This is a genomic window from Mycolicibacterium brisbanense, assembly GCF_001570425.1.
GTDB classification, from domain to species: domain Bacteria; phylum Actinomycetota; class Actinomycetes; order Mycobacteriales; family Mycobacteriaceae; genus Mycobacterium; species Mycobacterium brisbanense.
Genome location: NZ_BCSX01000054.1, coordinates 1 through 55,489, shown reverse-complemented (window position 1 = coordinate 55,489; position 55,489 = coordinate 1). Strand labels below are relative to the sequence as shown.

Annotated in this window: 59 protein-coding genes and 1 tRNA gene (1 of these 60 cut by a window edge); 34 read left to right on the top strand and 26 right to left on the bottom strand. The window is 65.9% G+C overall.

The genetic code is table 11. The features are described from left to right. The 8 genes from RMCB_RS31910 to RMCB_RS31875 all read left to right on the top strand — a co-directional run. Positions 1 to 722 carry the 3' portion of an SDR family oxidoreductase gene (locus RMCB_RS31910; RefSeq protein WP_062831949.1) on the top strand. It extends 106 nt beyond the left edge of the window, so 722 of the gene's 828 nt are visible here — the last part of the coding sequence; the start codon falls outside the window, past its left edge; the stop codon is at positions 720 to 722. Beyond that, positions 719 to 2,080 (top strand): lanosterol 14-alpha demethylase, encoded by a 1,362-nt coding sequence (locus RMCB_RS31905; RefSeq protein ID WP_062831948.1) that lies wholly within the window; start codon positions 719 to 721, stop codon positions 2,078 to 2,080. The genes RMCB_RS31910 and RMCB_RS31905 overlap by 4 nt, the downstream gene beginning before the upstream one ends. 6 nt (positions 2,081 to 2,086) lie before the next feature. Further along, positions 2,087 to 2,293: a ferredoxin gene (locus RMCB_RS31900; RefSeq protein WP_062831947.1), complete on the top strand. Its 207-nt coding sequence runs from the start codon at positions 2,087 to 2,089 to the stop codon at positions 2,291 to 2,293. Between the two features lie 2 nt (positions 2,294 to 2,295). Continuing rightward, on the top strand, positions 2,296 to 2,844 hold the full coding sequence (locus RMCB_RS31895; protein WP_062831946.1) for a nuclear transport factor 2-like protein: 549 nt from the start codon (positions 2,296 to 2,298) through the stop codon (positions 2,842 to 2,844). An 83-nt stretch (positions 2,845 to 2,927) separates the two neighbouring features. After that, entirely contained in the window at positions 2,928 to 4,055 is a 1,128-nt protein-coding gene (locus RMCB_RS31890; RefSeq protein WP_062831945.1) for an NDMA-dependent alcohol dehydrogenase, read from the top strand. 60 nt (positions 4,056 to 4,115) lie between these two features. Continuing rightward, a complete protein-coding gene (locus RMCB_RS31885; protein ID WP_062831944.1) occupies positions 4,116 to 4,544 on the top strand; it encodes a nuclear transport factor 2 family protein in 429 nt (142 codons plus the stop codon). A 32-nt stretch (positions 4,545 to 4,576) separates the two neighbouring features. Further along, positions 4,577 to 5,395 (top strand): SDR family NAD(P)-dependent oxidoreductase, encoded by an 819-nt coding sequence (locus RMCB_RS31880; RefSeq protein WP_201028378.1) that lies wholly within the window; start codon positions 4,577 to 4,579, stop codon positions 5,393 to 5,395. A 33-nt stretch (positions 5,396 to 5,428) separates the two neighbouring features. Continuing rightward, entirely contained in the window at positions 5,429 to 5,845 is a 417-nt protein-coding gene (locus RMCB_RS31875) for an HIT family protein (RefSeq protein WP_029374158.1), read from the top strand. Here RMCB_RS31875 and RMCB_RS31870 read toward each other — a convergent pair. Both RMCB_RS31870 and RMCB_RS31865 read right to left on the bottom strand, forming a co-directional pair. Beyond that, positions 5,805 to 7,247 carry a sensor histidine kinase gene (locus RMCB_RS31870; RefSeq protein WP_062832012.1) on the bottom strand — a complete coding sequence of 481 codons (1,443 nt, stop codon included), beginning with the start codon at positions 7,245 to 7,247 and terminating at the stop codon, positions 5,805 to 5,807. The genes RMCB_RS31875 and RMCB_RS31870 overlap by 41 nt on opposite strands. A 58-nt stretch (positions 7,248 to 7,305) precedes the next feature. Further along, complete coding sequence (locus RMCB_RS31865; protein ID WP_029374156.1) at positions 7,306 to 8,025, bottom strand: response regulator transcription factor; 720 nt, start codon at positions 8,023 to 8,025, stop codon at positions 7,306 to 7,308. Between the two features lie 127 nt (positions 8,026 to 8,152). Between RMCB_RS31865 and RMCB_RS31860 the strand changes: the two genes are divergently transcribed. The 4 genes from RMCB_RS31860 (at position 8,153) to RMCB_RS31845 (ending at position 10,374) form a co-directional block, all read left to right on the top strand. Next, complete coding sequence (locus RMCB_RS31860; RefSeq protein ID WP_029374155.1) at positions 8,153 to 9,175, top strand: hypothetical protein; 1,023 nt, start codon at positions 8,153 to 8,155, stop codon at positions 9,173 to 9,175. A 22-nt stretch (positions 9,176 to 9,197) separates the two neighbouring features. Then, positions 9,198 to 9,269: transfer RNA gene (locus RMCB_RS31855), tRNA-Thr, on the top strand. Positions 9,270 to 9,320: 51 nt separating this feature from the next. Continuing rightward, entirely contained in the window at positions 9,321 to 9,725 is a 405-nt protein-coding gene (locus RMCB_RS31850; RefSeq protein ID WP_062831943.1) for an HNH endonuclease family protein, read from the top strand. 40 nt (positions 9,726 to 9,765) lie between these two features. Beyond that, positions 9,766 to 10,374 (top strand): dihydrofolate reductase family protein, encoded by a 609-nt coding sequence (locus tag RMCB_RS31845; protein ID WP_062831942.1) that lies wholly within the window; start codon positions 9,766 to 9,768, stop codon positions 10,372 to 10,374. On the opposite strand, the gene RMCB_RS31840 is transcribed toward RMCB_RS31845, so the two are convergent. Beyond that, the gene (locus tag RMCB_RS31840) at positions 10,371 to 10,733 is read right to left on the bottom strand and encodes a DoxX family protein (RefSeq protein WP_062831941.1); all 363 of its coding nucleotides are present in this window, start codon (positions 10,731 to 10,733) and stop codon (positions 10,371 to 10,373) included. The two genes, RMCB_RS31845 and RMCB_RS31840, sit on opposite strands and share 4 nt — an antisense overlap. Before the next feature lie 114 nt (positions 10,734 to 10,847). On the opposite strand from RMCB_RS31840, the gene RMCB_RS31835 reads away from it, so the two are divergent. From RMCB_RS31835 to RMCB_RS31825, 3 genes are read left to right on the top strand one after another with little or no spacing between them, the layout of a single operon-like run. Continuing rightward, entirely contained in the window at positions 10,848 to 11,756 is a 909-nt protein-coding gene (locus tag RMCB_RS31835; RefSeq protein ID WP_062831940.1) for an RNA polymerase sigma-70 factor, read from the top strand. Beyond that, positions 11,753 to 12,538: an enoyl-CoA hydratase/isomerase family protein gene (locus RMCB_RS31830; RefSeq protein WP_062831939.1), complete on the top strand. Its 786-nt coding sequence runs from the start codon at positions 11,753 to 11,755 to the stop codon at positions 12,536 to 12,538. The genes RMCB_RS31835 and RMCB_RS31830 overlap by 4 nt, the downstream gene beginning before the upstream one ends. A 14-nt stretch (positions 12,539 to 12,552) precedes the next feature. Then, positions 12,553 to 14,292 carry a DUF885 domain-containing protein gene (locus tag RMCB_RS31825; protein ID WP_062831938.1) on the top strand — a complete coding sequence of 580 codons (1,740 nt, stop codon included), beginning with the start codon at positions 12,553 to 12,555 and terminating at the stop codon, positions 14,290 to 14,292. Here the strand turns inward: RMCB_RS31825 and RMCB_RS31820 are convergent. Together RMCB_RS31820 and RMCB_RS31815 are read right to left on the bottom strand one after the other, a co-directional pair. After that, complete coding sequence (locus RMCB_RS31820; RefSeq protein WP_062831937.1) at positions 14,289 to 15,428, bottom strand: glycoside hydrolase 5 family protein; 1,140 nt, start codon at positions 15,426 to 15,428, stop codon at positions 14,289 to 14,291. The two genes, RMCB_RS31825 and RMCB_RS31820, sit on opposite strands and share 4 nt — an antisense overlap. Before the next feature lie 228 nt (positions 15,429 to 15,656). Beyond that, on the bottom strand, positions 15,657 to 16,271 hold the full coding sequence (locus RMCB_RS31815) for a M15 family metallopeptidase (protein WP_062831936.1): 615 nt from the start codon (positions 16,269 to 16,271) through the stop codon (positions 15,657 to 15,659). Between the two features lie 132 nt (positions 16,272 to 16,403). Between RMCB_RS31815 and RMCB_RS31810 the strand changes: the two genes are divergently transcribed. From RMCB_RS31810 to RMCB_RS31795, 4 genes are read left to right on the top strand one after another with little or no spacing between them, the layout of a single operon-like run. Then, positions 16,404 to 18,776 (top strand): xanthine dehydrogenase family protein molybdopterin-binding subunit, encoded by a 2,373-nt coding sequence (locus tag RMCB_RS31810; protein WP_062831935.1) that lies wholly within the window; start codon positions 16,404 to 16,406, stop codon positions 18,774 to 18,776. Between the two features lie 2 nt (positions 18,777 to 18,778). Beyond that, complete coding sequence (locus tag RMCB_RS31805; RefSeq protein WP_062831934.1) at positions 18,779 to 19,417, top strand: SRPBCC family protein; 639 nt, start codon at positions 18,779 to 18,781, stop codon at positions 19,415 to 19,417. Continuing rightward, entirely contained in the window at positions 19,414 to 20,289 is an 876-nt protein-coding gene (locus RMCB_RS31800; protein WP_062831933.1) for an FAD binding domain-containing protein, read from the top strand. Before RMCB_RS31805 ends, RMCB_RS31800 begins: the two co-directional genes overlap by 4 nt. After that, positions 20,282 to 20,776 carry a (2Fe-2S)-binding protein gene (locus RMCB_RS31795; protein WP_062831932.1) on the top strand — a complete coding sequence of 165 codons (495 nt, stop codon included), beginning with the start codon at positions 20,282 to 20,284 and terminating at the stop codon, positions 20,774 to 20,776. Before RMCB_RS31800 ends, RMCB_RS31795 begins: the two co-directional genes overlap by 8 nt. On the opposite strand, the gene RMCB_RS31790 is transcribed toward RMCB_RS31795, so the two are convergent. Beyond that, positions 20,754 to 21,188: a YdeI/OmpD-associated family protein gene (locus tag RMCB_RS31790; protein WP_062831931.1), complete on the bottom strand. Its 435-nt coding sequence runs from the start codon at positions 21,186 to 21,188 to the stop codon at positions 20,754 to 20,756. The two genes, RMCB_RS31795 and RMCB_RS31790, sit on opposite strands and share 23 nt — an antisense overlap. A 41-nt stretch (positions 21,189 to 21,229) precedes the next feature. Between RMCB_RS31790 and RMCB_RS31785 the strand changes: the two genes are divergently transcribed. Then, positions 21,230 to 22,120, top strand: coding sequence for an NAD(P)-dependent oxidoreductase (locus tag RMCB_RS31785; RefSeq protein ID WP_062831930.1), 891 nt, complete (start codon positions 21,230 to 21,232; stop codon positions 22,118 to 22,120). 118 nt (positions 22,121 to 22,238) lie between these two features. Further along, positions 22,239 to 23,171, top strand: a complete 933-nt coding sequence (locus tag RMCB_RS31780; protein ID WP_062832011.1) for a type IV toxin-antitoxin system AbiEi family antitoxin domain-containing protein — start codon at positions 22,239 to 22,241, stop codon at positions 23,169 to 23,171. A gap of 69 nt (positions 23,172 to 23,240) precedes the next feature. Here RMCB_RS31780 and RMCB_RS31775 read toward each other — a convergent pair whose 3' ends face one another. Both RMCB_RS31775 and RMCB_RS31770 read right to left on the bottom strand, forming a co-directional pair. Continuing rightward, complete coding sequence (locus RMCB_RS31775; protein WP_062831929.1) at positions 23,241 to 24,077, bottom strand: SDR family oxidoreductase; 837 nt, start codon at positions 24,075 to 24,077, stop codon at positions 23,241 to 23,243. 40 nt (positions 24,078 to 24,117) lie between these two features. Next, complete coding sequence (locus tag RMCB_RS31770; protein WP_062831928.1) at positions 24,118 to 25,029, bottom strand: enoyl-CoA hydratase; 912 nt, start codon at positions 25,027 to 25,029, stop codon at positions 24,118 to 24,120. Between the two features lie 266 nt (positions 25,030 to 25,295). Here RMCB_RS31770 and RMCB_RS31765 point away from each other — a divergent pair, with 266 nt between their 5' ends. The 5 genes from RMCB_RS31765 (at position 25,296) to RMCB_RS31745 (ending at position 28,193) form a co-directional block, all read left to right on the top strand. Continuing rightward, positions 25,296 to 25,652 (top strand): hypothetical protein, encoded by a 357-nt coding sequence (locus RMCB_RS31765; protein WP_029374141.1) that lies wholly within the window; start codon positions 25,296 to 25,298, stop codon positions 25,650 to 25,652. Between the two features lie 57 nt (positions 25,653 to 25,709). Then, positions 25,710 to 26,021, top strand: a complete 312-nt coding sequence (locus RMCB_RS31760; RefSeq protein WP_062831927.1) for a hypothetical protein — start codon at positions 25,710 to 25,712, stop codon at positions 26,019 to 26,021. A 100-nt stretch (positions 26,022 to 26,121) separates the two neighbouring features. Next, entirely contained in the window at positions 26,122 to 26,511 is a 390-nt protein-coding gene (locus RMCB_RS31755) for a hypothetical protein (RefSeq protein ID WP_062831926.1), read from the top strand. 47 nt (positions 26,512 to 26,558) lie between these two features. Further along, positions 26,559 to 26,723, top strand: coding sequence for a hypothetical protein (locus RMCB_RS31750; RefSeq protein ID WP_087079698.1), 165 nt, complete (start codon positions 26,559 to 26,561; stop codon positions 26,721 to 26,723). Then, positions 26,724 to 28,193: an alpha,alpha-trehalose-phosphate synthase (UDP-forming) gene (locus tag RMCB_RS31745; protein ID WP_029374138.1), complete on the top strand. Its 1,470-nt coding sequence runs from the start codon at positions 26,724 to 26,726 to the stop codon at positions 28,191 to 28,193. Positions 28,194 to 28,197: 4 nt separating this feature from the next. Here RMCB_RS31745 and RMCB_RS31740 read toward each other — a convergent pair whose 3' ends face one another. The 12 genes from RMCB_RS31740 to RMCB_RS31685 form a co-directional block, all read right to left on the bottom strand. Continuing rightward, on the bottom strand, positions 28,198 to 28,680 hold the full coding sequence (locus RMCB_RS31740; protein WP_036426323.1) for a hypothetical protein: 483 nt from the start codon (positions 28,678 to 28,680) through the stop codon (positions 28,198 to 28,200). Continuing rightward, positions 28,680 to 29,381 carry an Rv1363c family protein gene (locus tag RMCB_RS31735; protein ID WP_062831925.1) on the bottom strand — a complete coding sequence of 234 codons (702 nt, stop codon included), beginning with the start codon at positions 29,379 to 29,381 and terminating at the stop codon, positions 28,680 to 28,682. Before RMCB_RS31735 ends, RMCB_RS31740 begins: the two co-directional genes overlap by 1 nt. Next, a complete protein-coding gene (locus tag RMCB_RS31730; protein WP_029374135.1) occupies positions 29,381 to 31,090 on the bottom strand; it encodes an MCE family protein in 1,710 nt (569 codons plus the stop codon). Before RMCB_RS31730 ends, RMCB_RS31735 begins: the two co-directional genes overlap by 1 nt. Beyond that, complete coding sequence (locus tag RMCB_RS31725) at positions 31,091 to 32,284, bottom strand: MCE family protein (protein ID WP_081661772.1); 1,194 nt, start codon at positions 32,282 to 32,284, stop codon at positions 31,091 to 31,093. After that, positions 32,284 to 33,708, bottom strand: a complete 1,425-nt coding sequence (locus RMCB_RS31720) for an MCE family protein (protein ID WP_062831924.1) — start codon at positions 33,706 to 33,708, stop codon at positions 32,284 to 32,286. The genes RMCB_RS31725 and RMCB_RS31720 overlap by 1 nt, the downstream gene beginning before the upstream one ends. Then, positions 33,705 to 34,763, bottom strand: a complete 1,059-nt coding sequence (locus RMCB_RS31715) for a virulence factor Mce family protein (protein WP_029374132.1) — start codon at positions 34,761 to 34,763, stop codon at positions 33,705 to 33,707. The genes RMCB_RS31720 and RMCB_RS31715 overlap by 4 nt, the downstream gene beginning before the upstream one ends. Then, positions 34,756 to 35,796, bottom strand: coding sequence for an MCE family protein (locus RMCB_RS31710; protein ID WP_062831923.1), 1,041 nt, complete (start codon positions 35,794 to 35,796; stop codon positions 34,756 to 34,758). Before RMCB_RS31710 ends, RMCB_RS31715 begins: the two co-directional genes overlap by 8 nt. Then, positions 35,796 to 36,998, bottom strand: a complete 1,203-nt coding sequence (locus RMCB_RS31705; protein WP_062831922.1) for an MCE family protein — start codon at positions 36,996 to 36,998, stop codon at positions 35,796 to 35,798. Before RMCB_RS31705 ends, RMCB_RS31710 begins: the two co-directional genes overlap by 1 nt. 5 nt (positions 36,999 to 37,003) lie before the next feature. Beyond that, the gene (locus RMCB_RS31700; RefSeq protein WP_029374129.1) at positions 37,004 to 37,846 is read right to left on the bottom strand and encodes an MlaE family ABC transporter permease; all 843 of its coding nucleotides are present in this window, start codon (positions 37,844 to 37,846) and stop codon (positions 37,004 to 37,006) included. Positions 37,847 to 37,898: 52 nt separating this feature from the next. Next, positions 37,899 to 38,663 carry an MlaE family ABC transporter permease gene (locus RMCB_RS31695; RefSeq protein WP_029374128.1) on the bottom strand — a complete coding sequence of 255 codons (765 nt, stop codon included), beginning with the start codon at positions 38,661 to 38,663 and terminating at the stop codon, positions 37,899 to 37,901. A 261-nt stretch (positions 38,664 to 38,924) separates the two neighbouring features. After that, positions 38,925 to 39,839, bottom strand: coding sequence for a 3-oxoacyl-ACP reductase (locus tag RMCB_RS31690; RefSeq protein ID WP_062831921.1), 915 nt, complete (start codon positions 39,837 to 39,839; stop codon positions 38,925 to 38,927). 69 nt (positions 39,840 to 39,908) lie between these two features. Beyond that, complete coding sequence (locus RMCB_RS31685; protein ID WP_062832010.1) at positions 39,909 to 40,100, bottom strand: ferredoxin; 192 nt, start codon at positions 40,098 to 40,100, stop codon at positions 39,909 to 39,911. A 165-nt stretch (positions 40,101 to 40,265) separates the two neighbouring features. Here RMCB_RS31685 and RMCB_RS31680 point away from each other — a divergent pair, with 165 nt between their 5' ends. The 5 genes from RMCB_RS31680 to RMCB_RS31660 are packed head-to-tail and all read left to right on the top strand — an operon-like array spanning position 40,266 to position 45,807. Further along, positions 40,266 to 41,447 (top strand): acyl-CoA dehydrogenase family protein, encoded by a 1,182-nt coding sequence (locus RMCB_RS31680; RefSeq protein WP_062831920.1) that lies wholly within the window; start codon positions 40,266 to 40,268, stop codon positions 41,445 to 41,447. 13 nt (positions 41,448 to 41,460) lie between these two features. Next, on the top strand, positions 41,461 to 42,558 hold the full coding sequence (locus RMCB_RS31675) for an acyl-CoA dehydrogenase family protein (RefSeq protein ID WP_062831919.1): 1,098 nt from the start codon (positions 41,461 to 41,463) through the stop codon (positions 42,556 to 42,558). Positions 42,559 to 42,581: 23 nt separating this feature from the next. Next, positions 42,582 to 44,081, top strand: coding sequence for a long-chain-fatty-acid--CoA ligase FadD17 (gene fadD17 / locus RMCB_RS31670; protein ID WP_062832009.1), 1,500 nt, complete (start codon positions 42,582 to 42,584; stop codon positions 44,079 to 44,081). A gap of 3 nt (positions 44,082 to 44,084) precedes the next feature. Beyond that, positions 44,085 to 45,080 carry an NAD-dependent epimerase/dehydratase family protein gene (locus RMCB_RS31665; RefSeq protein ID WP_062831918.1) on the top strand — a complete coding sequence of 332 codons (996 nt, stop codon included), beginning with the start codon at positions 44,085 to 44,087 and terminating at the stop codon, positions 45,078 to 45,080. Between the two features lie 10 nt (positions 45,081 to 45,090). Beyond that, a complete protein-coding gene (locus RMCB_RS31660) occupies positions 45,091 to 45,807 on the top strand; it encodes a helix-turn-helix domain-containing protein (RefSeq protein ID WP_062831917.1) in 717 nt (238 codons plus the stop codon). Here the strand turns inward: RMCB_RS31660 and RMCB_RS31655 are convergent. Continuing rightward, positions 45,744 to 46,139, bottom strand: coding sequence for a VOC family protein (locus tag RMCB_RS31655; RefSeq protein WP_029374121.1), 396 nt, complete (start codon positions 46,137 to 46,139; stop codon positions 45,744 to 45,746). The two genes, RMCB_RS31660 and RMCB_RS31655, sit on opposite strands and share 64 nt — an antisense overlap. Before the next feature lie 196 nt (positions 46,140 to 46,335). Here RMCB_RS31655 and RMCB_RS31650 point away from each other — a divergent pair, with 196 nt between their 5' ends. Beyond that, positions 46,336 to 47,889 (top strand): succinic semialdehyde dehydrogenase, encoded by a 1,554-nt coding sequence (locus RMCB_RS31650; protein ID WP_029374120.1) that lies wholly within the window; start codon positions 46,336 to 46,338, stop codon positions 47,887 to 47,889. Positions 47,890 to 48,152: 263 nt separating this feature from the next. After that, positions 48,153 to 49,211, top strand: a complete 1,059-nt coding sequence (locus tag RMCB_RS31645) for a magnesium and cobalt transport protein CorA (protein WP_029374119.1) — start codon at positions 48,153 to 48,155, stop codon at positions 49,209 to 49,211. A gap of 85 nt (positions 49,212 to 49,296) precedes the next feature. Here the strand turns inward: RMCB_RS31645 and RMCB_RS31640 are convergent, their stop codons facing one another. Together RMCB_RS31640 and RMCB_RS31635 are read right to left on the bottom strand one after the other, a co-directional pair. Then, positions 49,297 to 50,418 (bottom strand): NAD(P)H-dependent flavin oxidoreductase, encoded by a 1,122-nt coding sequence (locus RMCB_RS31640; protein ID WP_062831916.1) that lies wholly within the window; start codon positions 50,416 to 50,418, stop codon positions 49,297 to 49,299. Continuing rightward, complete coding sequence (locus RMCB_RS31635) at positions 50,415 to 52,067, bottom strand: medium/long-chain-fatty-acid--CoA/3-oxocholest-4-en-26-oate--CoA ligase (RefSeq protein WP_062831915.1); 1,653 nt, start codon at positions 52,065 to 52,067, stop codon at positions 50,415 to 50,417. Before RMCB_RS31635 ends, RMCB_RS31640 begins: the two co-directional genes overlap by 4 nt. A gap of 69 nt (positions 52,068 to 52,136) precedes the next feature. Between RMCB_RS31635 and RMCB_RS31630 the strand changes: the two genes are divergently transcribed. Further along, positions 52,137 to 52,937, top strand: coding sequence for a crotonase/enoyl-CoA hydratase family protein (locus RMCB_RS31630; RefSeq protein WP_029374116.1), 801 nt, complete (start codon positions 52,137 to 52,139; stop codon positions 52,935 to 52,937). Between the two features lie 82 nt (positions 52,938 to 53,019). Here the strand turns inward: RMCB_RS31630 and RMCB_RS36165 are convergent, their stop codons facing one another. From RMCB_RS36165 to RMCB_RS31615, 3 genes are all read right to left on the bottom strand, one after another. Continuing rightward, a complete protein-coding gene (locus tag RMCB_RS36165) occupies positions 53,020 to 53,289 on the bottom strand; it encodes a hypothetical protein (RefSeq protein ID WP_201028377.1) in 270 nt (89 codons plus the stop codon). A 423-nt stretch (positions 53,290 to 53,712) separates the two neighbouring features. Continuing rightward, positions 53,713 to 54,234: a DEAD/DEAH box helicase family protein gene (locus RMCB_RS31620; RefSeq protein WP_062831914.1), complete on the bottom strand. Its 522-nt coding sequence runs from the start codon at positions 54,232 to 54,234 to the stop codon at positions 53,713 to 53,715. A gap of 500 nt (positions 54,235 to 54,734) precedes the next feature. Continuing rightward, positions 54,735 to 55,376, bottom strand: a complete 642-nt coding sequence (locus RMCB_RS31615) for a histidine phosphatase family protein (protein ID WP_062831913.1) — start codon at positions 55,374 to 55,376, stop codon at positions 54,735 to 54,737. Positions 55,377 to 55,489: the final 113 nt, after the last annotated feature.

Below are 55,489 nucleotides of genomic sequence, written 5' to 3'. Positions count from 1 at the left end.
CGGTCGCGCTCGGCGCACGCAGGGTCGAGAAATGCCAGGAGCTGGTCGAAGAAATCAAAGCCACTGGGGGCGAAGCGGTTGCGCTGCCGCTGGACGTGACCGACGCCGATTCGGTGAAGTCGTTCGTGCACGGTGCCACCGAGGCGCTGGGCGAGATCGAGGTGCTGGTGGCCGGCGCGGGCGACACCAACTTCGGCAGGCTTTACGAAATGAGCACCGACGAGTTCGAGGCCCAGGTGCAGATCCACCTGATCGGGGCCAACCGAATGGCGACCGCGGTGCTGCCCGCCATGGTGCAACGCCGGCGCGGCGACGTCATCTTCGTCGGCTCGGACGTCGCCCTGCGACAGCGCCCCCACATGGGGGCCTACGGCGCCGCCAAGGCCGGTCTCGTCGCGATGGTGACCAACCTGCAGATGGAGCTGGAAGGCACCGGTGTGCGAGCCTCGATCGTGCATCCAGGGCCGACCCGGACCGCGATGGGCTGGACGCTACCCGCCGAGAAAATCGGTCCGGCCCTGGAAGATTGGGCCAAATGGGGGCAAGCCCGTCACGACTACTTCCTGCGCGCCTCGGATCTGGCGCGCGCCATCACCTTCGTGGCCGAGACGCCACGCGGCGGGTTCATCGCGAACCTGGAGATTCAGCCCGAAGCTCCGCTCGCCGACATCAAGGACCGTCAGAAGCTTGCCCTCGGTGAGGAAGGGATGCCGAACCAATGAGCAACGCCCTCAAGGAAGTACAACGCGTTTCCGGTGGCGAAGAAGAACACGGCCACCTGGAGGAATTCCGGACCGACCCCATCGGTCTGATGAAGCGCGTCCGTGACGAATGCGGCGACGTCGGCTGGTTCCAACTGGTCGACAAACACGTCATCCTGCTCTCGGGCGCACAGGCCAACGAGTTCTTCTTCCGTTCTGCCGACGAGGATCTCGACCAGGCCGAGGCCTACCCGTTCATGACGCCGATCTTCGGCAAAGGCGTGGTGTTCGACGCCAGCCCCGAACGGCGCAAGGAGATGCTGCACAACTCGGCGTTGCGCGGTGACCACATGAAAGCGCACGCCGCGACCATCGAGGGCGAGGTGAAGAAGATCATCGCCGATTGGGGCGACGACGGCGAGATCGAGCTGTTGGACTTCTTCGCCGAGTTGACGATCTACACCTCGACGGCGTGCCTGATCGGCCTGAAATTCCGCGAACAACTGGACTCCAGATTCGCGCGGTACTACCACGAACTGGAACGTGGCACCGATCCGCTGTGCTACGTCGACCCGTACCTGCCCATCGAGAGCTTCCAGCGCCGCGATGAAGCGCGCGTCAAACTCGTTGCACTGGTGCAGGAAATCATCGATCAGCGACTCGCCAACCCACCGAAGGACAAGTCCGATCGCGACATGCTCGACGTGCTCGTGTCGATCAAGGACGAAGAAGGCGGCCTACGGTTCTCGGCCGACGAGATCACCGGCATGTTCATCTCGCTGATGTTCGCCGGCCACCACACCAGCTCCGGCACCTCGTCATGGACCCTGATCGAGCTGATCCGGCACGCCGAGGTCTACGCCGAGGTGCAGAAGGAACTGGACGAGCTCTACGCCGACGGCCAGGAGGTGAGTTTCCATGCGCTACGCCAGATCCCGAAGCTGGACAACGTGGTCAAGGAGACACTGCGGCTGCACCCGCCGCTGATCATCCTGATGCGCGTGGCCCAGGGAGAGTTCGAAGTCGAGGGATACCCGATCCACAAGGGTGACTTCGTCGCGGCGTCCCCCGCGATCTCCAATCGCATCCCCGAGGACTTCCCCGACCCGGATGCGTTCAACCCCGATCGCTACAACAAACCCGAGCAGGCCGACGTCGTCAACCGGTGGACCTGGATCCCGTTCGGCGCCGGGCGGCACCGCTGCGTCGGAGCGGCGTTCGCCCAGATGCAGATCAAGGCGATCTTCTCGGTGTTGTTGCGGGAGTACGAGTTCGAGATGGCCCAGCCGGCGGACTCATACCGCAACGACCACTCGAAGATGGTGGTCCAACTCGAGCGCCCCGCCAGAGTTCGGTACCGCAGACGCACGAAGGGGTGAGCATCCATGGGTTGCTACCGCGTCGAGGTCGACGCCGACCTGTGCCAGGGGCACGCGATGTGCGAATTGGAGGCCCCCGACGTCTTCACCGTGCCCAAACGCGGCATCGTGCAGATCACCGACCCCGAGCCACCCGACGCACTCCGCGAGGACGTCGAGAGAGCCGTCGATATGTGTCCTACCCGAGCACTATCCATCACCGAGAAGGAATAGCGATGCCGTCACGCGAAGCATTGGATCACTGGGTCGAACGCTGGCTGCAAGCCAACAAGGACGCCGAGAAGGCCGGTGACTGGAAGCCGCTGGCCGATTTCTACACCGCAGACGCCACGTACGGCTGGAACATCGGCCCCAAGGAAGACGTGATGTGCATCGGACGCGACGAAATCCGCGACGTGGCACTGGGTTTGGAGATGGAGGGTCTGGAGAACTGGGTCTACGAATACCAGAAGGTACTGGTCGACGACAGGCAGGGCGAGGTCGTCGGCTTCTGGAAGCAGATCGTCAACAAGTCCGACGGCACCACCGACGAGATCTACGGTATCGGCGGGAGCTGGTTCCGGCTCATCGAGCAGGACGGTGACCTGCTGATCGAATGGCAACGCGATTTCTTCGATTTCGGCCACGTCTCGTCGATGTTCATGAAGCTCATCTCCTCCGGCGACCTCAGCGCGGGCATGCAGAAGCGCATCGAACGGAGTCTGGCCGGCGAGCAGCTGCCCGGCTACTACCCGCTAGGAGAAGCGCCGGTTCCGATCTGGTGAGCCCGAAGGTCACATGCGACCTTCCTTATGTGACCTAGATAACTTACTCTGGCGCGGGAAGCCTCCAACGAAAGCAGGACGTGATGAAGACAAAGGGTGCTCTCATCTGGGAGTTCAACCAGCCGTGGTCGATCGAGGAGATCGAGATCGGTGATCCCGTCAAGGATGAGGTCAAGATCCAGATGGAAGCGTCGGGCATGTGCCACTCCGACCACCACCTGGTGACCGGCGGCATTCCGATGGCCGGATTCCCCGTCCTGGGCGGCCACGAGGGTGCAGGCATCGTCACAGAGGTCGGGCCCGGCGTCGAAGGCATCGAGCCCGGCGACCACGTGGTGCTGTCGTTCATCCCGTCCTGTGGCCAGTGCCCGTCGTGTCAGGCCGGGCTGCGCAACCTGTGTGATCTGGGTGCCGGGCTGCTCGGCGGCCAAGCGGTGTCCGACGGCACGTTCCGCATTCAGGCCAAGGGCCAGAACGTCTTCCCGATGACTCTGCTCGGCACGTTCAGCCCGTACATGGTGGTGCACAAGAGCTCGGTGGTGAAGATCGACAAGTCCGTTCCGTTCGAGGTCGCCTGCCTGGTCGGCTGCGGCGTCACCACCGGCTACGGCTCAGCGGTGCGCGCCGGTGACATCCGCCCCGGCGAGGACGTGGCCATCATCGGCGTCGGCGGCGTCGGGATGGCGGCCCTGCAGGGCGCGGTCAATGCCGGCGCTCGGCACGTCTTCGTGGTCGACCCGGTCGAGTGGAAGCGTGATCAGGCGCTCAAATTCGGCGCCACCCACGTCTACCCGGACATCCTCGCCGCCATGGCGGGCGTCGCCGAGGTGACGTGGGGCCTGATGGCCAAGAAGACGATCGTCACGGTGGGGGAACTCAAGGGTGAGGACATCGACAACTACCTCAACCTCACCAGCAAGGGCGGCACCTGCGTGGTGACAGCGATCGGCAGCCTGCTTGACACCAACGTCACGTTGAACCTGGCCATGCTGACGCTCATGCAGAAGAACCTGCAGGGCACCATCTTTGGCGGAGGAAACCCGCACTACGATATTCCGCAACTGCTGTCGATGTATAAGGCCGGCAAGCTCAACCTCGACGACATGGTGACGCGCCAATACAAGCTGGAGCAGATCAACGACGGCTACAAGGACATGCTCGAGGGCCGCAACATTCGCGGCATCATCCGCTACACCGACGCCGACCGCTGACAACCGTGATCCGGTGAGTGGTGGCGTTAGACGCTGCCGCTCACCGGGTAGGAGACGAATATGACCCAGACCCAAGAGCTTTCGCCTGTCCAGATCGCATCGCAGGCCTCCTGGCGCTGCGTGCAGTCCGGCGACAGAGACGGCTGGCTGGCCTTGATGGCCGACGACGTCGTGGTCGAGGACCCGATCGGCGAGGCCATCACCAACCCCGACGGCTCAGGGGTTCGCGGCAAGGAAGCCGTTGCGGGCTTCTACGACGCCAACATCGCTCCGAACACGTTGACCGTCACCTGCGAGGAGACCTTCCCGTCGAGCTCGCCGACCGAGATCGCCTACATCTTGGTGCTGCACACCAGGTTTCCCAACGGCTACACCGCGACCGTGCGCGGGGTGTTCACCTACAAGGTCGATGACGCCGGCTTGATCACCAATCTGCGGGGCTACTGGAACATGGATGCGATGACGTTCGCCCAGGACGGCGAGAGCTGACCAGCGGAGCACTGGCCGGCCGCGGCGCGGTCGTGGTCGGCGGCACGCGCGGTATCGGCCTGGCTGTGGCCGAACTCCTGGGATCACTGGGCGCAGGCGTCGTGATCAGCGGCCGCGACGCCGCAGCCGCAGATGCTGCGGCGCAGCGGATTTCCGGTGTGGCACATGCCGGTTCGCCGTCTGATCCGGCTGTGGCCGACGCCCTGGTCGACCGGTGCGTTACGGAGTTCGGCAGCATCGACATCCTGGTGAATTGCGCCGGGACCGCCGAGCCGGTCGGTTCGTCCATCCTCAACGTCACCAGTGCGCAGTTCCGGGAGCTGCTCGACGCGCATCTGGGCACCGTGTTCGAGACGTGCCGGGCCGCCGCGCCGCCGATGGTGGCCCAGGGCGGCGGTGCCATCGTCAACACCAGTTCGTTCGCGTTCCTGGGCGACTATGGCGGCTCGGGTTACCCGGCGGGTAAGGGCGCGGTCAACGGCCTCACGATGGCGATCGCGGCCGAACTCAAGGAGCACGGGGTGCGCGCCAACGTGGTATGCCCCGGAGCGCGCACCCGGCTGTCCACCGGCTCCGACTACGAGCAGCACATCGCCGAGCTCAACCGCCGCGGCCTGCTCGACGACGTGAGCATGCAGGGTGCCCTCGACGCGGCGCCACCGGACTACGTGGCGCCGACCTATGGCTACCTGGTCAGCGATGCCGCGCGGGACGTGACCGGCCGGATCTTCATCGCAGCAGGCGGTTTCGTCGGCGAATTCACCCGTCCCACACCCGGTTTCATCGCCTACCGGGACCACCATGCCTCACCACCGTGGACTGTCGGGGAACTGGCCGAGTTGATCGGCTGAGTCGGTCGAGACAGCGCTCACTATGCTCGGGGCATGGCGACCGTCTTCACCAAGATCATCAACGGCGAACTACCGGGCCGATTCGTCTATCAGGACGACGAGATAGTCGCGTTCCTGACCATCGCCCCGATGACCCAGGGCCACACGCTCGTCGTGCCCCGCGCCGAGATCGACAATTGGCAGGATGTCGAGCCCGCCGTTTTCGCGCGCGTGATGGAGGTGTCGCAGCTGATCGGCAAGGCCGTGTGCAAGGCCTTCGGCGCGGAGCGCGCCGGGGTGATCATCGCCGGGCTCGAGGTTCCGCACCTGCACGTGCACGTCTTCCCGGCCTACAACCTGTCCGACTTCGGGTTCGCCCACGTCGACAACAACCCGTCGCCGGAATCCCTCGACGAGGCCCAGGCGAAGATCACAGCCGCGCTGGCAGATCTGCAATCCGCGGCAGGCTGACGGTAAACCGGCAGCCCTGACCCGGGGCGGTGGCGACGCGCACCGTCCCGCCGTGGGCGTAGACCAACGAATCGACGATCGACAGGCCCAGCCCGGTACCACCGCTCGCCCGGGTGCGTGAGGTGTCGGCACGGTAGAACCGCTCGAAGACCCGTCGGGCATCTTCCTGGCTCATGCCGGGGCCTTCGTCGCACACCTCGAGCACCGCGTTGTCCCCGTCGGTACCCACCCGCACCGTGATGCCCGCGGTCTCGGGCGTGTGCTGCAGCGCGTTCGCCACCAGGTTCCCCAGCACTTGCCGCAATCGGGCGTCGTCCCCGAGCACTTCGGGTGTTCCCGGCCCGTCGAACACCTCCATGGACACCTTGCGCTCAGGTGCGATGGACTGCGCGTCGTGCACTGCGTCGGTGGCCAGCGTCAGCAGGTCGACCCGTCGGCGTTCCAGCGGTCGTTGTGCATCGAGGCGCGCCAGCAGCAAGAGGTCCTCGACGAGCAGGCCCATGCGCCGCGACTCGCTCTCGATGCGGCCCATCAACATTTCGGTGTCGCGGGCCGCGCCCTGCCGGTACAGCTCGGCGAAACCGCGAATGGTGGTCAACGGTGTGCGCAGCTCGTGGCTGGCGTCGGTGATGAACCGTCGCATGCGCTCCTCAGAGCTGCGCGCCTGCTCGGCCGAGGCCTCCGACGCTGCCACCGCCCGCTGGATCTGTGCGAGCATCCCGTTGAGCGCCAACGACAACCGGCCGACTTCGGTGCGCGGATCCCGTTCGGGGACACGACGATCGAGCTGCCCGGCAGCGATCGCGGCAGCTGTCTGTTCGACCTCGACCAGGGGACGCAGGCTCCGGTGGACCACCGCGTAGCCGGCGATACCGAGCACCAGCAGCACGGCCGCGCCGATCCCGATCTGCGACCAGATCAACGCCCGCACCGACGACTGCACGTCAGACAGATCGATCGCGACCGTGGTGAGCGAGCCGTCCGATGAACGCACCGTCATCGCCCGCCATTGGATGTTGGAATCCCCGATCGACCCGACGGTCACCGGGATCGGCCCGACATCGTTGTTGTCGGGTAGGTCCGGTTCGGCTTCCCGGTCGTTGATCGCGATCCACGTGCGCCCGTCCTCGTCGACGCCGCGCACGTAGAAGTTCGACGGTGGCCGCGCGGGGTTCGGACCTTCCATGGGCGTGGACGGCATGCGTCGCGGTTCCAATGCCCAGCTCCGCGATGCATCGAGCAACGTCTGATCGATCCGGTCGACCTCGGTGTGCCGCATGATCGAGGTGACGGCAACGCCCGACGCCAGCAGGCCGCAGGCCACCAGGACCAGAGCGGCGGCAACCAACCCCACGCGCAGCGGCACACCTTGCCCGCGCGCGCGGTTAACCCGGTCTAACACCACTCAAGAAGTATGCCGCCGGACAATTGCCATCTGCGCGGCTCGCCGCGGAGAGTCCTCAGCGCGGCTCACGCAGCACGTAACCGACACCGCGCAGGGTGTGCAGCAGACGCTTGTCGCCGGTGTCGATCTTGCGGCGCAGGTAGGACACGTAGGACTCGACTACGTTGACGTCGCCGCCGAAGTCGTAGCGCCACACGTGGTCGAGGATCTTCGGCTTCGACAACACCGTGCCCGCGTTGATGATGAAGTAGCGCAGCAGGGTGAATTCGGTCGGCGACAGCGAGACGGGCTCGCCGGCCTTCCACACCTCGTGGGTGTCCTCGTCGAGTTCGATATCCGCAAACGACAACCGCGCGACGCGGGTTTCTTCGACGCCGCGGCCGGACCGGCGCAGAATCACGCGCAGCCGTGCCACCACCTCTTCGAGACTGAACGGCTTGGTGACGTAGTCGTCGCCGCCGAGAGTCAGGCCGGCGATCTTGTCCTGCAGGCTGTCGCGCGCGGTCAGGAACAGCGCGGGCGCGTCGATGCCGTCGGCACGCAGACGCCGCAACAGGCCGAAGCCATCCATGCCGGGCATCATCACGTCCAAGATGACCGCGTCCGGTCGAACTTCCCTGGCTTTGTCGAGGGCAGCCGCACCGTTAGACGCGGTATGCACCTCGAAGCCCTGGAACTTGAGGCTGACGGACAGCAACTCGACGATATTGGCCTCGTCGTCGACGACAAGGATCCGTGCTTCAGGGACGCTCTCGGGCACTGCTGGCATGGCCATCCTGCCATGTTGCCGCTGTCGCATGACTTAATCCTGCGCGCTCGCTGTGAGCTTCCTGAAAGTTTTGCTCCAAGGTCCCGTGAGAACCCCACGGGTGATGCCGGCCACACGCCCCTAGACTGGCGTCATGAACCTCGGCAAAACCCTGGTCCAGGTTGCCACCGCCCCGGTCAAGGTCGGTCTGGCCGTCGCCGACCTCGGCCTCGGTATCGCCGGGGGCACCCTCAACGTCGTACAACGTTCACTCAACGACGCCAACCCGATCCAGGGCAAGCCCTCGGTGGCCGGATTGCTCGGACTCGACGACGCGGTGGAGCGAGCAAACCGGTTGGCCCACCTCATGGACGACGATGCCCCGATCGGCCGGGCACTCGCGCCGGACGGCCCACTCAATCAGCTACTGCAGCCGGGTGGACTGGTCGATCAGCTGACCAAACCGGGCGGGCTGCTGGATCGGCTCAACTCCGACACCGGTCCGGTGTCGCGCGCTCTCGCCGAGGGCGGCCTGGTCGATCAGATCACCGCCGAGGGGGGCCTCGCCGACCGGCTGACCGCCGAGGATGGCGTGGTCTCACGTGTGCTGGCCCCCGGCGGGCTCGCCGACCGATTGCTGGCCAAGAACGGCATCGTCGAACGGATCCTGCGCGAGGACGGCGTCGCCGACAAACTCCTGGCCGAGACCGGCCCCGTCAATCGCGCGTTGCAGGAAGGTGGCCTGGTCGACCAGATCACCTCCGAGGGTGGCTTGATGGACCGGCTGACCACCGAGAACGGTGCACTGTCGCGGGTTGTCTCACCCGGAGGGCTGGCCGATCAGCTGTTGGCCGACGAAGGCCTGATCGAACGCCTGCTGCGAGAGGACGGCGTCGTCGACAAACTGCTCGCCGACGACGGCCTGCTGGAGACCCTGGCCGATCCGGACGGCCCGCTCGCCAAGCTCGTCGACCTCTCCGACACCCTCAACCGCCTGGTGCCCGGCCTGGAAGCGCTGGCACCGATGGTCGACACGCTGCACGACGCGGTGCTGTCCCTGACCGCGGTCGTCAACCCACTGAGCAACATCGCCGACCGCATTCCGCTGTCCCGGCAACGGCGCCGCACCGCGGCCCGCGTGGTCGCCTCCCAGCGGGTGATCGACCAGGACATGTGACCCGTTAGGATGGACGCCGTCCGCCTCCGTAGCTCAGTGGTAGAGCAACGCTCTTGTAAAGCGTAGGCCGTCAGTTCGAACCTGACCGGGGGCTCCGGTATGTATGTAGCGGCAGCTTGTCGGTAGCCCGTCGTAATGTCCGTTCATGAGGTCATGTCTCGGCTGCGGTGCACCCCTCGCGAAGCGCAGCCAAAAAGTCTATTGCGGCAATGCCTGCCAGGCGTTGGCCCGACGCGACGCCCACACAAAGAAGTGGCTTGAGACAGGCGTGGCGCGGATCGATTCCCATAAGGGTCACTACATTCGCGAGTATTTGGCCGACGCCCAATCCGGCTGCTGCGCGATCTGCAACGGCGCCACCACCTGGCAGAACTTGCCGTTGGCATTGGTGTTGGACCACATCGATGGCGACCCGACCAACAACCACAGAGACAACCTGCGACTGATCTGCCCGAACTGTGACTCCCAGCTCCCGACGTACAAAAGCCGCAACCGCGGCAACGGGCGCCACTACCGCCGCGAGAGGTATGCCAACGGGCAGTCGTACTGACCGCAGATGAGTTTGTGCCGCGCAGGCGGTCTACTAGTACATGACCTTCACCACCGCACACATGTCGATCTCGCTGGACGGCTTCGTCGCCGGCCCCGACCAAACCCGTGACGACCCGATCGGCCGCGGCGGGATGCGGCTGCATCATTGGCACCTCGACCAGCCCCAGCATGAGGTGGATGCCCGTTGGACGGCGAACCTGCTGCGCCCTCGTGGTGCATATGTGATGGGACGCAACATGTTCGGCCCGATCCGTGGCGACTGGGCCGCCGACGGCGAGCAGTGGCGTGGCTGGTGGGGTGACGAACCTCCTTACCACGCACCGGTTTTCGTGCTGACGCATTACGAGCACGAGCCCATCGAGATGGACGGCGGCACCACCTTCCATTTCGTGACCGGCGGCATCGGCGACGCGTTGGCGCAGGCCCGCGCTGCGGGCGGTGGTGACGTCGACATTGCCGGCGGCGCGTCCGCGGTGCGCCAGGTGCTCGCGGCAGGCGAACTCGACGAACTGAGCCTCGACATCATCCCGGTTCTGCTCGGACGCGGGGAACGCATCTTCGACGACACCACCGTCAACGAGCTGGAACTCGTCGAGACCGAGCATTCGCCGTTGGCAACGCACGTGCGCTACCGAATCACTCGCTAGAGCAACCGCCCGACGAACACAAACACCGCCAGCCCGAACAGCACGGCGTTGGCCAAAAAGCTGCGCGGCTCGTGCAACCGGCTGTGTGCCCACGCGGCGCCGATCATCACCACGCACAAGCCGGCGGCTGCGAGAGGGGTGAACACCAAGCCGATTCGAGTGAGCCCCGGCGCCACCAGCCCGACTACAGCAAGCAACTCCATGGCCGCAGTGAACCGGACGACCGGCATGGGGAACATGGCGATCCCGGTCTGGCCGGTGTCCAGCAACCGCTGGCGACTCATGGTGAGTTTGACCGTGCCGGACAACGCGAATACCGCGGCGAGGATGAGCTGGGCGGTCCAGAGTGCGGTGTTCATGGTCGTATCCCTTTCTGCTGTGGACGTGCAGACCTGATGACGTACGACGGCACTCGGATGTGACGTGTCACAACCAGCCGCGCCGAATCGTCTAGGGGAAGACAGGGAGGTGCCATGACCGACCAGGCAGACCCCGCCGAGCTGCGGCCACTGCTGTTCTCGATCGCGTACCGCATGCTGGGCAGCGTCGCCGATGCCGAAGATGTCGTGCAGGCCGCGTACGTCCGCTACTTCGACTATCTGGCCCGCGGCAGCGAAGCGGATTCACCGCGTTCGCTGCTGACAACCATCACCACGCGGCTGGCCATCGACCATCTGCGCTCAGCGCGGGTGCAGCGCGAAACCTACATCGGCCCTTGGCTTCCGGAGCCGCTGCTGACGTCTGCCGATTCGGATGTCGCAGAGCTGGCGGCGACATCGGATTCGCTGTCGATGGCATTTTTGGTGCTGTTGGAAACGCTGTCTCCCGTGGAACGCGCGGTGTTCCTGCTGCGAGAGGTGTTCGCCTACGACTACGACGACATCGCGCGCATCGTCGGCAAGGAGCCCGCGAATTGCCGGCAGCTGCTCAACCGGGCCCGTCGGCACATCGAGGCCGGGCGGCATCGTTTCGACGTCGACGCCGCGCACCGCGCCGAGTTGGCCGAGCGGTTCTTCAGCGCGGCCGAGGACGGCGACCTCGAGAATCTCGTAGAGCTGCTGGCTGCCGATGTCGCGTTCTACGGCGACGGCGGAGGCATGGGCCGCGGCCTGCCGCGACCGGTGTTCGGGCGCGACCGGGTGTTGCGGGTGCTGGCCGGGATCGTGCGTGCGTATCACGGCATCGGGGCCCGCTTCCAACGCTCATTGGTCAACGGTCAGCCCGGGCTGCTCAGCTTCGACCCCGACGGCGGACTCATCAACGTGTTGACCGTCGACGTCGCGGGCAACAGCATCTGCACCGTCCGCTCGGTCATCAATCCCGACAAACTCGACCATCTCGGCTTCCCGCTGTCTCCCTTGGCCCGGCGGTCGACTCGATGACCCAGGACTACGAGACCCTCGACTATTCGCGTCGCGGCGGCATCGGCACGCTGACCCTGAACCGTCCGGACAAGCTCAATGCGCTGAACCCCCAGATGCGCGAGGAGCTCTGTCGGCTCGGCGCGCTGCTGGCTGACGATGACACGCTGCGGTGTCTGGTCGTCACAGGCGCGGGGACATCGTTCTCGGCAGGCCTGGACCTGAGCGAGGCCATGACGGGCACACTGGCGCAGTTCGTCGGCCGCACACCCGACGAGGAGACCGTCGCGCTGGGGTTGGGTATCGCAGGGGTCTTCGAGTTCATCCCCGAACTGCCGTGCCCCAGCGTCGCGGCCGTGCGGGGCCACGCCTACGGCGCGGGTCTGCAATTGGCGTTGGCCTGCGACTTCCGGATCTTCGCCGCCGATGCGCGCGTCGGCCTCACCGAATCGCGCTATGGCCTGCTTCCGGATATGGGTGCCACCTTCCGACTTCCACGCATCGTCGGTGAGGGTCGCGCCCGCGAGCTGATCCTGCTCGGAGAAATCATCGACGCGGCAGAGGCGTTGCGTATCGGCCTGGCCAACCGCGTCGTCGCTGGCGACGAACTCGATTACGCTGCCGATGAATTCGCTGAACGACTGGCCGCCCAGCCGTCACTCGCCGTCCGAGGCGCGCGGGCAGCCATCGAGGCAGGCAGGCACCTGGGCTCGGCGGCAGCGTTGCGGGTCGCCGTCGAGGCTCAGGCCCGCTGTCTGAACTCAGCGGATTTCCAGAAGAGTTTCCCATCGCAGGCCCGGTGACTTAGCCTCCGACCATGAAGCGTCTGGGGTCAACGCTCACCGTTCTGGTACTCGCAATCGGATTCCTGCAGGCATGCGATAAGCGCGCCGAGCCCGCAGCCGGTTCCGGTGACACCGCTTTTCAGCAGCTCACCGCTGAGATTCTCGAATACACCTATCGGCAGAATCCTTCCCACGCCACGTCCCTGGGTATCCACAAGTACGACGACGTGATCGCCGACTATTCCGCGGCGGCCCTGGCGGCCGACACCGAGGCCGTGAAGGCGTTCCGGGCACGCCTCGACGGGATCGACGCCGACACTCTCACCCTCGACAATCAGCTCGACCTCGAACAGACCGAGCACGCGCTGGATGGAACTCTGTTGCAGAACGAGGTTATTCGACGCTGGGCGAAGGATCCTGACCTCTACAGCAGCGGGATCACCAACGACGCCTTCGTCATGATCTCGCGCAATTTCGCGCCGCCGGAGCAGCGCCTGCGGTCCTTGACCAACCGGCTCAAGCTGATGCCGAACGCCTTGTCCGCGGCGCGCGACAACCTCGACGATCCGCCACGGATCTACACCCAGATCGCGATCGACCAACTCGACGGCAATCGCGATTTCTTCGCCAAAGATGTGCCCGCGGCATTCACGGAGGTGAAAGACAAGACACTGCTTGATGATTTCGCGAAGGCAAATGCCGGGGTGATCGCCGCGCTCGACGACTATAAGGCCTGGCTGCAGAACGACCTGCTACCGCGGTCCAACGGATCGTTCGCGTACGGCGCGGACACCTATCGCAAGGTACTGGCGGCCGACGAGATGATCACCACGCCGCTACCCGACCTTTTGAACATCGCGGAGGCAGATCTCAAGCGCAACCAGCAGGCATTCGACGACGCGGCCCATGCGATCGATCCCGCCAAGGCGCCGTTGGATGTGCTGGCCGACGTGCAGAAGGACTACCCGCCACCGGCGCAACTGCTCGCTGTGACGCAAAGCAATCTCGACAGCGTCGAGCAGTTCGTCCGTGACAAGCAGATCGTCGACGTCCCGCCTGCGCCTGCGGCGCGGGTGGTGGAGACGCCACCCTTCCTGCGGGCCACCACGTCCGCGTCGATGGACATTCCCGGTCCGTTCGAAAAGGTCGCCACCGAAGCGTATTTCAACATGACCCTGCCGGACCCGGCGTGGCCGAAGCCCGAACAGGACGAGTTCATGGCGCAGTGGTACCGCCCGGCGATCAGCAATGTGTCGGTGCACGAGGTGTGGCCCGGTCACTATCTGCAGTTCCTCTACGCCAAGGACTATCCCTCCGACATCCGCAAGGTGTTCGGCGCGGCCAGCAATTTCGAGGGCTGGGCGCACTACTGCGAGCAGATGATGCTCGACGAGGGTCTGCACGGCGGTGACCCGAGGGATCGGCTGGCCCAACTGCAGGATGCGCTGCTGCGCGATGTCCGCTTCATCGTCGGCATCAAGATGCACACCGAGGGGATGACAGTCGAACAGGCGCAGCAGATGTTCGTCGAACAAGCGCACGAGCCGGCGCCGGTCGCCGAGTCGGAAGCCAAACGCGGTACGTCAGATGCGACGTACGGCTACTACACCATGGGCAAGCTGGCGATCCTGAAACTGCGCGACGACTACAAGGCGAAGATGGGCGACGCGTACTCACTCAAGGGCTTTCACGACGCTTTCGTGAAGATCGGCCCACTGCCCTTGCCACTCATCCGCAAGGCGATGCTCGGCGAGACCGGCGACCTGTTCTAGGTTGCGCCCGGCGTGCTCGTGAGCTTGCGCAGCGTCTGGTACTCGCTGTCGCGGTAGGGCCGGCCGTCGGGCTGCAGCAGGTCGCTGAACCACACCTTCGGCAGAGTCTTGTAGGGGTGGCTCCACGAATCCCACGGGAAGTACGTCTGGGTCTTCCCCGCGATCAGTCCCCAGGTGTATGCGCCGACGTTGTGCCGCTTGGCGACCGGCAGCACCCCTTCGATGGTGCTGCCGAGCGTGCGGGCCAGGTACTCCGTACACAGGATGGGTCGTCCCAGCGGCGCCAGTTCCCCGATCCGCGCCTCGAACTGATCGGGCGTGCCATAGGAGTGGAACGTGATGATGTCGGAGTTGTCGAGCTGGAAACCGCTCATCGCACTGCGGTCGGAGCCCCAACTGCCTTGCCAGACACCACTGGTCAGCGGCTGTGCCGGATTGACCGACCGCGCCCACTGGAACACCAGCGGGAGCAGCGCCCCGACCTGCTGCTGCTTGTCCTTGCGTTCGACGGAGCGGTACTGGCCGGACGGATTGTCCGGTTCGTTCCACAGGTCCCAGCCGAGCACCCGCTGGTCGTTGCGGAACTGGCCGATCACGCCGGTCACATAGTCGTAGAGGACCTGCCGATAGCGCGAGTCGGCGATGCGTTCAGCGCCGGGACTCTGCACCCATCCCGAGTTGTGCACGCCGGGTCGCGGCGCACGCTGCGCACCGAGCCGCGGATACGGATCCCAGCATGAGTCGAAGAAGACGAACAGCGGTTTGATGCCGTGGTTGGCCGAGATTCCGACGAATTGCGCCAGTCTGCTCAAGAATCCACCGCGGTCCTGCGCCCACAGCAGATCATGCAGAAAGACCCGTACAGTGTTGAACCCCAGCAGCCGCGCCGCACCCAGTTCGGCATCGATTCGCCGCGGGTCGTACGTGCCTGCCTGGAACATCTCGATCTGGTTGATCGCCGTCGACGTGATGTAGTTCGCACCGACCAGCCAGCCCTGCGACTGGTACCACGCATTGGCACGGTCGGCCGGCCACCGTCCTGTGTCGGCGCCGGCGCTAGGCATCGCGGACATGGCGGGTAGAGCCGCGGCGGCTGCCAGCGCCAGCGGGAGCTTCAGGGCCGTTCGACGGTGCACCAAGTGACCGTAGTGTGTGCAAGGGATGGGCTTCGTCTCTCGTATCACTTTGAAATCGTTGAGGTTTCAAATCGTTATCCATCAGAGTCGTGTGCACACGCAAACACATACCCGGGACGGCCTCGGCGCGAAACGTTCGATGCGTCAAGTCAAATTAGCGCCTGCGTCAGAGCTGACTCACGCGAAAAATGCGGCGCCGCGGGTGATCCCGCGGTTCAGTCGAGAGGTTCAGTCGAGAGGCACGTCGAGGAACGGCCGTGGATCGGCGGCGCCGGGGCCGTCGAAGTGCCACCACTCCCCCGAGTACACCGAGAGCCCTCCGGACTGCATGGCCTGCCGCAGCCTGGCGCGGTTGGCCTGCTCGGCGGGACTGACACCATCGGTCGCATACGCCTTGGCTCGCGGCGTGAAGTCGTCGAACCCGGTTCCCATGTCGACGCCCGCGATGGTCACGTCCACCGACCGGCCCGCCTCGTGGCTGCGCGCCGAGGTCCCGGGCCGGGCCACCCAGTTCGGGTCGGGGACCGCCTCGAACATGCGGACCTGCACTTCGTGTGGGCGGTAACAGTCCCAGAACACCAGCCGGTCAGGCCTCAGTGCCGCGGCCGCGGCGGCCAGTCCGGCTGCCATCGACTCGTGCACCAGACAATGGGCGTCGGCCGGGTAGAGCTGCTGGCCGACGAAGTTGTCCGCGGTGGCGTACCGCAGATCGACGATCGCGTCGGGCACCACGGTGTGGATGTCGACGAGACCGGCGGCGGCCGCAGGCACGGCCGACGCGACAGGTGCCGGGACCAGCGCGGCGGCCGCGGACAGCAGCAGCCCGAACGCGATGCGACGCATAGTCAGCAAGCCTAAAGGCACCTCGCCGGCCCGAGCGGAAATATGACTCTCCTTTACAGGAGGCATTATTTCCGATGTACGATAATCAGACTCTACTTACGCGCTGAAGTAGCCGACGAATCGGGAGCGTCTATGGCGTCAGCCACATCCGGGGCCGTCAGCACCCGCTACGCGGGCCGGCGGATCGAACGCGTCGAGGACACCCGATTGCTCACCGGTCGCGGCACCTTCGTCGACGACATCGCTCGCCCCGGGATGCTGCACGCCTGCTTTGTCCGCAGTCCTTTTGCACGGGCCACCATCACAGGCATCGACACCGCTGCGGCGCTCGCCCTGCCCGGAGTCAGCGCGGTGTTCACCGCGGCCGATCTCAACCCCGACGTCAAAGAGGCCTGGCACGCCGTCGCGGGCAAGGACCTGCCGGACACGCCACGACCACCGCTGGCCGAGGGTGAGGTCAAATTCGTCGGCGACCCGGTCGCACTCGTGATCGCCGAGAGCCGCTACATCGCCGAGGACGCGGCCGATCTGGTCGACGTCGGCTACGAACCACTCCCCGCCGTCGCCGATTTTCGCGACGCCCTGACCTCCGATGTGGCGGTGCACGCGGCGTATCCCGACAACAACGCGGGCGGCCTGGCCGGGGCGCCGCCCGACGAGGATACCTTCACCTCGGCCGCTCATGTGGTCAAAGAGCATGTCTACCAACAGATGTACGTTCCCGTACCGATCGAGACCCGCGGCATGGTCGTCGAATGGGTGGCATCGACCGGTGAAATGACCATCTGGGCATCCACCCAGACGCCGCACGAGCTACGGGCCTTCGGAGCACGGTTGCTGGGCATCCCGGCCCAGCACGTCCGCGTCATCATGCGCGACACGGGCGGCGGCTTCGGGCAGAAGGTGGTGCCGATGCGCGAAGACATGTGCATCATGCTCGCCGCGCGCAAGGTTGCCACCGCGACGTCGAACGCGCGGTCGGGCACAGCGGTGAAGTGGATCGAGGACCGGCGCGAGAACCTGATGTCGGCCGGGCAATCCCGCCATGTCGACGGCGACGTGCGGATGGCCTTCGCCGACGACGGCACCATCCTGGCCGCCGACATCGACTTCATCCAGGACGTCGGGGCCTACCCCACCCCCTACCCGGTACTGACCACCGCGGCCATCGGCATGTTCTTCCCTGGCCCGTACCGCGTGCCCAAGGCCAGCTTCAACTACAAGACGGTGTTCTCCAACACCCCGGGCCTGCATGCCTACCGCGGGCCGTGGCAGTACGAAACCCTCACGCGGGAAATCCTTCTCGACATCGCCGCACGCAAGATGGGCATGGATCCGGTCGAGCTGCGGCGCAAGAATCTGCTGCGCCGCGAAGAGATGCCCTACTTCAACCCCAACGGCATGCCCTATGACCACGTCGCCCCCATCGAGACCTTCGAACAGGCGGTGAAGATCATCGATCACGAGGGCTTCCGCAAAGAACAGGCCGAGGCGCTCGCGCAGGGCCGCTACCTCGGGCTCGGCTTCTCCGCCTATATCGAGCCGACCGGTGCGGCGACCGGTCACCTGGCCACCGAGGGCTGCACGATCCGGATGGAGCCGACCGGAAAGATCAACGTCTACGTCAACGGCGGGTCGACCGGAAACAGTTTGGAAACCACCGTCGTTCAACTCACCGCCGACGCCCTTGGCGCAGATATCGCCGACGTCGCCACCATCCAGGGCGATACGGCTGTGACGCCGTACGGCGCGGGCACGCAAGGCAGCCGCAGCGCGCCGATGACCGCAGGCGCGGTCAACGAGGCAGGCACCATCCTGCGCAAGCAACTCGTCGCCATGGCCGCCGCCAGGCTCGGCGTCGACGAATCCGACCTCGAACTCGCCGGGTCGCGGGCGACGGTCCGCGACAACGCCGAAAAGGCGGTCACCTTCGCCGATCTCGCGTACCGCGCGTACTACGAGCCGCAGCAGCTGCCGCCGGGCATGTCGGCGACGCTCGAAGCCACCGCGCGCTTCACCGCTCCACCGACGGCACCGATCCACTGGGCCAACGCCACCCACGCCTGTACGTGCGAGGTGGATCTGGACACCGGCCGGGTCGACATCACGCGCTATATCGTCAGCGAGGACGTCGGTCCGATGATCAACCCGAACGTTGTCGAGGGCCAGATCGCCGGTGGCACCGTGCAGGGCATCGGCGGCGCCCTGCTGGAACAGCTTTCCTACGATGACGCCGGAAACCCGCTGTCCTCAACCTTTGTCGACTACCTACTGCCCACCGCCACCGAGGTGCCGCTCATCGAGTACGGCCACGTCGAGATCCCCGGGCCCGGCGTGGGTGGCTACAAGGGCGCGGGCGAGGGCGGTGCCATCGGATCCACGCCCGCCGTGATCAACGCGATCAACGACGCCCTGGCCCCGCTCGGGGTCACGATCACCAGCCTGCCCGCCAGCCCTGCCGCCATCGTCGCGGCACTCGAACGATCCGAAGGGAAGGACCACTAGCCGTGGAACTCAACAACGAATTCCGGGTCGCGGTGCCCGCGACGCAGACGTGGGAGGTACTCACCGACGTCGAACGCGTCGCCCCCTGCCTGCCCGGCACAACCCTGCTCAGCGTCGATGGTGACAACTTCACCGGAGCCGTCAAGGTCAAGGTCGGGCCCATCACCGTGTCCTATCAAGGCAATGCGACGTTTCAGGAGAAGGACGCGCAAGCGCAGCGCGTGGTGCTCAAGGCCATCGGCAAGGAGACCCGCGGCAACGGAAGAGCCGCTGCCGTCGTCACCGCCCAGCTGAAAGACGACGGCACCGCAGGCACCCTCGTCTCGGTCACCACCGAGCTGACCATCTCGGGTAAGGCCGCGCAGTTCGGCCGCGGCGTGCTGAGCGATGTGGCCGGGGCCCTCATCGACCAGTTCGCAGGCAGCCTCGAGGCAGAACTGCTCGCCGGCGCCGAACCTGCGACCGAAAACGTCTCCGCCACAACCACATCCGTGGGAAACCAAGGCGGCTCGATCAACGCGCTCGCGCTGGCCAAGGTGATGGCCGTACCGATGGCCAAGCGGTTCGCCCCGACCATCGGCGCCGTGGCCGTCGCGGGGGCACTCGGATTCCTCCTGGGCCGGCTCCGGTCGGTCTCGTGAAAGCTGCTCCGTTCGCCTACCACCGGCCGGCCGGCATCGACGACGCGGTGGCGCTCCTGGATGAGTACGGCGACAACGCGAAAATCCTCGCCGGCGGGCAGAGCCTGGTGCCGATGCTGGCCATGCGGCTCACGCATTTCGACAATCTCATCGACATATCCCGCATAACCGGCCTCAGCGACATCGCCCGGCGCGGCGACGAGGTCGTGATCGGTGCCGCCACGCCGCATGCGCTCGTCGGCCTCGACGACGAAGTGGCCGAATCGGTTCCGCTGCTCACGCTGGCCACCCCGCACATCGGGCACTTTCAGATCCGTACGCGGGGCACCCTCGGCGGCGCGATCGCCCACGCCGATCCGGCGGCCGAATACGCCGCTGTGGCGCTGGCGCTCGACGCGACGATCGAGGCGACCTCACCGCGCGGCGTCCGCGCGATCCCGGCAAGCGAGTTCTTCACCGGATTGTGGGAGACCGCACTGGCCGCCGACGAGATCCTCACCGCTGTCCGGTTTCCGGTGTGGTCTGCGCGCAGCGGCTTCGCGGTCGAGGAGTTCGCCCGCCGCCACGGCGATTTCGCCATTGCCGGAGCGGTTGTCGGCATCGAGCTCGACGACGACAACCGGGTGCGCAGGTGCGGCATCGGCCTGCTCGGCCTGGGTTCGACGCCGAAGCGGGCCACCTCGGCCGAAGCCGCCGTGACCGGAACGGCGATCGGCAACGTGTCCGCCGAGCACATCGGCGAACTCGCGATGTCGACACTGACCGACATTCCCTCGGACCTGCAAGGCTCGGCGTCTTACCGGGCCCGCGTCGGTGCCGCCATGGTGGCCCGGGCCTGGAAACGCGCAAGTGCGGAGGCGCTCAATGCATGAACTGCCCGTTGCCGTTTCGGTCAACGACCGAGATTACCGCAGTGTGGTCGAGCCTCGCGTCACGCTCGCGGATTTTCTGCGGGAGACCTGCGGGCTCACGGGCACCCACCTGGGCTGTGAACACGGCGCGTGTGGTGCCTGCACCGTGCTGCTGGACGGTCAGGCGGTCCGGTCATGTCTCGTTTTCGCGGTGCAGGTCGACGGGCAGGAGGTGACGACCGTCGAGGGCATCGAGGGGCCGGGCGGCGAGCTCTCGCCGGTACAATCCGCGTTGAAGGAATGCCACGGACTGCAATGCGGCTTCTGCACACCGGGTTTCGTCACCTCCATCACCGCGTTGCTACGGGACAACCCGGCGCCCACCGACGCCGAGATCCGCGAGGGACTGTCCGGCAACTTCTGCCGGTGCACCGGCTATCAGGGCATCATCAACGCCGTCCGCCGCGCCGGCGCGACCGCAGAACTCAACTCTCCAGTTCAGCAATGACTTTCGCGATGCGACGGGCCCGGGTCTCGGCCGCCTTGGCGCCCGTCACCGCGGTGACGTGGCCCTTCTGGGTGCTGTAGGACAGGGTCTCCCATCGCTTCGCCGCCGTGGGCGACTCATCGAGCGCGGCCCGCAGGTCCTCGGGTACCTCCACGACGCGCGGCTCGGTGTCGACGGTCAGCTCGACATCGATCGCGTCGCCTCCATTGATGCCGGACTTCGTGCGGCGTTCAGCGCTGAACGGGATGAGGTACTTGCCGCCCATCGGCGCGACGGTCGAGCGGTACCGATAGCCGTTGACATCGACCACCACAGCCGGACGCTTGCCCGCACCGAGCGCCTCCACCACCTCGGCAGGAACCTCGATACCGGTGTTGTTGCCCATCTGGAGCATTTCCGTCGAGAATTTCATGAGCCCTCCCGACTCCAAACTAACCCGGTAAGAGTGGAGTCATGAGGATCGGATTCATCGGACTGGGCAACATGGGCGCGGCGATGGCCGCCAATCTGCTCACGGCAGGTCACGCCGTGACGGCATACAACAGGTCCGCGGACAAGGTGACCGCCTTGGCCGCCCAGGGCGCACATCCTGCGACATCGGTCGCCGAGGCCTGCGACGCGGAGGCCGTCGTCACCATGCTGGCCAACGACGCCGCAGTAGACGCGGTCACCTTCGGGGACAACGGCATTCTCGCCGCACTGCCCGCAGGCGCCACTCACATCTCCTGCTCGACCATCAGCGTCGAGCTGGCCGATCAGCTGGCCGCACGCCATGCGGAAGCAGGCCAGCGGTTCGTCAGCGCACCGGTATTCGGCAGACCCGAGGCCGCTGCCGCGGCCAAGCTGTTCGTGGTCGCGGCCGGTGCGCCCTCAGTCGTCGAGGCGATGGGCCCGATTTTCGACGCGATCGGGCAGCGCACCTTCGTGCTCGGCGAAGAACCCAGGGCCGCCAACCTGGTGAAGATCAGCGGCAACTTCCTGATCGCCTCGGTCATCGAATCCGTCGGCGAGGCCATGGCGCTGGTCGCCAAGGCCGGCGTCGACAAGCAGCAGTACCTGGAGCTCTTGACCTCCACGCTGTTCGACGCCCCGGTGTACCGGACCTACGGCGGGCTGCTGGCGCGCGGCGAGTTCACCCCGCCCGGTTTCGCCGCAAGCCTGGGACTCAAAGACGTCAAATTGGCGCTCAGCGCGGGCGAGGCGTTGCAGGTGCCACTGCCGGTGGCCAGCCTGTTGCGCGACCGCTTCCTGACCCTGCTGGCCACGGGCGGCGCCGACCTGGATTGGGCGGCAGTGGGTGCACTCAGTGCCTGGGAGTCCGGCGCCGATCATCCGGCTGATTGACACCACAGCGCCGAGGATCGCAGCCACATGGTGACCGAAATCCTCGGCACAGGTGGTTTATCCACAGACTGCGGATTGGGTCTGGTCGGCGTCGTGGCGGTCGGCGACCATCGATGCCATGGACATCGGCCAGACGCTCCGGCAGCAGGAAGGTGTCATATCGCGTCGGCAAGCTCTCGATTTCGGATTGCAGCAGCACGATATCCGCCGGTTGCTCCGACGGAATGAGTGGGCGCGGGTCCACGACGGCGTGTATGTGGACCACACCGGGCCACTGACCTGGCTGCAACGGGCCTGGGCTGCAGTGCTTTACGCGTCGCCGGCGGCGTTGTGCCTGCAATCGGCGTTGGCGGACGAAGGTCCGCTGATCCACGTGGCCGTCGCTCGACAGCGGGCCATGCTGGCCGAGCCGGCCGGCGTCCGCATTCACCATCTCGCGCATTTCGAGGAGCGGGTGCTCTGGAACGTCGGACCGCCCAGGATGCGTTACGACGACGCAGTACTCGACGTTGCGTGCTGCGCCAGGTCTGATTTCGAGGCCATCGCGGTGCTGGCCGACGCCTGCCAGTCGCGGCGCACCACAGCGCAACGCCTGCTGCGGATTCTCGACAACCGACAGAGGGTGCGTCGTCGCCGCTGGCTGCGGGCGGTACTCCTCGACATTGCCGAGGGCACCTGCTCGGTCCTCGAACATGGATACCTGGCTCGCGTCGAACGGGCACACGGGCTGCCCACGGCCAGCCGCCAGATGCGTTCGAGTTCGTCGGTGGGCGTGTGCTACCGCGACAACGAATACGGTCGGCTCGTGGTCGAACTCGACGGCCGCATGTTCCACGACTCGGCGGCTGCAAGAAACCGGGATTTCGAACGTGATCTCGACGCCGCGGTCGACGGCCGGTCGACCGTCCGGCTCTCCTACCACCAGGTTTTCGAACGGCCGTGCCGCACAGCAGCGAAGATCGCGCAGGTGATGCGCCGGCACGGTATTCCCGTCGGCGGGCGTACCTGCAGGCCGGGATGCGAGTTCACGTGCCTAGACCTGGCGGCCTGACCCGGTCACACCACAGCGCCGAGGATCGCAGCCACATGGTGACCGAGATCCTCGGCACAGGCTGCAGATCTATTCGGCGGCCACCACGCCGCGCAGCCCGTCGGCGCCGAAGAGTGGCTCCAGCATCGCGGAGATGTCGGGGCCACGGCGCAGCCCGTGACCGCCGTCGACGTTGATGGCCTGCCCGGTGATCCAGCCCGACGCATCGCTGAGCAGGAACACCGCCAGGTTGGCGATGTCCTCGACCTCGCCGAAGCGCGGCAACGGCGTGCACTTCTGGTAATCGTCGCGCGCGGCAGGAAGTTCGAACACCGGTCCGACCATGTCGGTGCGGGTCAGCCCGGGCCGGATGCTGTTGACGCGCACCCATGATGGCCCGAGCTCGTCGGCAGCCAGCTTGAGCAGGTGGTCGAGCGCGGCCTTGCTCACGCCGTACGCGCCGAACCACCGGTGGGTGTTGCTCGAGGCGATCGACGAGATCCCGACGAACGATCCGCCACCGCCGCGCACCAGCTCGCGACCGGCATGCTTGAGCAGGTACATCGTGCCGTTGACGTTCAAATCGATGGTGCGCCGCCACAGCTCGGAGTCGATCTGGGTGATGGGCCCGATGGTCTCCGACCCACCCGCGCTGTGCACGACGCCGTGCAACCGGCCGTGCCAGGCAGTGGCCGCATCGACGGCGCGGCTGACCTCGTCCTCGCTGGTCACGTCGGCGGGCTCGTACCGCACCGAACCGGGGCCTTGCGCGGCGATCTCATCCGCCGCGGCGCTGAGCTTGTCAGCATTGCGGCCCACGAGCACGGCGTTACCGCCGGAGGCGACGATCGCGGCGGCGGCACCCTTGCCGATGCCGCTACCGCCGCCAGTTACCAGATATGTCCGATCCGCCAACGACAGCTGCACTGCTGCGACCCCTTAAAAAGTGGAACACGTTCTTGTTGCGTCAAGGTGTATCACGCCGGGCCGGCTTCGGGGCCCCCAATGTGCGCCAATCCGGAACATCGGGCGGCATGCCCACCGGGAACCGGTTCTCGTTGGCCGCCGCCCAGTGCGCATGGCCGAGTTCATGGATGTGGAAGGCGTGCCGCAACGCCTCGGCGAATCCCATAGCGTCGCTGGCCGCATTGACCGAATCCTTGATCAACAGTGCCGCCATGGTGGGCCGCTCGGCGATGCGGCGCGCGAATTCCAGTGTCTTGTCCTCGAGTTCATCGCGCGGGAAGATCTTCGACACCATGCCGAGTCGGTAGGCATCCTCAGCGTCGATCGAATCACCGGTCAGCAGAAGCTCTTTGGCTTTGCGAGGCCCGAATTCCCAAGGATGGGCATAGTATTCGACACCGGGCATGCCCATCCGGACGCCCACGACGTCGCTGAACTTGGCGTCGTCGGCCGCCACGATCAGATCGCATGCCCAGATCAGCATCAGGCCGGCCGAGATCGCGTTGCCCTGCACCTGGGCAATGGTGATCTTGCGCAGATCGCGCCAGCGCCGGGTGTTCTCGAAGTAAAAGTGCCACTCCTGCAGATAGGTCCGCTCGGCGACACCCGCCGCGGTGGCGCCGTGGGAACTGAAGGTCGGATGCTGGCCCGGACCCGGTTGGCGTTCGGCGAGCGCCTCCTCCGAGCCCAGATCGTGGCCGGCCGAGAAGTTCTTGCCGCGGGCGGCCAAGATCACCACCCGGACGGCGTCGTCGGCCTCAGCCCGGGTGAATGCCTCGTCCAATTGCACGAGCAGCGTCCGGGTCTGGGCGTTCTGCGCCGCAGGCCGGTTGAGCCAGATCCGCGCGATACGGCCGTCGTCCAGAGTTTCGTAGTTCACCTGGCGCGTGGAGCCGTCGTCGGAACTGACCATCGAGAACCACCTTGTCGAGCGGGCCGGCACGTAACAAACTGCACACTACGTGTATCACGCACAGCTTCCGCTGCCGGTCCTACAGCACCTTGGCAGTGGACTCACAGGCTGACCCCCGGCACGCGTCGACACCCCCGATCCTGCAGCGCATTTCGCGGTTTACGCGTAATCTGTGCAGCACCAGACGACATCGTGGCCAGCGATGGCATAACCATCGCAACCGTGCAGTCAGCAAACTGGTCAGCACTCTAGAGAAAGCATGACTCATGGCCATTTCCCAGCTTTCAGCACGCCGGTTCATCGTGGCGGGCGGACTTGCGCTGGCAATCGTCGGCGCGCCAGCGCTGACCGCATTCACCCTGCCGGCCACCGCGCTCGCGGACTGCCCCAGCGGCGAGTCCGAGGACCTCTTCACCGGGATGTGCACATCGGACATCGCACCGAACACCCCGTCGATCAACTCGGCGCCCGACCAGCTGCCGCAGATCGACGGGATCCCTTGCACCGGTGGCAATTCCGGCCAGTGCATCGGCCTGTCCGAGGAGCAGCAGGCGCAGGGGCCGCAACCGGTTCCACAGTCGACCGTGGGCAGCAGCCCGACCGTCACCGGTTCCATCGGCTGACACAGCGGATCCGCAGACCTCACCCAGGAAACGCCCAGCAGCCATAAGCTGCTGGGCGTGATCCCACGCCTGACTCTGGTCGCCGGTTGTGCGGTGGCCATCGCCGGTTCGACGCTGCTCGCTCCCGCTGCGCACGCATCGTGCACAGCGGGCGAGGAAGAGGACGTCTATACGACCGTGTGCACGCCGTTCATGGCGCCGAACACCACGTCACCGTTCACCGCCATCCCGGGCAATCCGGACATCCCGGAGATCGACGGCGTGCCGTGCACCGGCCGCGACTCGGGTCAGTGCATCGGACTGGCCGAGGACGCCGAGGCCGAGGGGCCGGCGGTGGTGCCCCGCTCGACCATCAGCGCGAGTCCCTAGCCCGGAACGCTGCCAGACAACACGCAGAACCGATGCAGATTGCTCTCAGCTTTCATAGAATCCACCGACAAGCAGTCGAATAACTACAGAAAGCGTGACGATGGCGACCTTCCCGTTCCCGATGCGACGTTTGATCCTGGCCGGCGGGTTCGCCGTCGCTGCGGTCGCTGCTCCGGCAATTGCCGTTGCCGCCCTCCCCATGTCGCCCGCGCCCGCTGTGGCCTGTGTCGCCGGTGAAGAGGAAGACCTCTACACGGGCATGTGTGTTCCGCACACCGTCCCCAATTCCGGCTCGCCGATCGCGGAGACCCCGGACAATCCGACGCTGCCGTCGGTCGACGTACCCGGTGGCGGCGGCTCCATCCCGTGCACCGGCGCCAACTCCGGTGAGTGCATCGGCCTGTCCGAGGAACAGCAGTCGGAGGGCCCGCAGCCGATCCCCGAATCGACCGTCGGCAGCAGCCCGACCGTCACCGGTTCCATCGGCTGACGGCCGCTGTGGCGACCGGGCACCGCCCGGTCGCCTAGAGTTGCTGTATGTCTGCAAAAACTGACCCCACCGATATCGACGACGTGGAACCGTTGGCCGATAGCACTGCCAGCCAGGCCAGACGGGTGGTCGCCACGTACGCGACGGATGCCGACGAATGTCGGATGTTCCTTTCCATGCTCGGCATTGGACCGTCGAAAATCGAGGCGTAAATGGCTCCGGACGGCGGTCTGACAGCTGCCTCCGGGGAGTCCGATTTCGTCGTGGTGGCCAACCGGCTGCCCATCGACCTTGAGCGGCTGCCCGACGGCACCACCCGGTGGAAGCGCAGCCCAGGTGGGCTGGTCACGGCCCTGGAGCCGCTGCTGCGGAAACGCCGCGGCGCGTGGATCGGTTGGGCCGGCATACCGGACAGCGACGAAGAACCGATCGTCCAGGACGATCTGCGGCTACACCCGGTGCGGCTGTCGGCCGCCGACGTGGCGGCCTACTACGAGGGGTTCTCGAACGCCACGCTGTGGCCGCTCTACCACGATCTCATCGTCAAACCCGAGTACCACCGGGAATGGTGGGACAGCTACGTCGACGTCAACCGCCGCTTCGCCGAGGCCACCGCCCGGGCCGCCGCGCACGGCGCCACCGTGTGGATCCAGGACTACCAGCTGCAGCTGGTGCCGAAGATGCTGCGGATGCTTCGGCCCGATCTGACCATCGGTTTCTTCCTGCACATCCCGTTCCCGCCCGTCGAGCTGTTCATGCAGATGCCGTGGCGGACCGAGATCGTCGAAGGGCTGCTCGGCGCCGACCTGGTCGGTTTCCACCTGCCCGGCGGAGCCCAGAACTTCCTGGTGCTGGCACGTCGTCTCGTCGGCGCGAACACCTCGCGCGCCTCAGTCGGGGTCCGCTCAAGATTCGGCGAGGTGCAGTACGGCTTCCGCACCATCAAGGTGGGTGCGTTTCCCATCTCCATCGACTCTGCCGAGCTCGACGCCAAGGCCCGCGACCGCTCGGTCAGGCAGCGGGCCCGGCAGATCCGCGCCGAGCTCGGCAACCCCCGCAAGATCCTGCTCGGGGTGGACCGGCTCGACTACACCAAAGGCATCGACGTCCGGTTGCGGGCGTTCTCGGAACTGCTCGACGAGCATCGCGTCAAGAACGACGACACCGTACTGGTTCAGCTGGCCACCCCCAGCCGCGAACGCGTCGACAGCTACATCGCCATGCGCGAGGACATCGAACGCCAGGTCGGTCACATCAACGGCGAGTACGGCGAGGTCGGCCATCCGATCGTGCACTACCTGCACCGGCCGGTGCCACGCGACGAGCTCATCGCGTTTTACGTGGCCGCCGACGTCATGTTGGTGACCCCGCTGCGCGACGGCATGAACCTGGTGGCCAAGGAGTACGTGGCCTGCCGCAGCGACCTGGGCGGCGCCTTGGTGCTGAGCGAATTCACCGGCGCGGCAGCCGAATTGCGACAGGCCTACCTGACCAACCCGCACGACCTCGAGGGCGTCAAGGACTCCATCGAGGCTGCGCTGCAGCAGTCGCCAGAGGAAGGCCGACGACGGATGCGCGCATTGCGCCGCCAAGTGCTGGCCCACGATGTGGACCGGTGGGCACGCTCGTTCCTCGACGCGCTGGCGGGCACCAGTTCGGCTGCCGAACAAGCCGAGCAGTAGCGCGCTAGATCGGCTTCATCCCGTCGATCAGCCACTTGCCGTCCACCTTGCGGTAGTCGACCTTCAGCCGTGAGCCGTCATAGAGGGACTGCTTGCTCTTGTCGGTGAGCACGCGGTTCATGAAGACCAATACCGAACCCGAATTACGTTGCGCGTCAAGCATTCCCGCGCCAACGACATTGACCTGGCTGATCAGCTGCCGGTCGTGCGCCTGTGGGATGACGTTCTTGGTGGTGTCGTCCTCGTACTGGCTGCGGAACGTGGGCGTCATCAACTGGTAGGCCTTCGTCCGGGTATCCAGGATGGTCTGGTAGTCGAAGCCGAGGATCTGCGGCACCTGGGTGGCGGCCAAGCCCGGCAGCTCCGCCCGGGTCTGCTGCTCGCCGTGCTGCTCGACGCGGTTCCAGTACAGCACGCCGCCCGCCCCGGACAGCGCCACAAAGGCGACCGCAAGCAGCCCGACGACGACGCCGACGATGCGGTTCATCAGTTACCCCCGTCGGGGTACTTGAGGTCGTATCCCGTCATGTGGCCGTTGTCGTCCTCGTGCACGACGACCCGCATGCGGTACGGCTTCGACGGCGCGTTGACGCCGTCGGGGTCGGTGACGGTCACCCGGACGGACACCAGCACCGAGGCGTTGTTGGCGATGTTGTCGATCTTCTCCAGAGCCGCTCCGCTGACCACGGTCTCGGAACTGGCCTTGGTGTCGCGGAACAGCGCCTTGAGATTGTCGGCATTGTTGCCCTGGCTCATCATGTCGCGCAGCGGCCCGCTGGTGCCGTCGATGAAGCGGTTCACGCTCTCGTCGATGGTGTCCTGGGTGTAGCTGAACATGTTCACCACGGTCTGTGTGGCCGTGTCGACGAACCGTCCCTCACGGGCCTGCTCAGCCTCGGCGGCACGTTGCTCACCGAGCATGACGTACGTCAGCCCGCCCACCGCGCCGGTCGCACCTGCCAGCACGGCACCGGCGACGCTCACGACGAGCCTGCTGTTCGCGCGCCGCCGGGGCGGCGGCTTCATCTTCGTCATCTTCGTCGCCGGTTTCGCACGCACCGCGGCGATGGCCGGTTCGACGCGCACCTCGGTGGTCGTCGTGGCCGCCTCACCCGCCGGGCCGGCTGCCCGCGACGCCTTGCGTCGCACCGGCCTCGTGTCCTGCGTCAAGGCCGTTTTTTCGGTCATCAAGCCTGCCTTGGATCCATCATCAGGTCTACCCAGGTCTCCGCGGGTTTCAGATTCTCGGCGCCGGGCGCATACACACCGGTGCCACCGTTGGCGTCCGCGAAGACCCCACTGTGCTGATCGTAGGTGCCCAAGCTGGAAGCACTGGCCTGCGGTGTCGCTTCCGCAGGTAGCGGCGCCTGCGGTGCAGGCGGAGCCTCAGGCGCCGGTGCCTCCGGCGCAGGCGGCGCATCCGGTGCCGGTGGGGTCCGACCGTACGGCGGCACCACCTGGTCCGGCGGCGCGAAGTACGGCCATGGCGGCGGCTGCGGGCCCGGCTTGTTCGGCGGCACGGGCAGCGGGAACGGCGCGTGGGGCGCCGGCCCGGGGCCCGGCTCGACACCCGGGGGCAGTTGCACCACCGGCGGGCCCGGATCCGGGTCCACCTGCGGTGGGATGTTCGGGAACTTGTTGGGCGGCAGGATGTTCCGGCCGTCCTCGATCGGCGTGCCGTAGGGCACGGGCGGCCCGCGCCACGGGTTGCTGCCCAGCGGGATGTAGCCCTTGGGGTCCCGACACAACTGCACCGTGGGCGCCCGCTTGCCGGGGAACTCCTGGCACGGGTAGTTGCGGGCACCGCGCACGACCGCCGGATCGTTCTGGGCGGTCTTGCAGTACATGTCGGTCGGCAGATCCCGCAGTGTCAGGTCGGCGGGAGACCGGATCTGGGTCGGCGGCAGGAAGCCCGTGTTGCACGGCGGCGGATCACCCAGGTCGATCTTGAAGTCCAGCTTGCCACCTTCGTCGGCGGGCACGCCGCCTGCGACGGTGTTCAGTGCGGCCAGCAGGGCCGGGAAGATCACCAACGCCTGCTCGATCGACTTGTTGTAGATCACCCCGATGCGCCCGAAGTTGGCCAGGTTGGCGGCCAGTACCGGGAACGTCGGGCGGATACCACTGAACGCGGTGTTGGCCTCAGCGGTCGCTCCCGGCACGGTCTTGAGCACCGAGCGCAGCTGCGGATCGGCGTTGTTGACCTCACCGGTGAACCGCGCCAGCCCGTCGGCGAGCGAGCGGATGCTGTCACCGCTGCGCATCTGCGCTTCCAGGAACGGGCCGGCCTGGTCGATCAGCTGATTGGTCTGCGCCGAGTTGGCGTTGGCTTCATCGATGAGCAGCCTCGACGACTGGATGAGCCGGGCCAGTTCCGGCCCCGAACCGTTGAAGGCCTTGAACGTTTCCCGCAGCAGATCCTGCAGTCGGCTGTTGCTGACGCTGCTGACCAGACTGTCGGCCGTGGCCAACAGCCCGGCGATGTCCTGACCGACCCGGGTGTTCTTCTGGTCGATGCTGGCGTTGTTGCGCAGCTTGTTGGCCGACGGGTCGGCTGGCGGTACCAGGTCGATGTACTGCTCGCCGACCGCCGAGACACTCTTGACCGTGGCGATGACGTTGTCCGGGATCGCCGTGTCGCTGTTGAGGCGCAGATTCGCGACCACACCGTCGGGAGCCAGTCCGACCGACTCCACCCGACCGACCGTGACGCCGCGGTAGGTGACGTTGGCGTTCTGGTAGATCCCGCCTCCGGTGACGAAATTGGCGTTCACGTGATACGTGCCGATACCCACAGCGGCGGGCAGGTGTAGGTAGAACAGCGATATCGCCCCGACGGTCAGCACGGTGACGACGCCGAAAATCATCAGCTGCATTCGGGTGAGCCGGTCGATCATCTACGGCTTCCCTTCATGCTGCGTCGCGGTTCCCGGTGGGATCTTGAACGGATCGGCGGCCTGCCCTGACAGATTCGCCATCTCGCCCGTCAACCAGTCCGGCGGGTTGATCACCTCGTCGAGGTGCTTCATGTTCGGATCGAAACCGCCTGTGGTGAAGACCGATTCGCCGAACCGACGCAACGTCAGGTCGAACGTCACGAACACGTTGAGGTAGTCGCCGCGGACCGCGTTGCGCAGGTACTTGTAGTGGAACGGGAAGGTCGGCAGGAACTCCAGATCCTTGATGAAGTCATCAGCGTTGTCGTTGAACGACTTGATCACCGGGTAGAGATCCTTGAAATCCTTGGCGAAGTCGTCCTTGGTCTGCGACAGGATGCGGGCACCCACCTCGGCGAAGCTGCGCAGCGCGGTGAACGCCTCAACGATGTTGGACCGGTTGTCGTTGAGCACCTTGAGCGCACCAGGCAGCGTGTCCAGCGTGCGGCCCAGATTGTCCTTGCTGCGGGCCAGGATCGACGCGAAGCGGTTCAACCCGTCGGCTGCCGCGATGATGTCGTCGGTCTGCCGGTCGAGCGACTGGGTCAGCTCGGCCAGCCGCGGGATCAGGTCGGTGAACTGGCCCGCTCGGCCGGCCACGGCCGCATAGGCCTCGTCGGTGATGTCTTGCAGCGCACCGAGATTGCCCTTGTTGACCACCATGCCCAGTGAGGAGAGCACCTCCTCGGTGGTCGGGTAGCGACCGGTCTGCGCCAACGGGATGTTGGCGCCCTGGCGCAGTTGCCCCTCGCCGGGCTCGTTGACCGGCGCGGAGAGTTCCACGTGTTGCGATCCGAGCAGCGATGTCTGGGCAACCTTGGCGGTGGCGTTGGCCGGCAGCTTGACGTTGCCGTCCAGCGACAACTGCACCGCCGCGTAGAACGAACCGTCCGGACGTTGCATCGCGTCCACACCCGACACACTGCCCACTGTCACGTCGTCGACCATCACCGGCGAGTTCTGCGGCAGCGTAGCCACATCGGGCAACTCGACGGTGACGGTGAACGAGCCGGGACCGTGACCGGCAGTGCCCGGCATGTTGAGCGAGTTGAGCCCACCGAACTGGCAACCCGCCAGCAACACCGTGCCGCACCCGATCGCCACCGTCCGGCTGCTCAGCCGTGATGCCTTGCGTCCCAATGCTCTACCCCGCATCATCCGCCTGCCCCCGACTCGGCGGGCTGCGGCGCCACGGGAGCTTGCTCGGCCGGTGCCTGCTCAGCCGGAGCCGGCCCCGGTGGCGCGACAGCCTCGGGACCGCCTGCGTGCGACGTGGTCGGGGCCGCAGGCGGCGCCGGTGGCACCATCAACGAACTCAGCGAGGCATCCGGGGGGATCTGCGGCGGCGTGACGCCCGGCGCGTTCTGCCATTGCAGATAGGGCACCGGCGTCTCCGACTTGGCCTCGGTTTGGGGAGTGTCGTAGATGATCTGCCCCTTGTAGGCGGTGATGCTGTTGATCGGATGGAACAACACCGGCGGGTAGTTCATCGTGATGCGCTTGAGCACCGGGCCCATCCGCTGCCGGCAGATCTCGGCGCGCTTGTAGTTGTCCGGGTTCGCACCGACGTCGAACGTGCCACCGCAGATGAACTGCACCGGGTTGGCGAAGTTCGGCAGCGACAACAGACCACCGACCGTGCCCTGGGCCGGGTTGTAGATGTTGTAGAAGTTGGCCAGGCCGTTGGGCGTCACGTGCAGGATCTGCTCGATGTCGTCGCTGTGATCGGTGAGGATCTGCGTGAACTCGGCCAGCTTGCTGACCTGCCCGATCAGCGCGTCGTTGCTGTCGTGCAGCAGTCCGCGGACGTCGCCGAGCGCCTGGTTGAGCGTGGCCAGCGTGGTGTCCAGGCCGCTGGAACTCTGCGCCAGCACCTGCGATACCGACGACACGTGGTTGGTGAACTGCACGATCTGCTCGTTGCTGTTGGACAGCGCATCGATGAGAATCTGCAGATTCTTGATGGTGCCGAACAGGTCGGTGCGCGAATCGCCCAGTCGCCCAGCGGTTTGCGACAGCTCACGCAAGGCATTGCGGAACGAGTCGCCGTTGCCGTCGAAAGTGTCGGCGGCCTGGTTGACGAACTGGGCCAGCGGCCCCTGGATCGAACCCTGTTGTGGGCCCAGCTGTGTGCTGAGCTGGGTCAGTTGCTCCTTGACCTCGTCCCACTCGACCGGAACCGCGGTGCGGTCCAGGCCGATCGAAGCTCCGTTGGCCATCGCGTCGCCCTTGGTGTAAGCGGGCGTCAACTGGATGAACCTGGCGGACACCAGGTTCGGGGCGATGATCAGCGCCTTGGCGTCGGCGGGCACCTTGATCCCGCGATCGAGCGTGATGTCGACCTTGACGTCGGTCGGCCTCGGCTCGATCGAGTCGATCCGGCCGACCGGAACCCCGACCACGCGCACTTCGTCGCCGGGGTAGAGCCCGACCGCGTTGCTGAAGTATGCGGTCAGCTTGTTGCCGACCCGCGACGGCCACACCTGGTAGACCCCCACCGCCAGCATGATCAGCAGCGCCGCGGCGAGCCCCATCCGCAGCCAGCGGCTGCGCTTGGACACCGAATTGTCTTGCGTCATGGCGACTTCGGCCTCACGATCGTCCGCTCCGAGATGTAACCGCGCAGCATGTCGGCGAGGCTGTCGGGGAGCTTGCCGGGCTGGAAGTAGACATCGAGCAGCACCTCGGACATCGACGCAGGCGGCAGACCGTACAGGTTGATGTTGAAGCCGGGCCCGTTGCCGACGACCTCGGCGAGCGTGGTCGCGTACGGCGGCAGCCGCTTGAGTGCCTCGCCGATGTGTTCCTTGCGCTCCAGCAGGTTGTCCATCACGGCGTTGAGCTTCTCCAGCGCCGGCTTGAACTCACGTCGGTTGTCCGCGACAAATCCCGAAAGTTGTTCGGACACATCGCGGATGCCACCGATGAGGTTGCTCAGCGCCTGGCGACGCTCATCGAGTGCAGCGAACAGCTGGTTACCGTCGGTGACGAGTTGGTTCACCTGGCCGGCACGCTGAGCCAGTAGATCCGAGACGCGCTTGGCGTGCATCAGCAGCTGTTCGAGGGCCTCGTCGCGCTTGTTGATGCTGCGCGACAGATTGGCCACGCCATCGAGCGCACCGCGCAGCTGCGGGGTGGCATCACGCAAGGTGTCGGTCAGCGTCTGCAGGGCCTCTTCGAAGCGCGGCTTGTCGAGCTCGCTCACATTGCGGCCGAGGTCCTGCAACGCCGTGTTGAGGGTGTAGGGCGTCGTGGTGCGCCCCAACGGGATGACCGTCGAGGTGCCCGAGCCCTTTGGCGTGACCGCAAGGGACTTCTGCCCCAGCACGGTGTCGGTCTTGATGGCGACCAACGACTGATCACCGACCTTGATGTCCCGGTTGACGGTGAAGCTGACCTTGGCGGTGTCACCGGCCAGCGCCACGCCGGTCACCTTGCCGACCCTGATACCGGACACGCTGACGTCGTTGCCGGGGCTGATGCCGCCCGCGTCGCTGAAGTACGCGTCGTACACCTTGCCCTGGGGCATGAAGGGCAGGCTGCTGTAGCCGAACGACACCAGCACAACGCAGGTCACCAGGACGATGCCGAAGATTCCGGTCCGCAGCGCATTGTCACCGTCGCGCCTAGCCATTGTCCGAGCACCTCCCCTTGGACGGGTCCGGCGGACCGCCGAACGGGATCAGGATGTCGCTGCCCGCGGGACCGTTGATCTTCATCCGGATCGAGCAGTAGTAGATGTTGAAGAACGCACCGTAGGCGCCGAGGGCATTGAGCCTCAGATAGTTTTCGGCGAGCGGCTCGACCACCTTGTTCACGTCGGCCTTGCGCTCGTCGAGGCGTTGCGCGAACGGGCGCGCGTTCTCGATGACCGCCTGCACGGGCCGCCGGGACTGCTGCAGCATCGACGTCAGGTCGTTCTCGGCCGACGCCAGCGGGCCGATGGCACCTGCGATCGGGTCCCGCCCCTGAGCCAGTCCGGTGATGAGTTTCTGCAGCTCGTCGACGCTGGCGTCGAACTTGGCGCCCTTCTCGTCGACGGTGCCCAACACGGTGTTCAGGTTGGTGATCACGTCACCGATGAGCTGATCGCGCGCGGCGAGGTTCTGCGTGAAGGCGCCCGTGCTGGTCAGCAGGTTCGAGATGGCACCGCCCTGGCCCTGCAGTAGCTCGATCACCGCGTTGGAGATCTCGTTGACCTTGGCTCCGTCCAGGCCTTTGAGCACCGGGCGCAACCCGCCGAGCAGCGCGTCGAGGTCCAGCGCGGGCTGGGTGTTCTGGATGGCGATGGTTCCGCCCGGCGGTAGTTTGCGCAGCTCACCGGGGCCTGCGGCGATTTCCATGTACCGGTCGCCGACCAGATTCTGGTACCGCACCAGCGCGCGGCTGGAGGTGTAGAGCTGGTAGCGCTTGTTGACGTCGAACGCGACGTCAACGGTGTTGTCCGGATTGAGCTTGACCTTGTTGACGGTGCCGACCGCCACGCCCGCGATCCGCACGTCCTGACCAGCCTTGAGCCGGGAGGCCTCGGCGAACGTGGCGTGATAGCTGTTGTTCGACGAGAACCGGAACTGGCCGAAAACGACCACCAGCATGGCCGCGACGAGCAGCATGGCGATGGCGAAGATGGCTACCTTGAGCATGGTGCGGTCGTGACGCGCAGTCATCAGAATCTGTCCCTTTCCGCGAATGCGCCATTGAACAGGAACTGCAGGGTCGACGGAGCGTCGAACTGCACCTCGGTGTTCGGCTGGAACGGCACGTAGGCGTTGTCGGTGACAAGGAACGGCGAGTGGTACCAGCTGCCGCCGAACTGCTTCGACGGGATGTCCGGCAAGCCGCGGCAGTTCGGACCGCCTGAGGCGTTCACGATCGGCAGGCTTTCCGGATACGTGTAGGCCGGCGAACCGGGCAGGAAGTTCGACGATACGAACAGGCCCGGCCGGATGCCGCCGATGATCGGGGCGAACCGTTCGGTCGCGACCCTGGTCCCCTTGAGGATGCAACCGAATTCCGGGGAGTAGTCGCCGGCCAACTTCAGCGGCGCCCGCAACCGCTGGATGGCGGCGATGTAGTTGTCCGCGGCCGGGGCCAGGGTGGCGGTGCCGTTGTTGGCCAGCCCGATCGCCGACAGCAGCGTCGCGTTCAGGTCGTCCTTCTCGTCGACGATGGTCTTGTTGAGCGCGGGCACGTTGTCGATGATCTTGGCCAGATCGGGGCCTGCGTCGCCGTAGATGTCGGCGACCACGGCGGTCTTGGCGAAATCGTCCTGCAGCGTCGGTAACTTCGGATTGAGTTGCTGCAGGTACTGGTTGAGCCCCGTCAGCGCGGCACCCAGATCATCGCCGTGGCCACGCAGGCCCTCCCCCAACGCGCTCACGGTCGCGTTCAGGTTGACCGGGTCGATCTTGTTCAGCACGTCGGACAGGGTTTGGAAGAGGGTGTTGACCTCCAGCTGCACGTCCTTGGCGGCAACGTTGGTCCCCGGCCGTAGCGATTTCTTGTCCGGGTTGTCCGGCGTCAGGAACTCGACCGACTTGGCCCCGAAGATGGTGTTGCCCGCGATCCGCACCCCGGCGTTCGACGGGATGTAGCGCATCTCGTCGCTCTTGATCGACAACGTCAGCTTGGCCTCGTGGCCGGCGTACTCGATGTTCTTGACCTGGCCGATCTGGATGCCGCGGTATTTGACCTTGGCGTCCTGCTCCATCACCAGACCGGCCCGCGGTGCGGTGACGGTGACGGTGTCGGTGCTGGTGAACGCGGCTGTGTAGGACAGGTAGGTGAAGGCCACCGCCACGGCCACGATCGCAACCAGGATCGCCGCGGCGATCCTGACATGGCTCTTCTTCGCGTTTCCGTCGGACATCTGGCCTACCCGGAGAGGTTGAAGTTGCCGGACGCGCCGTAGACGGCCAGGGAGATGAACAGGGTGATGGTGACGACGACGATCAGCGAGGTACGCACGGCCTGTCCGACCGCGATGCCCACGCCGACCGGGCCGCCGGAGGCGTTGTAGCCGTAGTAGGTGTGCACGAGCATGACGGCGACGGCCATCACGATGGCCTGCAGGAACGACCACAACAGGTCGCTCGGGATCAAGAAGGTGTTGAAGTAGTGGTCATACAGGCCAGCGGACTGTCCGTTGATGAACACCGTGGTGAACCTTGCTGCGAAGAACGCCGCGAGCACCGACAGCGAGTACAGCGGCACGATCGCGATCAGCCCGGCCATCAGCCGCGTCGACACCAGGTAGGACACGGCGTGCACGGCCATCGACTCGACCGCGTCGATCTCCTCGGCCACCCGCATCGCGCCCAGCTGTGCGGTCGCGCCCGCGCCGATGGTTGCGGCCAGTGCGATTCCCGCGATCACCGGCGCGACGATGCGCACGTTGAGAAAGGCCGACAGGAAGCCCGTCAGCGCCTCGATGCCGATGTTGCCGAGGGACGAGTAGCCCTGGACGGCGATGACGCCACCGGAGGCCAGGGTCAGGAAGGCCGCGACGCCGACCGTGCCGCCGATCATGACGAGCGCGCCCGCGCCCATCGTCATCTCGGCGACCAGGCGGATGGTCTCCTTGCGGTACCGGGTGACGGCGTTGGGGATGTAGCGCATGGTCTCGCCGTAGAACAGTGCCTGTTCCCCGACGTTGTCGACGACGCGCGGGACGCCGCGAAACAGTCGGCGGAAACGAAGTGTGGCGTCATAACTCATGCCGTCGCCATCTCCGCTCCCCCGGTCGTTTCGCACGCAACAATCATGCCGGTCACCGGACGAGCACCCGGACGCCGATGGCGGTCATGATCACGTTGATGACGAACAAGCAGATGAACGCGTAGACCACGGTCTCGTTGACGGCGTTGCCGACACCCTTCGGGCCACCCTTGACCGTCAAGCCCCGGTAGCAGCCGACCAGACCGGCGACCACACCGAACAACAGTGCCTTGATCTCGGCGAGCACCAACTCGCCGAGACCGGTCAGCACGGTCAGGCCGTTGATGAAGGCCCCCGGGTTCACGCCTTGCAGGAAGACCGAGAAGACGTAACCGCCGGCCAGGCCGATGGCACACACCAGGCCGTTGAGCAGCAGGGCCACGAACGTCGAGGCCAGCACGCGGGGCACCACCAGACGCTGGATCGGGTCGATGCCAAGCACCCGCATCGCGTCGATCTCTTCGCGGATGGTCCGGGCGCCCAGGTCAGCGCAGATGGCCGTGGCACCGGCGCCCGCGACGACGAGGACGGTCACGACCGGGCCCAGCTGGGTGATGGTGCCGAACGCCGTGCCCGCCCCGGACAGGTCGGCGGCGCCGATCTCCCGCAGCAGGATGTTGAGGGTGAACGCCACCAGCACCGTGAACGGGATGGCGACCAGGAGCGTCGGCACCAGCGACACGCGCGCGATCATCCAGGTCTGATCGAGGAATTCCTTGAGCTGGAACGGGCGGCGGAAGATCTTGGCGAAAGTGTCCAACGACATTTCGACGAACCCGCCCACGGCCCGGGCCGGAACCGCAAGCTGTTCGATCAACCTCGGCTCCATTCTCGGCGGTCGGGGCAGGTGTTGGGCTCCATGGCGAAAGACCCTAGGCCGTCGCGCCCCGCGGCGCTCCCACCCCATGTTCTTACGTCGCTCTTAGTGAGCCGGCTCATATTAACTAGAACACGTTCGCAGTGTCAAAGAACGGCAAAAACAGTCAATATTCTCGCGTTTTTGCTGATCAAGACCCGTAACGCTGACACCTTTCTAGAACGTGTTCTACCCGGCGCTGAATCCTCAGCTCCGAGACGGTCAGTCTCGTTCCGTCATGAGCGCGGTGGCCGAAAATCCACGCTCAGGGTCACGATCAGCAAAGTAATCGCGAAGTGTCACGCTGAGGTCCTCCGGCGCCCACGCGTCGGCATTCGCCGTGAAGCGCTGTTCCGCCGTCGGAGCCGCGACCAACGTGACAGTTGGACCATAAACGATGAAGAGCTGGCCGTTGACGGCTTCGGCTGCCGGTGAGCTGAGAAAACGCACCAAGGTGACCACGTGATCGGTGGACAGCGGATCGACCGCGCCGTCAGCAAGCTCCGGCGCGTCACCGAACACCTCTGCGGTCATCGCCGTGCGGGCGCGCGGCGCGATGGCGTTGGCCCGCACCCCGAAGCGCTCCAGAGCCCTCGCCGCTGAGAGGGTCAAGGCTGTGATGCCGGCTTTTGCGGCGCCGTAGTTGGGCTGCCCGACGGGTCCGGAGAGGCCGGCCTCCGACGAGGTGTTGACGATGCGGCCGTAGACGCTGCCGTCCCCTGCTTTGGCCTTCGCGCGCCAGTAGGTGGCCGCATTGCGGGTGAGCAGGAAGTGGCCGCGCAGGTGGACCGCGATGACCGCGTCCCATTCCTCGTCGGTCATGTTGAACAGGATGCGGTCGCGGGTGATGCCTGCGTTGTTGACGACGATGTTCAGGCCGCCCAGCTCGTCCGCGGTCCGCACGAGCTCGTCGGCCGTCGAACGCTGGCTGATGTCACCTGCCACGGCCACGCCCTTGGAGCCTGCTGCCGCGATCTCGTCGAACACATCCGACGCGTCGAGCGCGGCAGCCATGTCGTTGACCACCACAGTGGCTCCGGCCCGGGCCAGCCCGATGGCCTCGGCCCGGCCCAACCCGGCCGCCGCGCCGGTCACCACCGCGACTTTTCCGGACAGGTCGATATCAGCGTTGGTCATATCGCTCCTCGCGTGCGCTTGATCCTTGCCGCTCCCGCGTGCGCGGTGCGGTCACATTTATGAATGCCTCTAGTCTTTGCGAAGCAGGGCGGCGCGGGGGCATTCCGCGATGGATTGCTCGGCCAGCCCCTCCTGATCGGCAGGCACCGGATCGGCCTTCACCACGGCGTAGTCCTCGTCGTCGAGATCGAACAGGTCGGGGGCAATTCCCACGCACACCGCATTGCCTTCACACCGATCACGGTCAACTTCAACTCGCATCACGACCTCCTCAAGACGTGTGTGCGCACCCGGCTGCCGGCACGCAGCCACAGAATACGACCCGGTCCGACCGACGCCAGTGAAGCACCGGCCTGGACCCCAAGACTAGAACGTGTTACAACCGGGTGAGAACTCAGGTCCATCAAGCAGTGAGGATGCAAGCGGATGCGGATCGGTTACACCCCGGAGCAGGAGGAGCTGCGCCGCGAACTGCGCGCGTACTTCTCCCAGCTGATGACGCCGGAGCGGGTTGAAGCACTCAACTCCTCAGAGGGCGAGATGGGTCGCGGCAACGTCTACCGCGAGACCGTCGCTCAGATGGGCAAGGACGGCTGGCTGACGCTGAGCTGGCCGAAGGAGTTCGGCGGCCAGGCCCGCCCGCCGATGGACGGGCTGATCTTCACCGACGAGGCCGCGATCGCAGGCGCCCCGGTGCCGTTCCTGACCATCAACAGCGTCGCCCCGACGATCATGCACTTCGGCACCGAGGAGCAGAAGAAGTTCTTCCTGCCCAAGATCGCCGCCGGTGAGCTGCACTTCTCGATCGGTTACTCCGAGCCGGGCGCCGGCACCGACCTGGCCGCGCTGCGCACCACCGCCGTCCGCGACGGCGACGACTATGTCGTCAACGGCCAGAAGATGTGGACCAGCTTGATCGCATACGCCGACTACGTGTGGCTGGCGGTACGGACCAACCCCGAGGCGAAGAAGCACCGCGGGATTTCCATGTTGATCATGCCCACGACAGCCGAAGGCTTCTCTTGGACACCGGTGCACACCATGTCCGGTGTCGACACCAGCGCCACCTATTACCAGGACGTGCGTATCCCGGTGACCAACCTGGTCGGCGAGGAGAACGCCGGCTGGAAGCTGGTGACCAACCAGCTCAACCACGAACGCGTCGCGCTGGTCTCCGCGCAGCCCATCTACGTCGCGCTGAACGGTGTGCGCGAGTGGGCGCAGAACACCAAGGACGTGCACGGCAAGCGACTGATCGACGCCGAGTGGGTGCAGCTCAACCTGGCCCGCGTGCACGCCAAGGCTGAGGTGCTCAAGCTGATCAACTGGGAGCTGGCCTCTGCGCAGGACGCCGCGCCCTCCCCCGCCGACGCATCGGCGGCCAAGGTGTACGGCACCGAGTTGGCCACCGAGGCTTATCGATTGCTCATGGAGGTGCTCGGCACATCGGCGACACTGCGGGGCGACAGCCACGGCGCGCTGCTGCGCGGCCGCGTCGAACGCTTCCACCGCTCGGCGTTGATTCTGACCTTCGGTGGCGGCACCAACGAGATTCAGCGTGACATCATCGGCATGGTTGCCCTCGGCCTGCCCCGAGTGAACCGGTAAGGACACCACAGCAATGGACTTCACGACCACAGAAGCCGCCGACGATCTGGGCGGCCTGGTGCGCACCATCACCGAATCGGTGTGCACTCCCGAACATCAGCGCGAGCTCGACGGGCTTCCGCAGCGCTTCGACCGCGACCTGTGGGCCAAGCTGGTCGAGGCCGACGTGCTCTCGGCCGCTGCCCCAGAGTCGCTGGGGGGCGGGGGTTTCGGCGTGCTCGAGCAGACCGCGGTGCTGACCGCGCTGGGCCGTCAGCTGGCCGCAGTGCCATACCTGGAGTCGGTGGTGCTGGCCGCCGGTGCGCTCGCCGCATTCGGATCTGACGAGCTACGGGCCCAGTGGGCGACGCCCGCGGTGGCGGGCGAGAAGATCCTGACGGTCGCGCTCGACGGCGAGATGGGCCAGGGCCCGGTGCAGGCCCAGTCCGCAGGTAACGGTTACCGCCTCACCGGCACCCGCACCCTCGTCTCCTTCGGACCGGTGGCCGACGCGTTCTTGGTTCCGGCCGAAACTGGTTCTGGGACAAGGCTGGTCCTGGTCGCCGCGGATGATCCCGGGGTGACGGTGACCGCGCTGGACACCACCGCCCGCGGCAGCGTCGGACTGCTGGAGTTGCAGGGCACCGAGGTGAGCGCCGGACGCCTCGTCGGCGGCGCCGACGTCGTGGATTGGCTCACGACGCACACCGACCTGGGCCGCACCGCATACCAGCTCGGCGTCTTGGAACGCGCGCTCGAGCTCACCTCCGAGTACGCCCGCGAACGTGAGCAGTTCGACCGGCCGATCGGCAGCTTCCAGGCCGTATCGTCGCGGCTGGCCGACGGCTACATCGACCTCAAGGGCCTGCGCCTGACGCTCACCCAAGCCGCCTGGCGGCTGTCGGAGGACCTTCCCGCCGACATCGACGTTGCCAGCGCCGCATTCTGGGCCGCCGAGGCCGGGCACCGGGTCGCGCACACCACGGTGCACGTGCACGGCGGTGTCGGCATCGACATGGATCATCCGGTTCATCGCTATTTCCTGGCCGCCAAGCAGACCGAGTTCGCTCTCGGCGGCGCGACCGGACAGCTGCTGCGGATCGGACGCGAATTGGCAGACACGCCGGCTTGATTGTGCCGAGTCCGCACGCCGGCTTGACCGCCCCCACCGTCACGCAACTACTGGCCCCGCTGGCGAACGTGACCGACCGCGGCATCTACGCGGACGACACATTCGTCAGCTGGGCCGATCACATCGCAGCGGGAGCCCAGCTGGCGGCGGCCTTGTGGGCCCGCCTCAATCCCGCCAAGCCACCGCACGTCGGCGTGTTGCTCGGCAACACCCCGTTCTTCTCCAGCCTGCTGGTGGCCGCCGGGCTGACGGGCCTGGTTCCGGTGGGGCTCAACCCGACCCGACGCGGTGAGGCACTGGCTAACGACATCGCCCGGGCCGACTGCCAACTGGTGCTCACCGACAACCCCGAAACGGTTCCACCCGGCGTCGACCACATCGACGTCGAATCAGCCTCCTGGGCAAGCGAACTCGGATCGCACGCGGGCACCCCGGTGACGTTTCGGAACCTCTCCGCCGATGACTTGTTCATGCTGATCTTCACCTCGGGCACCAGCGGCGACCCCAAGGCCGTCCGGATCACCCACGACAAGGTCGCGTTTCCCGGTCGGATGCTCGCCGAGCGCTTCGGGCTCGGCGCGGCCGATACCGCATACCTGTCGATGCCGCTGTTCCACTCCAACGCGATCATGGCCGGCTGGGCGGTCGCTGCCGCGGCCGGCGCGTCAATTGCGTTGCGCCGCAGGTTCTCCGCATCGGGTTTCCTCTCCGACGTGCGGCGTTACGGCGCGACCTACGCCAACTACGTCGGCAAACCGCTGTCCTACATCCTGGCCACCGAGGCCCACCCCGACGATGCCGACAATCCCCTGAAGATCATGTACGGCAACGAGGCCGCACCGCGCGACATCGACCGGTTCGCCAAGAGGTTCGGCGTGATGGTCGTCGACGGGTTCGGCTCCACCGAAGGTGGGGTGGCGATCGCCCGCACCCCCGACACTCCCGAGGGATCACTGGGCCCGCTCACCGATGAGGTGACGATCCTCGATATCGACACCGGTGAGCCTTGCCCGCCGGGCGTCGCCGGCGAACTGGTCAATCCGAGGGGCCGCGGCTGGTTCCGTGGCTACTACAACGATCCGGACGCCGAAGCCGAGCGCATGGCCGGCGGTGTCTACCACACCGGCGACCTGGCCTACCGCGACGAGAACGGCTACGCATATTTTGCCGGGCGGCTCGGCGACTGGATGCGGGTAGACGGCGAGAACCTCGGTACCGCGCCGATCGAACGAATCCTGTTGCGCTATCCCGACATCGTCGAAGTAGCGGTGTACCCGATCCCGGATCCGGCGGTGGGTGATCAGGTGATGGCCGCGCTGGTGCTGCGGCCGGGCGCAGTGTTCGATCCGGCCGCGTTCCGGACGTTCCTGGCCGACCAGTCCGATCTCGGGCCCAAACAATGGCCTGCGCACGTTCGGGTCGCCACCGGGCTGCCGCGCACCGAGACGTTCAAGGTGATCAAGCGACAGCTGTCCGCGGAGGGCATCGACTGCGCCGATCCGGTGTGGCCGATCGAAAGGTGAACTGTGCGAATCGCGTTGACCGGCGGGACAGGATATGTGGGCGCTCATATCGTGCGCGGACTGCTGCAGGCCGGGCATGAGGTCCGGCTGTTGGCCGCGCCCGGATGCGCCGACGATCCGGTGCTCGGCCACCTCGCGAGCGTCGGCGATCTGACGGTCGTCGAGGGCGACATCCGCGACAACGGCATCGTCGACCAGCTGCTCGCCGAGTGTGAGGCCGTTCTGCACGCCGCGGGCGTGGTGGGTACCGACCGACGGCGCACCGAGTTGATGTGGCAGATCAACGCCCACGCCACCGAGTCGGTGCTGACCCGCGCTGTTGAGGCAGGTCTGGATCCTGTTGTCTCCGTGAGCAGTTACAGCGCGCTGTTCCCGCCGCCCGATGGCGTCATCTCCGCCGAGACCCCACCGGCCCCCGGGCGGAGCCCCTACGCGCAAACCAAGGCCTACGCCGATCGGGTGGCGCGGCGGCTGCAGCAACAGGGCGCGCCCGTCGTCGTCACCTATCCGTCCTCGGTCGTCGGACCGGCCTACTTCACCGCCGCGGGCGTCACAGAGCGGGGCTGGGCGCCGATCGTGCGCGCCCGGATCGCCCCCAGACTGCGGGGCGGCATGCAGATGATCGACGTCCGCGACGTCGCCGACGTTCATGTGCGGCTCATGCGACCCGGCCGGGGTCCGCGGCGCTACGTCTGCGGCGGCGTCATGCTGACGTTCGACGAGATGATCGACGCGCTCGCGGAGGGAACCGGACGGAGTATTCGCCGAATCCCGCTGTCACCGAGCGTGTTCCGAGCCATCGGCTGGCTTTCTGACCAAGTCGGCGGGGTGCTGCCCCTCGGCGACGGGCTCAGCTACGAAGCCGCGCTGCTGCTCACGGCCGCCACACCGACCGACGACGCCGACACACTCACCGACCTCGGGATCGACCGTTGGCGGCCGCCGCAGGAGGCGATTGTCGCGTCGTTCGGGCCGAAAAACGTCGTCGTGGACCGGTAACGTCACGGTCGTGGGCTACCGCGAACTGCCGCCACCGCGCGGGTTGGCTGACTTGATCGAGTGCCAGTGGATGCGCACCGGTCCGGCAGCGCCCAGCCGCGTGTTGCCCGACGGGTGCATGGACTTGATCCGGCTCGACGACGAGCTCGTGGTGGCCGGTCCTGACACCACGGCGTTCACAGCGTGCGGCAGCCAGGAATCGGTGCAGGGTTTGCGATTTCGACCTGGTGTCCTACCGCGACTGCTCGGCGTCCCGGCCGTCGAGCTTCGCGATACCCGGACCGCTGTGCGGGAGCTGCGCACGCTCCGCCATGACGCCACACTGGAGGGGTTGGCCCGCACGCTCGTCGCCTCCTCCCCATGCGCGCAGACCGCACCCTGGTCGCTGCCGGTCCTGCACCAGATCACCCGACGGTTGGCCGACGGCGCCAGCGTCATCGAAATTGCCCGCGCCACAGGCTGGTCCAGCCGAAGCCTGCAGCGGCACTGCTCGGCGGTGTACGGCTACGGTCCGGCGCAGCTGCGGCGCATCCTGCGCTTCCGACGGGCCATGCGGCTCCTGCAGTCAGGCCTCGCGCCCGCCGCCGTCGCGGCCCAAGCGGGCTATGCCGACCAGCCCCATCTGTACCGCGAGGTGCGGTCGCTGGCCGGGCTGCCCCTTCGTCAGCTGGGCAACGCCGCGAACAGGTCCACCGAGGTGCCGTCCGGGTCTTCGACGGTCGCGTAGCGCTGGCCCCATGGCGCATCGAACGGTTTGAGCGTGCCCGGGTGCCCGGCAGCGGTGAGCCGCCCATAGAGATCGTCGACCTGGGCGGGCGCGGCCAGACCGAACGCGATCGCGACCCGGCCGGCCGAGGTGGGCGGGGTCCAGTCGGCGTGCATCCCGGCCATCACGTCCTCGGTGTCGAATGCCAGCGTGTTGCCGCCGGGCAGGGCCACTTCGACGTGCGGTCCATCCGGCTCGGGGACCTCGAGGCCGAGCAACCGATAGAACTCCAGCGAGCGGGGTAGGTCTTTGGCCACGATTTCGACGACGGTCGAGGTGAACTGAACAGGCATATCCGCAGGTTAGAGCAGCTCGGGTAGCACAGTCGTGAACAGATCGGACAACATCGAGCCATCCGGTGCCGGTAGGTCTGTCGGTTGGAGACGACGTTCGACGGATTTCTTGGCTCCCCGGAGGGTTGGTCGGACCACGGGTACCGGGTAGGTTGGGCCTAATACGCTAGTTACTCGCCAGTAGGGAGGGTCCTCCATGCCCGCTCCATCCGCCGCCGACTTCGCCCGGCTCCGCAACCTCGTCGCGATCGCCGATCCTGACGCGCGTCAGTCGAAGTCGATCGAGGAGGTCTTCACCGGCAGAGAGCTGACCACCATCCCGGTCGGTACCGCCGAGGATGTCACCGCTGCGTTCGCAAAAGCCCGCGCTGCACAGGCGAACTGGGCAAAGCGTCCGGTCAAGGACCGATGCGCGATCATCGAGCGATTCGGCGAGTTGGTGGCACAGAACCGCGACTTCCTGATGGACGTGGCTCAAGCCGAGACCGGCAAAGCCCGGTCGGCCGCGCAGGAAGAGATCGTCGACATGATTCTCAACTCGCGCTACTACGCGCGCGAGGCCGCCAAACTGCTCTCCCCCAAGCGCGTCCAGGGCCTACTGCCCGGCTTCGTCAAGACCGTGGTGAACCACCATCCCAAGGGCGTCATCGGCGTGATCTCCCCGTGGAATTACCCGATGGCACTGTCGATTTCGGACTCCATCCCGGCATTGCTCGCCGGTAACGCCGTCGTCGTCAAGCCGGACAGCCAAACCCCGTACTGCACCCTGGCCAACGCCGAACTGCTGTACCAGGCCGGCCTCCCCCGCGATCTGTTCGCGGTCGTTCCCGGGCCTGGTTCGGTGGTGGGCACCGCGATCGTGGAGAACTGCGACTACCTGATGTTCACGGGGTCGACGGCCACCGGTCGTTCACTGGCCGAACAGTGCGGCCGCAGGCTGATCGGTTTCTCCGCCGAACTCGGCGGCAAGAACCCGATGATCGTCACCAAGGGCGCGAACCTGGACGTGGTTGCCAAAGCCGCCACCCGCGCATGCTTCTCGAACGCCGGGCAGCTGTGCATCTCCATCGAGCGCATCTACGTCGAACGGGATATCGCCGAGGAGTTCACCGCCAAGTTCGGGGAGCGGGTGCGAAACATGAAGCTCTCGGGCGCCTATGACTTCACCGCCGACATGGGCAGCCTGATCTCCGAGGATCAGATCAAGACCGTCTCCGGGCACGTGGATGACGCAAAGGTCAAGGGCGCCAAGGTGATCGCTGGCGGCAATGCCCGTCCGGACATCGGCCCGCTGTTCTTCGAACCGACCGTGCTGACCGACGTGACCGATGAGATGGAGTGCGGACGCAACGAGACGTTCGGCCCGCTCGTGTCGATCTATCCGGTGGATTCCGTCGAGGAGGCCATAGCCAAGGCCAACGACACCGAATACGGCCTGAACGCCAGTGTTTGGGCCGCCTCGAAGGCGGAGGGCGAGGCCATCGCAGCCCGGTTGCAGGCCGGCACGGTCAACGTCGACGAGGGCTACGCGCTGGCGTTCGGCAGCACCGCGGCACCGATGGGCGGCATGAAAGCCTCAGGCATCGGTCGCCGCCACGGGGCCGACGGCATCCTCAAATACACCGAGTCACAGACGGTTTCCACCGCACGGGTACTCAACCTCGACCCGCCGCTCGGCATTTCGCAGACCTTGTGGCAGAAGGCATTGACGCCCATGATCCAGGCCGTCCAGAAGTTGCCCGGCCGCTGACCTTTCCCTCGCGAGCAGACGCCAAGGTCCGGCAACCACGGCGGGTCGGGGTGCCCCAGCTGGGGCCCCCCGCCTGCGGGGGCTGCTCGCGGGAGATGTCCAGGCACTCGCCAGCAAATTCTCAGACAATCTCGCGGGAAACCCGGTGCGACGTCACGACTTTGGGATGTGGCGAAGGTGTGCGCTCATATACCGGCCGTAGATTCCGACGGCGGTGTTGAATACAGCCAGTAGCCACACCCTTGTTCTGCCGGAGGTGTCCCGTGATTGTCGACTGCGCGCACTATCTCGACGGTAGCCGGCAAAGCGACCGGACGATCTCCCTGGACGAAGCGGCACAGCAATGCCATCAAGGCGGGTTCGTGTGGCTGGGGCTCTTCGAGCCGAGCAGTGAGGAACTCGACGAGGTGCGGGACTCCTTCGATCTGCACGAGCTGGCCGTCGACGACGCCAAGACGTTTCACCTGCGTCCGAAGGTCGAGGAGTACGAATCCGGCGTGCAATTGGTCATCCTGCGCACCGCCCGCTACAACCACGATCAGGATGAAGTCGACTTCGGCGAGATCAGCATCTTCGTCGGGCCCGGCTTCGTCATCACGGTTCGGCAAGGTGTCGCGAGCGAGCTGCACGGCGCCAGGACCCGGCTCGAACAACATCCGAAACTGCTTGCGCTCGGCCCGAACTCGGTGTTGTGGGCGATCCTCGACCAGGTGATCAAGGGCTACGGGCCGGTGGTCGCCGGCCTGGAATCCGACATCGAACTGGTCGAAGGAACCGTATTCTCCGGTGCGGTCGCGCCGACCGAGAAGATCTACGATCTACGTCGCGAGGTCACCAACTTCTATCGCGCGGTTCACCCCTTGCTCGCGGTGCTCACTCGCGTCGAGCGCAATGTCGAGGAGGCCGAACTCGCGCCATATCTGCGCGATGTGCACGACCACGTGCATCTCATCAGCGAAGAAGTGGCGGCTCAGAAGGAACTCCTGGCCACCGTCCTGCAAGCGAACATGGCCGTCATCTCCGTGGAACAAACCGAGGTGAGCGTGCGCCAGAACAGCACGATCGAACAGCTGACGATCCTGGCCACGGTGTTCCTGCCGCTGACTTTCATCACCGGATTCTTCGGACAGAATTTCGCGTGGCTCACCGAACACATGAGCGGGTTCACCAGTTTCATCGTGTTCGGCATCGGCGGCCTGGTGGTTCCGCTGATATTGCTCTGGGCGTGGATGCGCTACAACAAGCGCGTGACGGCCGCTACCTCAAGTCGCATCGCTGTCGCTCGGGCAGCGGCCGATCACAGCCGGCCACCGGATCCGTAGCCGCCCACGTTTTCCGGCGAACAGACATCAAGGTCCCGCAATCGCGGCGTGTCGCGTACCGCGATGTCTGCTCGCGAGGAAAAAATCAGCTGTCGCGGACGTCGTCGAGCCGCTTTGTGGCTGCCTCGAATCCGCTCACCAGTTCCGCGATGATGTCTGCGACGGGACGGATCTCGTTCATGCGGCCCACGATCTGACCGACCGGCATGGACACGGTGTCGGGGTTGTCCGACTCGTTCATCCGCTGATGCGCCTCACTGACCAAGATGTTCTGCAGCGGCATCGGCAGTGGTTCCGGTGCGTCCGGGGCATCCCAGGCATCGGTCCACTTGGTCTTGAGCAGCCGGGCCGGTTTTCCCGTGTAGATCCTGCGGCGCACGGTGTCGGCCGTACCCGCCCGCAGCAGCGCCTCCTGGATGGTCGACGTGCCGCCGGGAAGCCGATGGCCCAGGTCGTATTCTGCCGACGTCAGGAATGCCGAGCCCATCCACACCCCCGACGCTCCCAATGCCAGCGCGGCCGCGACCTGCTTGCCGGTGCCGATGCCGCCGGCGGCCAGCACCGGGGCCTTACCGTGAAGCGCGTCAACGATTTCCGGCCACAACACCATCGAGCCGATCTCGCCCGTGTGCCCGCCCGCCTCGTGCCCTTGCGCGACGACGATGTCCACGCCGTTCTCGACGTGGCGCAGTGCGTGCTTGGCGCTGCCCGCCAACGCTGCCACCGGCACACCCGCGGCGTGCACCTGCTCGATGACGTCGTTGGGCGGCGAGCCCAGCGCGTTGGCGATCAGCTTGATGGGATGCTTGAGCGCCACCTCGACGTGGCTGCGGGCCACCGAATGCAGCCAGCCCAGCACCCCCTCGTTGCGCTCCTCATCCTCCGGCAGGGGCGGAACACCAAGATCGGCAAGGGTTTTCGCGACAAAGTCGCGGTGACTCTGTGGGATGAGCTTGTTGATGTCGACAGCGGTGCCCTCGGTGGGGATCTTGGCGGGCATGACGACGTCGACGCCGTAGGGCTTGCCGTCGGTGTTGGCGTCCATCCACTGCAGGACGTTCTCCAGGTCGTCGGCCTCGTTGAATCGCACGCAGCCGAGCACGCCCAGCCCGCCGGCCTTGCTCACCGCGGCGGCCACCTTCTCCGACGGCGTGAACACGAAGATCGGATATTCGATCCCGAACCGCTCGCACAGATCTGTCTTCATTTGGTTGCTCCCACGTGATTCGCGTGGACCTCGTCGGCGGCACGCTGCTCGGTTTGCTCCTTGGCCCACCGATAGTCGGGCTTGCCCGCCGGTGAGCGCTTCACCTCGTCGACCAGCCACAGGCTGCGCGGCACCTTGTACCCGGCGATCTCCGAGCGCACGAAGGCGTCCAGTTCAGCCAGGGAAGGGCGGGCGCCCTCGCGCGGCTGCACCACCGCGGCGACATGCTGACCGAAACGCTCGTCGGGAACACCCACCACCAGCGCGTCGAACACGTCGGGGTGACCCTTCAGCGCAGCCTCGACTTCCTCGGGGTAGATCTTCTCGCCGCCACTGTTGATCGACACCGAGCCGCGGCCCAGCATCGTCACGCTGCCGTCGGCCTCGACCTCGGCGTAGTCACCCGGAATCGCGTACCGCACACCGTTGATGGTCCGGAACGTCTCGGCCGTCTTCTTCTCGTCCTTGAAGTAGCCAACCGGGATGTGGCCGCATTTGGCGATGATGCCGCGCACGCCGGAACCCGGGACCACCTCGTTGCCGTCGTCGTCGAGTACCTTGGTGTTCTTGTCGATGGTCACGCGCGGGCCGCCGGTGTGGCTCTGCCCCTTGGCGACGATGCTGGTGCCGCCGAAACCCGTCTCGGACGATCCGATCGAATCGGTGATGACCCGATTCGGCAGCAGCTCAAGGAATTTCTCCTTGAGACTGGTCGAGAACAGCGCCGCGGTGCTGGCCAGGAGGAACAGGCTGGAGAGGTCGTATTCGTTGCCGGCGTCCTGGTGTGCCAACAGCGCATCGAGCAGCGGGCGGGCCATCGCGTCGCCTGTGAAGAACAGCAGATTCACCTTGTGCTCGTGGATCATTCGCCACGTCGCATCGGCGTCGAACTCCGGCATCAGCACCACGGTGTGACCGGTGAACAACGCCATCCAGGTGGCCGACTGCGTCGCGCCGTGGATCATCGGCGGGATGGGCAGCCGGATCATCGGCGGGTTCGCGACGGCCTGCTTGGACAGATCGTATTCGTCGGCGATCGGTTCGCCGGTCGCAAAGTCCGTGCCGCCGAACAACACCCGGTAGATGTCCTCGTGACGCCACATCACCCCCTTGGGGAATCCCGTGGTGCCACCGGTGTAGAGCAGGTAGATGTCGTCCTCGCTGCGCGGCCCGAAATCACGCTCGGGCGACTGGTCGGCGATGGCCGAGTAGAACTCGACGCCGCCGTACCGCTGGTAGTCCAGATCGCTGCCGTCCTCGACGACGAGTTTGGTCTTCAGCAGCGGCAGCTCCGGCAGCACGTTGGCGACCCGGTCGGAGTACTGGCGCTCGTGCACCACAGCGACCATGTCGGAGTTCTCGAACAGGTATTTGAGTTCGCCCTCGACATAGCGGAAGTTGACGTTGACCAGAATCGCGCCGGCCTTGACGATGCCCAGCATCGCGATGACGATCTCGTTGCGGTTGCGGCAATACAAGCCGACCTTGTCGTCCTTCTTGACGCCCTGGGCGATGAGGTAGTGAGCCAACTGGTTGGCCTTGGCCTCGAGCTCGGCATAGGTCAGCTTTTCGTCCCCGCAGATCAGGGCGACACGGTCCGGCACAGCGTCGATGGCGTGCTCGGCGAGATCGGCGATATTCAGAGCCACAGAACCTAAACTAGAACGTGTTACATTTCGTGACAAGTCTGGGTCGAGAACGCAGAGAGGCGGACACCCGTGAGCGATACCCCAAAGGGGCCCGACGCCCTCATTGAGCAGCGCGGACACACCCTGATCGTGACGCTGAACCGGCCGGAGGCGCGCAATGCGCTTTCCGCCGAGATGCTCTCGATCATGGTGGAGGCCTGGGACCGCGTCGACGACGATCCGGAGATCCGTACCTGCATCCTCACCGGCGCCGGCGGCTACTTCTGCGCGGGCATGGATCTCAAGGGCGCGACCAAGAAGCCGCCGGGCGACTCCTTCAAGGACGGCAGCTACGACCCGTCACGCATCGACGGCCTGCTGAAGGGCCGCCGCCTCACCAAGCCACTGATCGCCGCGGTCGAGGGCCCGGCCATCGCCGGTGGCACCGAGATCCTGCAGGGCACGGACATCCGGGTGGCCGGCGAGAGCGCGAAGTTCGGCATTTCCGAAGCCAAGTGGAGCCTCTACCCGATGGGTGGTTCGGCGGTGCGTCTGGTCCGACAGATCCCGTACACCATCGCGTGCGATCTGCTGCTGACCGGCCGCCACATCACCGCCGCCGAGGCATTGTCCTACGGGCTGATCGGTTATGTGGTGCCCGACGGCACAGCGCTGGACAAGGCGCTGGAGATCGCCGAGGTGATCAACAACAACGGCCCACTGGCCGTACAGGCGATCCTCAAAACCATCCGCGAGACCGAGGGCATGCACGAACTCGACGCGTTCAAGCCGGACACCGCCAACGGCATCCCGGTGTTCCTGTCCCAGGACGCCAAAGAAGGCCCGCTGGCGTTCAAGGAGAAGCGGGCACCCAACTTTCAGATGAAGTAAGCGCTCCAACAGCCATTGCGCCGAGGATTGCGGTCAGTATGTGACCGCAATCCTCGGCGTTGTCGTCGTTCGGGGGCGTTGTTCACCAGCGCCGGTGCGGTGGGCCCCAGAACGGCGGCGGGGGCGGTGGCGGCGGACCCCAGAACGGCGGGGGTGGTCCCCAGAAGTATGGCGGCGGTGGCCCCCAGAATGGCGGGGGCGGTGGTGGCGGCGGACCCCACAGCGGAACCGGCCCCAGTTGAACCGCCGGCGCGGCATTGGCCACACCGGACAGGCTCAGTGCTCCCGCCATGAGCGCTCCGCCGATCACTACCCCGCCGATCAGCCTCTGCCGCAATTTTCGTCGTGGCATATCGTGCACCTCCTCGTCGCCACACTTAGTAAGTCTATCTAATGTCGCGCCGACGAAGGAAGACCGCCTACCGGAGGCATAGCGAAAACTTAACTGGGACATAGCTTTTCCGAGCACACAGAAAACGACTGCGCTGGCCGCAGGCAGGCGGTCGAGTGGCAGACCGAGCAGCACCAGAACGCAGGAACGGGACACCGCCGAGCAACCACGGAAATTGGCGGAGCGTCTCGCTTCTAGAGAATGAGGGCGGCTCAGATCCCGTCTCGGATCGTTGTTGTCAATCTCTGGTGGCTGTGAGGACTTCGAACTGAATTGCGCCACGGAGGCTCGACCCGTTCAACAGGTGCCGCAGTCACTGTGGACGGTATCTCGTTTCTAGACAAACGAGAGCGATCGTTTTGTCTCACTCCGCAGGTGGTGAGGCTAGCCGGTAAGCCAGGCTGTCAGCCGGATAACGTGTGCAGCTACCGACTGGATACTGCGGGTGTCGGTAGGGACACGGTGCACGGTCGGTGGGCAGTCGGCTTCGAGCGTTACCGCCATCTTCCTGCTTAATTCGATGTGGTGGTTGAGTGCTGAACCCTTTTCCCGTTCGCCGAGGCGTTGGCGGGCGGTGTCTTCGTTGCATGTCAGCAGGATGGCGACCGCTTCGAGGTCGCCGCCCATTGCTTGAAGCAGCGACTGCATCACGGTGGGCAGCACGCTGACGGTGTTGGTGTAGATCAATCGGGTGTAGCCCAGCGCGCGGTAGTTGGTCCACATGGCCGCGAGGTTGCGCTCGGCCAACCGGTGTTCCCAGGGTGTTGGGTGGGCCATGTCGAGGAAGTCGCCGTCGATGACGCAGTGCGAGACTTCGGCGGCGCTCAACTGGGCGTGCATCTCTAAGCCGACGCTGGACTTGCCAACCCCCGACGGTCCCCCGATGAACACCACCTCGTCGGCCATCCTGACAACCTGCCACTCGGACCATTCCGCGCGCGACAGAATTTTGAGCTTGCGGCGTTGTTGTGAGGTGTCGACAAGACATTCGCGCGTCTCGCATGTAGAGATTCGAGGCCGATCAGATCCGGTCTCACGGCTGGCGGCTGCCGGCGTCGGATTTCCCCACGACGTGCTCCCATGCATCAGGAGTTCGGAATCAACTTCGACCGTGAAGAAGGTGGTGCGGCGCGGTTGCCCGGTCAGGAGGTGCGGGTTGTCCTCGATCGGCAGTTGCTTGCCGAGAGCGCAAATCCGTGAGACCCGTCTCCTCGGACTTCCCGCAGCACAGCTTCTTCGAGTGATTCATTCATATGGACGCCGCCCGACAGGGATCTGGCTGCCGGCTTGCGGGTGAGCGGCTTGGTCGAAGACATGTGGTTCCCAGCATTGTCGTTGCCGCAGAACATCGGCGGCGACTCGGATCCGGGTAGAGGTCCTCGGTTCGATTCGATTCGTCGGTGGCTCTAAGAGGTGGCGGGTTCGAGGTGACGTGTGTCGGCCAGCGCGGACACCTGGCGATTGTGGAAGTAGTCATCCTGGCGGAGGGTGGTGATGCTGCCGGGGTTCGACCGAAAGTTGGCGTAGCCCAATGACTCCGGGGGCATGTGTATCCAGGCGGCGATGACGAAGGTCAGTGCGAACCCATGTGTCACGATGATCTGGTGTTCGGCGGGGCGCGCGGTGATGGATCTCATCGCCGAGTAGACCCGAGCGGCGAACTTTCCCTTTGTTTCCGCTCCGGGGATGCCCTCGTCGTGGTTCAGGCGGTCACCGTCTGCAGGAGGGGGGATGAACCGCTCATCGAGCCAGTGTTGGGGTCGCCCTTCTGCAATCCCATACGACTTTTCACGCAAGTCTCGGTCCAGCATCACAGCCGATCCGATCGCGTGACCGATCTGGTCGGCGGTGCGTCGGGCACGTAGTAAGTCCGACGAAAAGACCTCCGCGGTGACCCCGGCTGGGATCTGTGCGCGCATCCATTGCGCTATTGACATCGTCTGGGCCAAGCCCCTGGCCGTGAGGTCTGAGTCATACCAGCCGCCGACAAGACCCTCGCAGTGATGAGTGGCTTCTGGATGGGTCACTACGTAGATCGTTTTGCCCACGCCTAACCGTAGCGAACCCAACCGTCCAAAGCCTGCGCCTCTCAGCTCTAAGAATGGTCAAGTCCCGGGACGTGGTGTACGACGTCGTCGTGTGATTCTTCGTCGTGGTGGTT

Excerpts from the sequence above, each read along its gene's own strand:
- RMCB_RS31780 (WP_062832011.1), top strand. The coding sequence starts at position 22,239 with ATGGACATCGGCCAGACGCTCCGGCAGCAGGAAGGTGTCATATCGCGT.
- RMCB_RS31900 (WP_062831947.1), top strand. The coding sequence starts at position 2,087 with ATGGGTTGCTACCGCGTCGAGGTCGACGCCGACCTGTGCCAGGGGCAC.
- RMCB_RS31875 (WP_029374158.1), top strand. The coding sequence starts at position 5,429 with ATGGCGACCGTCTTCACCAAGATCATCAACGGCGAACTACCGGGCCGA.
- RMCB_RS31865 (WP_029374156.1), bottom strand. The coding sequence starts at position 8,025 with ATGGCCATGCCAGCAGTGCCCGAGAGCGTCCCTGAAGCACGGATCCTT.
- RMCB_RS31850 (WP_062831943.1), top strand. The coding sequence starts at position 9,321 with ATGAGGTCATGTCTCGGCTGCGGTGCACCCCTCGCGAAGCGCAGCCAA.
- RMCB_RS31835 (WP_062831940.1), top strand. The coding sequence starts at position 10,848 with ATGACCGACCAGGCAGACCCCGCCGAGCTGCGGCCACTGCTGTTCTCG.
- RMCB_RS31620 (WP_062831914.1), bottom strand. The coding sequence starts at position 54,234 with ATGGCCGACGAGGTGGTGTTCATCGGGGGACCGTCGGGGGTTGGCAAG.
- RMCB_RS31895 (WP_062831946.1), top strand. The coding sequence starts at position 2,296 with ATGCCGTCACGCGAAGCATTGGATCACTGGGTCGAACGCTGGCTGCAA.
- RMCB_RS36165 (WP_201028377.1), bottom strand. The coding sequence starts at position 53,289 with ATGCCACGACGAAAATTGCGGCAGAGGCTGATCGGCGGGGTAGTGATC.
- RMCB_RS31675 (WP_062831919.1), top strand. The coding sequence starts at position 41,461 with ATGGACTTCACGACCACAGAAGCCGCCGACGATCTGGGCGGCCTGGTG.
- RMCB_RS31885 (WP_062831944.1), top strand. The coding sequence starts at position 4,116 with ATGACCCAGACCCAAGAGCTTTCGCCTGTCCAGATCGCATCGCAGGCC.
- RMCB_RS31700 (WP_029374129.1), bottom strand. The coding sequence starts at position 37,846 with ATGAGTTATGACGCCACACTTCGTTTCCGCCGACTGTTTCGCGGCGTC.
- RMCB_RS31685 (WP_062832010.1), bottom strand. The coding sequence starts at position 40,100 with ATGCGAGTTGAAGTTGACCGTGATCGGTGTGAAGGCAATGCGGTGTGC.
- RMCB_RS31770 (WP_062831928.1), bottom strand. The coding sequence starts at position 25,029 with ATGGTCAGTTCCGACGACGGCTCCACGCGCCAGGTGAACTACGAAACT.
- RMCB_RS31890 (WP_062831945.1), top strand. The coding sequence starts at position 2,928 with ATGAAGACAAAGGGTGCTCTCATCTGGGAGTTCAACCAGCCGTGGTCG.
- RMCB_RS31810 (WP_062831935.1), top strand. The coding sequence starts at position 16,404 with ATGGCGTCAGCCACATCCGGGGCCGTCAGCACCCGCTACGCGGGCCGG.
- RMCB_RS31715 (WP_029374132.1), bottom strand. The coding sequence starts at position 34,763 with ATGGCTAGGCGCGACGGTGACAATGCGCTGCGGACCGGAATCTTCGGC.
- RMCB_RS31650 (WP_029374120.1), top strand. The coding sequence starts at position 46,336 with ATGCCCGCTCCATCCGCCGCCGACTTCGCCCGGCTCCGCAACCTCGTC.
- RMCB_RS31745 (WP_029374138.1), top strand. The coding sequence starts at position 26,724 with ATGGCTCCGGACGGCGGTCTGACAGCTGCCTCCGGGGAGTCCGATTTC.
- RMCB_RS31720 (WP_062831924.1), bottom strand. The coding sequence starts at position 33,708 with ATGACGCAAGACAATTCGGTGTCCAAGCGCAGCCGCTGGCTGCGGATG.
- RMCB_RS31725 (WP_081661772.1), bottom strand. The coding sequence starts at position 32,284 with ATGCGGGGTAGAGCATTGGGACGCAAGGCATCACGGCTGAGCAGCCGG.
- RMCB_RS31735 (WP_062831925.1), bottom strand. The coding sequence starts at position 29,381 with ATGACCGAAAAAACGGCCTTGACGCAGGACACGAGGCCGGTGCGACGC.
- RMCB_RS31730 (WP_029374135.1), bottom strand. The coding sequence starts at position 31,090 with ATGATCGACCGGCTCACCCGAATGCAGCTGATGATTTTCGGCGTCGTC.
- RMCB_RS31795 (WP_062831932.1), top strand. The coding sequence starts at position 20,282 with ATGCATGAACTGCCCGTTGCCGTTTCGGTCAACGACCGAGATTACCGC.
- RMCB_RS31825 (WP_062831938.1), top strand. The coding sequence starts at position 12,553 with ATGAAGCGTCTGGGGTCAACGCTCACCGTTCTGGTACTCGCAATCGGA.
- RMCB_RS31710 (WP_062831923.1), bottom strand. The coding sequence starts at position 35,796 with ATGACTGCGCGTCACGACCGCACCATGCTCAAGGTAGCCATCTTCGCC.
- RMCB_RS31840 (WP_062831941.1), bottom strand. The coding sequence starts at position 10,733 with ATGAACACCGCACTCTGGACCGCCCAGCTCATCCTCGCCGCGGTATTC.
- RMCB_RS31830 (WP_062831939.1), top strand. The coding sequence starts at position 11,753 with ATGACCCAGGACTACGAGACCCTCGACTATTCGCGTCGCGGCGGCATC.
- RMCB_RS31655 (WP_029374121.1), bottom strand. The coding sequence starts at position 46,139 with ATGCCTGTTCAGTTCACCTCGACCGTCGTCGAAATCGTGGCCAAAGAC.
- RMCB_RS31905 (WP_062831948.1), top strand. The coding sequence starts at position 719 with ATGAGCAACGCCCTCAAGGAAGTACAACGCGTTTCCGGTGGCGAAGAA.
- RMCB_RS31705 (WP_062831922.1), bottom strand. The coding sequence starts at position 36,998 with ATGTCCGACGGAAACGCGAAGAAGAGCCATGTCAGGATCGCCGCGGCG.
- RMCB_RS31750 (WP_087079698.1), top strand. The coding sequence starts at position 26,559 with ATGTCTGCAAAAACTGACCCCACCGATATCGACGACGTGGAACCGTTG.
- RMCB_RS31860 (WP_029374155.1), top strand. The coding sequence starts at position 8,153 with ATGAACCTCGGCAAAACCCTGGTCCAGGTTGCCACCGCCCCGGTCAAG.
- RMCB_RS31785 (WP_062831930.1), top strand. The coding sequence starts at position 21,230 with ATGAGGATCGGATTCATCGGACTGGGCAACATGGGCGCGGCGATGGCC.
- RMCB_RS31690 (WP_062831921.1), bottom strand. The coding sequence starts at position 39,839 with ATGACCAACGCTGATATCGACCTGTCCGGAAAAGTCGCGGTGGTGACC.
- RMCB_RS31815 (WP_062831936.1), bottom strand. The coding sequence starts at position 16,271 with ATGCGTCGCATCGCGTTCGGGCTGCTGCTGTCCGCGGCCGCCGCGCTG.
- RMCB_RS31680 (WP_062831920.1), top strand. The coding sequence starts at position 40,266 with ATGCGGATCGGTTACACCCCGGAGCAGGAGGAGCTGCGCCGCGAACTG.
- RMCB_RS31790 (WP_062831931.1), bottom strand. The coding sequence starts at position 21,188 with ATGAAATTCTCGACGGAAATGCTCCAGATGGGCAACAACACCGGTATC.
- RMCB_RS31755 (WP_062831926.1), top strand. The coding sequence starts at position 26,122 with ATGGCGACCTTCCCGTTCCCGATGCGACGTTTGATCCTGGCCGGCGGG.
- RMCB_RS31845 (WP_062831942.1), top strand. The coding sequence starts at position 9,766 with ATGACCTTCACCACCGCACACATGTCGATCTCGCTGGACGGCTTCGTC.
- RMCB_RS31740 (WP_036426323.1), bottom strand. The coding sequence starts at position 28,680 with ATGAACCGCATCGTCGGCGTCGTCGTCGGGCTGCTTGCGGTCGCCTTT.
- RMCB_RS31640 (WP_062831916.1), bottom strand. The coding sequence starts at position 50,418 with ATGAAGACAGATCTGTGCGAGCGGTTCGGGATCGAATATCCGATCTTC.
- RMCB_RS31765 (WP_029374141.1), top strand. The coding sequence starts at position 25,296 with ATGGCCATTTCCCAGCTTTCAGCACGCCGGTTCATCGTGGCGGGCGGA.